Raw genomic sequence first — 57,671 nt, forward strand, 5'->3', positions numbered from 1 at the left:
AGGGTGGCGACACCTCACATGTGTAGGAGCTGGCTTGCCAGCGATAGCGCCCGCAAGGTCGATACAAGACTTGAAGGCCTCCCCCAGATGCTCCGATTTTTGAATGAGTCCTGCATGATCGAAAAACACCCTCTTTTGCGCTGCCTGGCGATTTACCGGGAAATGCCTTGGCGTTTTGCCCTGGTGGCCGGGCTGTATATCGCCGTCAACCTCGGGCTGGTCTGGCAGCAATGGCTCATCGGCCATGCGGTCAACGATGTCAGCGCCGGGCGTGCGGTGGTGCGCCAGGCCGACGGCAGCCTGGACGCCAGCCTCGGTTGGTACTGGCTGTGGCTGATGCTCGCGGTGGCCCTCGGCCGTGGCGTGCTGCAATACGCGGCCAGCGTGCTGTCCCTGGTGCTCAGCCAGGAACTGCTGACCCGCCTGCGTGAACGCATCCTGCAGCAGGTGCAGAACCTGCACCTGGGCTACCACTGGCAGCACGGCATGGGGGAAATGATCACCCGCACCACCCGCGACGCCGACAAGGTCCGCGATGCCTTGATCAGCTTCTGGCGCCAAGTGGTGGAAACGCCCCTGGTGGTCTTGGCCACGGTGGGCCTGTTGAGTGTGTACAACCCGCTGCTGGGGCTGGTGCCGCTGTTACTGACGGCGTTCGGCCTGTGGATTTTCGTGCGCCAGACCGAGCGCCTGGTGAGCCTCGACCGGGCCGTGGGGGCGGCCTATGACCGGGTCAACCAGGACCTCAGCGAGGGCATTGGCGGGGTCCGGGTGATCAAGTCCTTCGGCCTCGAACAGCACCGCATCCAGGGCTTCGCCGCCCAGGTGGCGTTGTTTGCCCACCACGCGCGCCAGGCCCTGGCCTACTCCAGCTCACGCATCCCCCTGCCCCAGGCCGTGGTCGCCCTGGGCCACGTGTGGATCCTGGTCTACGGCGCCCATTTGGTGGCCGCCGGGCAACTGGGCATCGGTGAACTGGTGACCTCACTGCTGATCGCCACCACCCTGGTGTTTCGCATCGAGGGCATTGGCCGGGTGATGCAGACCTTTGCCGACGCCCGCTCCAGCGCCGAGCGCATCTGGCAATTGCTCGACGAACCGGCGGCCATCCGTAGCGCCGACGCTCGCCTGCCCGACAGCCCGCTGGGCCTGAAGCTGGAACGGGTCAGTGTCAGCGCCCCCGGTGGTGGCCTAGACATCCTCCATGACTGCTCCCTGACCTTGCAGCCGGGGGAAATCGTCGCCCTGGTGGGCGCCACCGGCACGGGCAAAAGCCTGTTGGCCAGCCTGCTGCCGCGTCTTAGCGACGTCAGTTGCGGGCGCCTGCTGCTGGGCTCGGACAGCGCCGGCTGGCAAGACATCCGCGACCTGGACTTGCAGCAACTGCGGCGCCGGGTGCACGTGGTGCCCCAGGAAAGCTTTCTGTTTTCCGACACCCTGGCAGCCAACCTGCGCCTGACCGCCCCCGGCGCCAGCGACGCGCAACTGCGCCACGGCCTGGCCCTGGCGGCCGCCGAAGACGTGCTGGAGCGCCTGCCCCAAGGCTTGAACACGCCCCTGGGCGACCGCGGCGTGACCCTGTCCGGCGGCCAGCGCCAGCGCCTGAGTCTGGCCCGGGCGCTGCTCGGTGGGCCGGACATCCTCTGCCTCGACGACGCCACCAGCGCCCTGGATGCCATCAGCGAACGCCAGGTGCTGAACAACATCCGTCAATTGCGCCGCGACCAGGGCCGGGCCACCACCTTGCTGGTGATCTCCAGCAAGCTCTCGACCATTCTTCTGGCCGACCGGGTGCTGATGCTCCAGGACGGCAAGATCGCCGCCAGCGGCACCCACGCTGAACTGTTGACGGCCAATGCGGACTACCGCGACCTGCTGGGGATCGACCATGGCTAACCCAAGCGCCGGCAAGGCGCTGAGCGACATCGAAATTGAAGAAATGCTGGCGAAAAAGGCCTTGGACCGCAGCATGTTCAGCCGCCTGCTGCCGCTGCTGAAGCCGATTCGCGGGCCGATACTGGCGGTGATCGGCATCGAGGTGCTGCTGGTGTTCACGGTGTTCCTGCGCCCTTGGTTCGTCCGCGAACTGCTGGACAGCGGGCTGATCCGCGACGGCGACCACTGGCTGCTGGACGAGCGCCTGGTGCTGTGGCTCGGCCTCGGGCTGGCGGCCAGTTGGCTGGGGCGTTTTGTGCTCGCCGGGGTGTCCCAGTTGATTGCCGGCAGCGCGGCGATCCGGGTGCTCAACGACCTGCGGGTGCAGGTGTTCGCCCATGTCCAAGCGCTGAGCGTCAGCTACTTCGACCAGACCCGCGCCGGGCGGATCATTTCCCGTGCCGATCGCGACGTCGACAGCCTGGAACCCTTGCTGATCCAGGGCCCGCCGGAACTGCTGGGGGCCTTGCTGCGCTGTGGGCTGGCGTCGCTGATGCTGTGGCGCATCGACCCGCGATTCTTCCTCGCCCTGGCGGCCACGGTGCCCTTGCTGGTGCTGGCGACCTGGGGGTTCAAGCGTATTTCCCAGCGCAACTGGGCCAAGGTGGCGGAGAACCGCAGCCGCTTCACCGCCCACCTGGTGGAAAGTGTCAGCGGCGCGCGGATGCTGCAGCAATGCACCCAGCAAACCCCGAACCTCAAGCGCTACCGTGGCCTGCTGGATGACTTCAACCAGGCACTGATTCGCGGCAGCCTGCGCTCCAGTTGGTTCGCCCCGTTCACCGCCCTGCTCAGTTCGGCGGGCATGGCCGGGCTGTTGCTGGTGGGCGCCTTCGGCCTGGCCACGGCGGACATCAGCGTCGGCCAGGTGGCGGAAAGCCTGTTCTATGTGTTCCTGTTCCTCGGTCCCCTGCAAGAACTGTCAGACCTCTTCGAGCGCTACGCCACCGGCTCGGCCTCGGCCCAGCGCATCTTCCTGTTGCTCGACACCCGGCCACAGATCGTCGACAGCGCCACGCCCCAGCGCCTGGGGCGAGCTCGCGGGGAGGTGAATTTCCAGCAGGTGCGCTTTGCCTACGACACCAAGAGCCCGACACCGGTGATCCATGACCTGGACCTGCACATTCGTGCCGGTGAAGTGCTGGCCATCGTGGGCCCCTCGGGCCATGGCAAAAGCACCCTGGTGCAGCTGTTGACGCGGTTCTACGAGGTGCAGGCCGGCGCGGTGCAACTGGATGGCGTGGATATTCGCCAACTGACCCAGCATGACCTGCGGCGCAATGTCGGCGTGGTGCTGCAAGACAACGTGCTGTTCAGTGGCAGCATCCTCGACAACCTGCGTCTGGCCGCGCCCCAGGCCGACGATGCCGCCTTGATTGCCGCCGCCCGGGAACTGGGGGCGGATGAAGTGCTGGAGCGCCTGCCCCACCAGTACCAGACCGAAGTCGGGCCGTTGGGCGGGCACCTGAGCCACGGCCAGCGGCAACTGGTGTGCCTGGTGCGTGCGTACCTGGCAGACCCGGCGGTGCTGGTGCTGGACGAAGCCACCTCGGCGGTCGATATCCATACCGAGCGGCGCATCCAGCGGGCCTTGCGCCGCCTGTGCGAAGGGCGCACGGCGATCATCATCGCCCACCGCCTGGCAACCATCCGCGATGCCGATCGGATCGCCGTGATTCGTCACGGGCGCCTGGTGGAGCAAGGTCCGCACCATCGGTTGATCGACCAGGGTGGCGCCTATGCAGCGCTGTACCAGACCTACCTGCGCAGCGCCGAAACGGCTGAAACCGCGTAGATCCGTCTCAAGGGCCCTATCGCCGGCAAGCCGGGCTCCTACAGGGCACGTCAACCACGGCTCCCGTTGTAGGAGCTGGCTTGCCAGCGAAGGCGTCCCAAACCTAGCCTGCATCTCAAGGGCCTCATCGCCGGCAAGCCGGGCTCCTACAGGGCACATCAGCCACAGCTCCCGTTGTAGGCGCTGGCTTGCCAGCGATGGCGTCTCTAAGCCTAGCCTGTGTCCCAAGGGCCTCATCGCCGGCAAGCCGGCTCCTACAGGGCGTGTCAGCCGTGCGGGCGTGCTGCGCGCTCAGCAGCGGTTGCTGACGGGGTGTTGCTACAGACGCACCCCGGCCGGGGTTGCTCGTAGGGATTATTGGCAAAGCCCCGCCCCTGCTGGCTGAAACCGCTTCGGGCGGTGCATGGCATGGCCGTTGCAGTTCCTGTGCAAAGGCGTCTTCGCACCTGCGGGCGCAATGCGTTACTGAATCAGGAGCACCCATGAGCACTGAATTTTTCTGGCGCCTGCCGCTGGGAACCGACGGTCCGCAGTTGACCACCGACAAACACAACCGTGGCAACCCGGATTACCGCCCTGGGCACATCGCCCCGGGACGCCTGCCCAATGGCGAGCCGGACGACTTCACCTACATCGACTACATCGCCCAAGTGGCCAAGGCGGCTGAAATCGCCGGTTTCGAAGGGGCCCTGCTGCCCACCGGCCCCGAGCCCTGGATCGCCGCTGCGGCCCTGGCTCGGGAAACCCGGCGCATCAAGTTCCTGATCGCCTTCCAGGCCACCTGGACCCTGCCGGCCTACGCCGCCCAGCAAGCGGCGATCCTGCAGAACCTCAGCCGTGGCCGCCTGGAGTGGAACATCATCACCGGCGGCAACCCCGCCAGCCAGCGGGCCAACGGCGACTTTCTCGACCACGACCGGCGCTACCAGCGCACCGGCGAATTCCTCGACATCATCCAGGGCCTGTGGGAACACGAGCGGTTCTCCTACGACGGCGATATCTACCAACTTGAAAACGGCGCCCTGCCCCCCGGCCTGCAACATGAACGCAAGCCCGGCGTGTACTTCTCCGGTTTCTCCGATGCGGCTCTGGATGTGGCCGCCAAGCACGCCGACGTCTACCTGAACTGGGCCGAGCCCATCGACCAGCTCAAGCCCCACATCGAGCGGGTGCGCGAACTCGCGGACAAACAGGGTCGCAGTGTGCGCTTCGGCTTGCGGGTCGACCTGTTCGCCCGGGAAACCGAGGAACAGGCCTGGGCCGACCTGCGCCGCCAGTTCGACAAGCTCGAAGGCAAGAGCAGCGTGGTCGCCAAAGGCTTCAGCAGCGGTTCCGACTCGGTGGGCGGCGCCCGACAGAGTGCCTATCACCAGAACATTTCCCGCTTCGACGACTTGATCATCGGCCCCAACCTCTGGGCCGGCTTCGCCAAGGCCAAGCCAGGCCCCACCGTGGGCCTGGTGGGCAGCCACCAGAACATCGCCGAACGCCTGGTGGAATACCGCGACGCCGGCTTCTCGACCTTTATTCTCGCCGGCAACCCGCACCTGGAAGAGGCCCTGCGCATTGGCCAGGAAGTCCTGCCGCTGGTGCACCAGCGCCCGGTTGCCGAAACGCCCCACCCTTTGCAGGCCAGCGCCTGAACGCTGATGGAGAACACCTGAAATGAGCCAACCCCTCGATTCACTGTGGTACACCCGCTGCCCGGTTCCCACCGGCCTGGGCATCGCCGTGCAGCAAGGCTGGCTGCAGGACCGGGTCGGCGCCCTGGGCACCCGGGTGCAGTCCCTGCGTGAGTCCAACGACCAGGCTGTGCGCGAATCGCATTTTGATCACAGCCTGCGCAACTCGGTGCGCCACGGCGGCAATATCCCGGCGATCTGGGCCCGCGCCCAAGGCCGGGAAACCCGGGTCATCGGCCTGTCCTGGGCCGATGAGGCGCAACTGATCCTGACCCGCCCGGACAGCGGCATCCGCACCGTCAAGGACCTCAAGGGGCGGCGCTTCGGCCTGCCGGACTGGGCCGGCGCACAGATCGACTTCACCCGCGCCCAGGCCCTGCGCGGCCTGGAAAACGCCCTCAAGCTCGAAGGCCTGCAGGTCGGCGATATGCAACTGCTGAACTTTCGCTACGGCGGCACCTTCAGCGACCAGCCCGTGCACACCGTGGCCGACACCCCGGTGCTGGCAGCCACCCGCCAGGGCCGCAACCTGGAGCTGCAAGGCCTGCTGCGCGGCGAAGTCGATGCGATTTTCCTCAAGGGCGCCAGCGCCGCCCAATACGCCCACGATTTTGGCCTGCACACGGTGATCGATACCGGCGCCCACCCGGACCCGCTGATCCGTAGCAACAACGGCACGCCGCGCACCCTGACCGTCGACCTGCACCTGCTGCAGGAGCATTTCGACGTGGCCAGCGGCATTCTCGATTCGGTGCTGCGCGCCGAGCGCTGGGCCCACACCCACCCCGAAGACACCCGACGCTACCTGGCCCGGGAAACCAACAGCAGCGAATACTGGGTCAGCGCCGCCTATGGCAATGACGCCCACCTGCGCCTGCGCACCGCACTCGACGAACAGGCCATCTCCGCCCTGCAGGACTTTGTCCAGTTCCTGCACCGCTGGCGCTTCATTGCGCAGAGTTTCGATGTACGCCAGTGGATCGATCACCGGCCCTTGCACGCCCTGCTGGACACCCCCATTGCCCTGCCCGGCTAACCCGCCAGGTTTCATGGATTCGAATTGAAGACCCTTATGAGCAAACCACTCGATACCCTTTGGTACACCCACAGCCCAGTGCCCACCGGGCTGGGCATCGCCGTGCAGTCCGGTCGCCTGGCGGAAGCCTTCCTGCCGTTCGGCACCAATATCCAGTCCCTGCGCGAATCCAGCGAGCGTGAAGTGCGCGAGGCCCACTACGACCACCACTTGCAGAACTCGGTGCGCCACGGCGGCAACATTCCGGCCATCTGGGCCTACGCCAGCGGCGTGCAGACCCGGGTCCTGGGCCTGTCCTGGAGTGACGAGGTGCAGTTGATCCTGACCACCGCGGAAAGCGGCGTGAAGAGCATCCGCGACTTGAAAAACCGTCGTTTCGGCTTGCCGAAATGGGCCAATGTGCAGATCGACTTCACCCGCGCCCAGGCCCTGCGCGGCCTGGAAAATGCCCTCAAGCTCGAAGGCCTGGCCGTCAGCGACGTAGAGCTGGTGGACTACCCCTACGGCGGCACCTACAGCGACGAGCAGAAGCAACACCTGTACGGTTCGGAAGTCAGCCTCGGGGTGACCCGTTTCAGCCGGCGCAACAACGAACTGATCGGCCTGCTGCGGGGCGACATCGATGCGATCTTCCTCAAGGGCGCCCACGCCGTGCACCTGGCCAACGAATTCGGCCTGCACGTGGTGGTGGACACCGGCTCCCACCCGGACCCGCTGATCCGCTCCAACAACGGCACGCCGCGGACCCTGACCGTGGACACTCACCTGCTGCAGGAACACTTCGACGCCAGTGTGAAAATCGTCGACACCGTGCTGCGCACCGAGCAGTGGGCCTGGGCCAACCCCGAGGAAACCCGGCGTTTTCTCGCCCGCGAACTCAACACCAGCGAGTACTGGGTGGCGGCGGCCTATGGCGAAGACGCCCACCGCCGCCTGCGCACCACCCTGGATGCCCGCTCCATCGAAGCCCTGCAAGACTTCACCGACTTTCTCCATCGCTGGAACTTCATCCCACGGCGCTTCGATGTACGCGACTGGATCGACTTCAGCGTGCTGGAAAAAGTCATCGGTTCCACCTCCCGCGTCGCTGTTTGATCCTCGGCCAGCGCCTGTGGCAGGCGCTGGCGACTCCCACCTCCCCTGTGCTATCGCCGGCAAGCCGGCTCCTACAAAAAAACCTGTAATCACCCTGGGTGCCGGGTGTTGGTTGGGCAGCACTTTTGCCGGTCACGCTTGCTGCTCCAGCAGCACCCTTCACGCAACTTCTGCTGAATAACCGACAGGCTCTTTATAGCGTGTTGGATCCAACTAACCACGGCTTTTTAAAACAACTTGAACCGCGTCTTTTTAATGATTTAAATCGTTTTATTTCAATCACTTATCAAAACTAAAGAGCGAACAAATCCTCTTGGCACGATCTCTGCTCTAGCCCAGATAGAGAAACTTTCAAGGGGGAGATTTAAATGCATAAGCTTAATCCGATTACCAAGAGTATCTGGCTGGCCCTGCTTCTAGCGGGAGGCACCCTCGGTGAGGCGGCATTGGCCGCTGAAGCCGACACCACCGACAGCGAACAGACCCGCAATGAACCGGCACTGAAAACCGTGACCGTCACTGCCCAGCACCGGGAAGAAACCCTGCAAGAGGTTCCGGTGGCGGTATCGGCAGTCCAGGGCACCAGCATCACCGCCGACGGCGTGCGCGCCATGGGCGACATCACCACCTTTATTCCCAACGCCTCGGCCAAGAACCCCGATGGTGACGGCCGCCCCCGCTGGTACATCCGCGGCCTGGGCACCGGTGACACCGGTGCCGCCACGGTTTTCCCGGTGGGCATCTATGCCGACGACGTCTACCTCAACGCGCCTATTGCCGGCGGCGGCCCGCTGTTCGACCTGGAGCGCATCGAGGTCCTGCGCGGGCCCCAGGGCACCCTGTACGGCAAGAACACCACGGCCGGTGCGGTGAACATCATTTCCAAGAAGCCCAGCTTCGACACCGACGGTTTTGGCACCCTGGGTTTTGGCAGCAAGAACGAACGCATCGTCAGCGGCGCCATTGGCGGCGCCCTGGTGGATGAGAAGCTGGCGGCGCGGGTTTCCCTGTACTCCGAGGAACGCGACGGCTTCCAGAAAAACCTCAACGACGACCACACCTACGGCGACGTCAACAAGAAGGCCGTGCGCCTGCAGTTCCTGGCCCAGCTCAACCCGGACCTGGACGCCCTGTTGAAGCTGCACAGCCGCGAGTTCAAGGGCGATGGCAGCAACGGCTCGTTGCCGGTGGGCACCTATTACAACGTTGGCTATGAGCGACCCCATGGGCGCAACACCAACCTCAATGTCAACGAAGACGCCAAGCTCGATCACGATGGCACCTCCCTGACCCTGAACTGGCACCTGGGCGACTACACCCTGACGTCCATCAGTGCCTATGACTGGATTCGCGGGCAGTCCACCAGCGACGCCGACTACACCCCGTACGAAGTCAACGGCGCGGCCATCAGCGACAACAAATACACCCAGTACTCCCAGGAGCTGCGCCTGGCCTCGCCGCAACAGGAAACCCTGCGCTGGCTGCTGGGCGCCCACTACTTCCATGAAGACCTGGACAGTTCGGCCAAGCGCATCATCACCCCGGGCGCGCGCCCAACGGCACCGGTTCGAACCAGGTCGGCACCACGGCCTTTCGCAACCTCGACTACACCCACACCACCGACAGCTATGCGCTGTTCGGCAACCTGACCTACGACTTCACCGATGACTTCAGCGTCACCGGCGGCCTGCGCTGGACCCAGGAAAAGAAAGACATCGACCTCGACCTGACCCAGCTGACCCGCGCCACCGCCAACGGCCCGCTGATTCCCCTGGCGGCAGCCGGCAGCAACGGCAGCAGCGAGAAGGACAAGACCTGGGAAGCCTGGACCTACGACCTGACCCCGGAATACCGCATCAACGACAACCTGCGGGTGTTTATGCGTTATGCCCATGGCTTCCGTTCCGGCGGTTTCAACACCGGCCTGTCCACCAGCCTGTCGCAACTGACCACGGTCGATCCGGAACAGCTGGACGCCTATGAAGTCGGCCTCAAGTCCGAGTGGTTCAACCGCCGGCTGACGGTCAACGCCAACGTTTTCTACTACGACTATTCGGACATCCAGGTGAACCTGTTGACGGTCAACAACGGCGTGCTGACCACCGCCTTGACCAACGGCGCCAAGGGCAAGGTCAAGGGCGCCGAGCTGGAAATCGAAGGCCAGCCCACCGACTACCTGCACCTGCGGGCGGCGGTGTCTTTCCTCGACAGCCAGTACACCGAATTCAAGAACACCAACCCCACCACCGGTGAGGTGACCGGCGACTACAGCGGCAACAGCTTCGTGCGCTCGCCGCGTAACGTGGTGTCTCTGGGGGCCGACTACACCTTCCCGCTGGAGATCGGCGGCAAGCTGGTGGCCGGTGGTGACGTGAGCTTCCGTGACAAGGAATACTTCCTCGCCGACCGCCAGAGCAGCCCCGACAAGACCCTGAGCCAGCCCCACTACACCCTGGCCAACAGCCGCCTGACCTGGTTCAGCCCGGATGAAAAACTCAGCGTCACCGGCTTCGTCAACAACCTCACCGACCGTCGCTACCAAGTGCATGGCCGACCCAACGGTGGCCTGGGCCAGTACGTCATCACCTACGGCGACCCACGCACCGTCGGCCTGAGCGTGACCAGCCGCTTCTAACCCATACCCCCTGTAGGAGCCGGCTTGCCGGCGATAGGGCCCCCAGGCCCTGGGCAGGTCTCAAGACCACCATCGCAGGCCAGCCAGCTCCTACCGCAACCCGACCTACCGCACCAACGCGTTGATCGGCATTTTTATTAGAAAGGAATTCACCTTATGTTCCATCGCAATCCGTTGGCCGGCGCCGTGGCGCTGGTCATCGGCAGCCTTGCCGTGCCTGCGTTCGCTGCCGAAAGCTCAACCTCGTCCCCTTCTGCCACCAGCGATCACCTGGACACCGTGGTGGTGCTCGGCACCCGCCGCAGTGATGTCACCGCCCTGGAAAGCGCCGCCCCGGTGGACGTGCTCTCCGGCGAGCAGTTGCAACACACCGGGGCCAGCGACTTGTCCGGTGCCCTGGCCGCACTGTCGCCGTCCTTCAGCTTCCCCCAGTCGCCCCAGGGCGCCTTCGCCGGGTCCATCGCCCAGGGTGCCTCGCTGCGCGGCCTGGCCTCCGACCAGGTGCTGGTGCTGGTCAACGGCAAACGCCGCCACACCAGCGCCAACGTCACCCGCCAAAGCCTGGTCAACGGCCGTGGTGCCGCTGCCGTGGACCTGAGCCTGATCCCCCTGAGTGCCATCCAGCGGGTGGAAATCCTCCGTGACGGCGCCGCCGCCCAGTACGGTTCCGACGCCATCGCCGGGGTGATCAATATCGTGCTCAAGGAAAAGGACGACGGCGGCAACCTGGGCTACCGCTTCGGCGGCTACGACAAGGGCGACGGCATCCAGCGCAAACTCAGCGGCTGGAAAGGCTTTGCCCTGCCCAACGACGGCTTCCTGACCCTGAGCTTCGATGCGGGCAGCCAGGACCCGGCCAGCGACACCAACCCGGACAACCGGATCTTCTACCCCGGCTCCACCAGCATCAACACGCCCCGCGAGCAGAACAACCGCTACCGCACCTGGCGCTGGGGCTCGGGCAATGTCTCGGACCAATACAACGTCGTCGCCAACAGCGAGTTCGGCCTCAGCGAGGGGCTCACCGCCTACGGTTTTGCCACCTACGCCCACAAGAACACCGACGCCGAGAACTTCTTCGACCCGCCCACCACCCTGCGCAACAACTACGGCAGCGATGCCCTGCAACGCTACCCTGACGGGCGTGTGCCGATCACCCGCTACACCCTGCAAGACTATGCCGCCACCGGGGGCCTGCGGTACGAGGACGAGCAACTGGGCAAGTTCGACCTGGCCCTGAACCACGGCATCAACCGCCTGGAATCGGTCGATCGCAACGCCATCAACCCAGCTGGGGCGATGCCAGTCCGTCGAAGATCTACACCGGCAAGCGCGAAGCGACCAGACCAACCTGACCCTGGACTGGGTCCGCGACTTCCCCACCGACCTGTTGTTCAAGCCCCTGACCCTGTCCGCCGGCCTGGCCTGGCGCCAGGAGAACTACGAACTGAGTGCCGGTGAAGCCGCCGGCTGGCAGAACGGCCCGTTGTTCAACACCATCGACCCGGTGACCGGCCGCAGGATCCCGGGCTACTACTCGGGCATCACCCAGGTGGACGCCGCGTCCCTGGACCGCAAGGTGCTGGGGGCCTACGTCGATGTGGAAGGCCAGGTCACCGAGAAATTCCAGGCCGGGGTGGCGGTGCGCACCGAGCATTACTCGGACTTTGGCGACACCACCAACGGCAAGCTCTCGCTGCGTTACGACTTCACCCCGCAAATCGCCGCCCGCGCCACCGCCAGCACCGGCTACCGGGCACCATCCTTGGTGCAGAGCGGGCTGTCCTCGTTCAGCGTGCAGGTGGTGGAGCAACCGCCGGGCAGCGGTAATTTCGTCGAGGTGCAACAACGCACCCTGCGCGCCGACAGCCCGGAAGCCGCGTTGCTGGGCGGCAAGGCGCTCAAGCCCGAGGAATCCACCAACTACTCCCTGGGCCTGGTCTGGCGTCCGCTGCCCAATGCCTCGGTGACCCTGGATGCGTACCGGATCAACATCGATAACCGCATCACCCTCTCCGACCAGCTGCCGTCGGCGGTGGTCGCGCCGATCTTTGCCGGCACACCTTACGCCAACATCCAGAGCGCGGCCTTCTACACCAACGTCGCCGATACCCGTACCGATGGCGTCGAACTGACCGGCAACTACCAGTGGGACCTGCAGCAATGGGGGCGCTTGAACCTGAGCACAGGCTTCAGCCAGAACAACACCCAGATCACCGAACTGCGGGACGTGGGCAGCATCAAGGGTTCGCAGATTGTCGGCCGCACCACCCAGGGCCTGATCGAGGACGGCACGCCGAAGAACAAACTGACCCTGAGCGCCAACTGGCTGTATGAGGGCTGGGGCGTGACCGTGGCCCAGCGCCGCTATGGCCAGTGGAAAAGCCTGAACGCCGTGAACCCCAACCTGGACCAGACCTACAGCGCGCAATGGGTGACCGATGTGGACCTGTCCTACACCTTTGACAAGCACCTGAAAGTTTCGGTGGGCGCGATCAACCTGCTCGACAGCCGCCCGGACAAATCCGCCGGCACCCAGCTATACGGCGTGCCCAAATACTCCACCACCAGCCCGGAAGGCGCACAAGGCGCGTTCTACTACACCAGCGTCAGCTACGACTTCTGATTGCTGCCCCGGTGTTGCCCAGGCAGCAGTCATTGCTGCCTGAGCACCACCCCAAACACCGTCCCCCTGTAGGAGCCGGCTTGCCGGCGATGAGGCCTTGAAGCTCGCAGCTTGACGCTCACAGCGCCCTTAAAACCGCCATCGCTGGCAAGCCAGCTCCTACACAACATCCTCCCCAACACAGCCTCACCGACGCCTCCTGTAGGAGCCGGCTTGCCGGCGATGAGGCCCTTGAAGCTCGCAACTTGACGCTTGCAGCGCCCTTAAACCCGCCATCGCTGGCAAGCCAGCTCCTACACAACAGCCCCCCCAATAACGTCGCACAATCTTGCCGTGCAGGTGGCACAGGTCTTGCGATGGGTCAGGGGTATTTCGCTGAAGTAAGAATTGCCATGGCTCGTTTTGTTCGTCCTGTCTTCAATGCCTTGACTTGGGTGATCTCGCCCGTTGCCTTGCTGTTGCTCTGGCACCTGGTGGCCAATGCGGGGATTTTTCCGCGCAACTTGCTGGTTCCGCCGGCCCAGGTATGGCAAACCTTCGAAGCCTTGCTGGCCAGTGGGGAACTGCTGGAGCACTTGGATAACAGCCTGTCGCGCCTGGGCCTGGGGTTCGCCATCGGTGCGTTCAGCGGGCTGGCCTTTGGCGTGCTGATGGCCCTGTCGAAAAACGTCGAGGCTTACTGCGCGCCGCTGTTCCACAGCCTGCGGCAGATCCCCAGCATCGCCCTGATCCCGATGTTCGTGCTGCTGTTGGGCATCGATGAAACCTTCAAGATCGTCATCGTCGCCAAAACCGCGTTTTTCCCGGTGGCCCTGGCGGCCAGCGAGGGGGTCAAGGCCATCCCCCGCAGCTACTTCGAAGTGGCCGACGTCTATCAGTTGCGCTGGCCGACCCTGGTCCGCGAAATCGCCCTGCCCGCCGCCGCGCCGCCGATCATTACCGGCTTTCGCATCAGCCTGACCCGAGCCTGGGTGGTACTGGTGGCCACCGAGCTGCTGGCCGCCGACAGCGGCCTGGGGCAGATGATTGAAATGAGCCGGCAGATGCTGCGCATCGACGTGGTGATGGTCGGGGTGATCGTCACTGGGTTGATCGGCTTTGCCCTGGACTTTTCCTTCCGCCGCCTGGAGCGGCGACTGCTGCGCTGGCAGACCCGCTAGGAGCCCCCTCGAATGATCGCTTTGTTGAAAAAAATCCGGGGCGCGCTGCTGCCCCTGCTGTTGCTCGCGCTCTGGGAATACCTGTCCCGCCAGGACGCCGCCGGGGCGTATGCGTTCGTGCCGTTGTCGACCATCGGCAGCGCCCTGGTCGAATTGCTGGGCAACGGTGAACTGTTGGTCAACCTCCTGGCCAGCCTGGCCCGCACCAGCGGCGGCCTGCTGCTGGGGATCCTCTTCGGGGTGTTGCTGGGCGCGCTGATGGCCTTGTCGGCGGTGGCCAATCGGCTGGTGGGGCCGTTGTTCCATTCGATCCGCCAGGTGCCGATGCTCGGCTGGATCCCGCTGATTGCCATGTGGTTCGGCAACGGCGAGTTTTCCAAGGTACTGATTGTCAGCCTCGCCGCCTTCTACCCCATGGTGCTCAACACCTACCTGGGCTTCAGCCAGGTGGAGCAGCGCTACCGCGAAGTGGGCCAGGTGCTGGTGCTGGGTCGCCGGCAGCAACTGCGCCATGTGCTGTTTCCCGCAGCCTTGCCGAGCATCGCCACCGGCGCCTTGCAGGCCCTGGCCTTTGCCTGGGTGACCACGGTGGGCAGCGAGCTGTTCCTGTCGTCCGGCGCCGGCCTGGGCAACCTGATGATGAATGCCGAGGCCGGTTCACGCATGGAGGTAATCGTCCTCTGCGTGCTGTGCATCGGCCTGTGTGGCTACCTGATGAACCTGCTGTTTTCCCTGCTGAGCCGCCGCCTGCTGCGCTGGCGCCCTACCCGCTGAAGGCCAAGACATGAATGCAATCGCCCAACACCCGCCCCAGGCGAGCCTGACCCAAGCCTCTGGCGCCCTGGAAGTCCGCAGCCTCAGCAAAACCTACCGGATCCAGGGCCAGGCCCTGCCGGTGCTGGAGAACATCGACCTGCAGGTCCGCCCCGGGGAGTTCGTTAGCATTGTCGGCGCCAGCGGCTGCGGCAAATCCACCCTGCTGCGGCTGATGGTCGGCCTGGAGCGCGATTATCAGGGGCAGATACTGCTCGATGGCCAACCCGTGGTCGGCGCCAGCCTGGAGCGCGGCATCGTGTTCCAGGACCACCGGTTGTTTCCCTGGATGACCTTGCGCCAGAACATTGCCCTGGCGCTGAAGAACCACCCGTTGTCGGCCGCCGAAAAGCAGCGCCTGGTGGCCGAGCACATCGCCCTGGTCAACCTCGAGGGCTTTGAAGACGCCTACCCGCACCAACTGTCCGGCGGCATGGCGCAGCGCGCGGCGATTGCTCGGGCGCTGATCAATAAACCCAAGGTGTTGCTGCTGGACGAGCCCCTGGGTGCCCTCGACGCCTTGACCCGGGTGCGCCTGCAGCACGAGCTGCAGCGCATCTGGGTGCAGCAGCGCTGCACGGTGATCATGGTCACCCACGACATCGAGGAAGCCCTGTACCTGGGCGACCGAGTCATTGTCATGGACGCCCACCCGGGACGGATCAAGCATGAAATCCGCGTGGACCTGCCCCATCCCCGGGAGCGTTCTTCGCCCGTCCTACAGGGTTACAAGGAGCAATTGCTGGAGGAACTGGTGGGCCACTGAGGGCCGTTTGCGCCGGGGGGCGATATAGCTCGAAGCTCGGCTTTTATTCCATAAAAGTCGTACAAGGCATTTTTATAGTGCGTTTAAATATATGAATGCGTGCGTGGCGGGTGCCTCAACACCCGCCCGCGCCCCTGCCCCCAGCGACTTTTCAGGAACCCTCGATGTCCGATCCAACCCCTTTGTTGTTTGCCCTCTACGAGCAATCCAGTGTCGGCTGCGGCGGCGCGCCGAGCCTGTGGACCCACCCCGCCGATGAACGCCTGAGCATCAACTCCCTGAGTTACTGGTCGAACCTGGCGCGAATCGCCGATCAGGCCCACCTGGACATGCTGTTTTTCGGCGACGTACTGGGGTTCTACGACGTGTTGGGCGGCAACGCCGACGCCGCCTTGAAATGGGCCGTGGAAGCGCCGGCCAATGATCCTTTGCTGCTGATCCCGGCGCTGGCGGCGATCACCGAAAACCTGGCCTTCGGGGTCACGGTCAGCACCAGCTATGAACACCCGTTCACGCACGCCCGGCGCTTCAGCACCCTGGACCACCTGACCAATGGCCGTGTGGGCTGGAACATCGTCACCTCCTACCTGTCCAGCGCCGCACGCAACTTCGGCCTGGAGCAGATGATCAAGCACGATGACCGCTATGAGCGCGCCGAGGAATTTCTCGATGTGGCCTACAAGCTCTGGGAAGGCAGTTGGGCCGATGACGCGGTGCTGGCCGACAAATCCCGGCAAACCTATGCCCGCGGCGACCGGGTACGCCCGATCAACCATGTGGGCGAGCATTACCGAGTGGCCGGGCCGCACCTGTGCTCGCCTTCGCCGCAACGCACGCCGCTGCTGATCCAGGCCGGCTGGTCGGGCCGTGGCCGGGAATTCGCAGCCAAGCATGCCGAGCTGATCTTTATCGCCAAATCCAACCCGGTGGACATCCGCCAGGGCCTGGAGGACATCTGGGCCCAAGCACGGGCGCGCGGGCGCCAGGCCGAGGATGTGAAATCCCTGACCGTGTTGCGCATCGTCACCGCCAAGACCGAGATCGAAGCCCAGCGCAAATACGCCGAGCTGCAAAGCAACTACCACTTGCAGGCGCAACTGGTGAGCTACGCCGGCGACACCGGCATCGACATCAGCCGCTATGCCGACAACGAAGCCCTGTCCACCCACACCGAGGGCCTGACCTCTTACGTCATGCGCCCCGATGGCAGCGGCAAGCCGTTGACCGCCGGCGACGTCAAACAGCGTTTCGCCCAGGTCACCCGCGGCAGCGACCTGATTCTGGTGGGCACCCCGCAGCAGGTGGCCCAGCGCATCGAGGAACATGCGCGGATCTCCGGCACCAGTGGCTACATGCTCAACCCGCTGATCAGCCCGGGCAGCCTTGAAGACTTTGTCGAGCTGGTGATTCCCGAACTGCAAAAGCGCGGGCTGTATCGCACCCAGCCGCAGCGCGGGACCTTTCGCTCACGCTTGCGTGCCGACGGTGCCAGCCACCTGCCAGCCTCGGCCTACGGCGCCTCGTTCCGCTTCGCCCCGTAAGCGGTGCCCGCCCCAGGGAATCAACGGCACCTGGGGCGGGCCCGTTTCAACCAGGCGCCAGACGGCGCATCAGCACAGGTTTGCATACCGCGCGGCTCTGCCATAATGGCGCGGTTTTCCCACCAGCGTGCGAGCACAAGCCCGCGGTAAGGCACTCCACACTCCCTGCCCCCCTTGCTCTCGAATCGCCCGACCATGCTGCTGAACGATCCCGTCACCCTGTCGCTGATCCTTATTCCCTTCGGCCTGCTCACCGCCCTGGTGCTGTGCCTGTCGTATTTCGGCCTCGGCTCGTCCGGCGGCGCGTTGCGCTGGTGGCTGGCCGGCGACCTGTTGCTGACCGCCTACCGCGGCGTGGTGCTGCTGCAACCCGGTGTACTGGGCGACGGCTATACCTGGCTGGGCCTGCTGACCCCACCCCAGGAACTGGTGTCGGGCATCGCCCTGCTGCTGGCGGCCATCGGTGCCCACACCCTGGCCCTGGAGCACCTGTTCGGGCGCCGTGGCGGCCATGGCTGGCCCCTGGACCGGGTGCTGCTCCTGCCGCTGGTCTATACCGTCGGCGCGGTGGCACTGCTGCACAGTGCCTACCTGCTGCCCTGGTTCTTTTTTATCGTGCTGCTGAGCATCGGCCAGCAATTGCGCGCGGCCTGGGCCCTCAAGCAACGTTATCGCGGGGCCTGGGGCCTGATCGCCGGGCACACCGCGCTGATCCTGTTCCATGCTTCGTCGCTGTTCAGCACCCTGGTCGATCCCGTGCCGCCGCTGGCGTTCGACAGCCCGGATCTGCCGAGCATCGGCGCCCTGGTGATGGATTTCATGGTGTCGTTCCTATTCACCCTGAGTTTCGCCCTGATGCTTCAGGAGCAACTGCGCCAACAGGCCTTCCAGTTGAGCATCACCGACACCCTGACCGGGGCCCTCAACCGTCGGGGCGCGGCGCCGATCATCAATGACCAGTGGAGCCGCGCCCGGCAGCTGCGCACGCCCCTGACCCTGGCGATGATCGACCTGGACAACTTCAAACGCATCAACGACCACCACGGCCACGCCACTGGCGATGCGGCCCTGCAACGCTTTGCTGCCAGCGTGTTCCGCCTCAAGCGCCAGGGGGATGTGTTCGTGCGTTGGGGGGGCGAGGAATTCCTGCTGATGCTGCCCGGAACCGATGTGCACCAGGCCCGGCAATTTCTTCAGCAGTTGCGCGAGGAGTTGCAGCGTCAGGGCCAGCAGCCACCGCTGCAGATGACCTTCAGTGCCGGGCTGGCCGATGTCTGCGCCTTACCGGCGCAGTGGAGTTTCGAAGCCCTGCTGGGCGAAGTCGACAAGGCCCTGTACCGGGCCAAGCAACAGCGCGACCGGGTGGAAGTGGTGGCCTGAATCAGCCGGCCAGCGCCCCCAGGTAGTAATTCTGCAGGTCGTCGCTGGCGGCCAGTTCAGACGCCGCCCCGGCGTCCACCACGCGCCCGTTCTCCAGCACATAGGCGTAGTCGGCGTAGTCCAGGGCGATGTTGATGTTCTGCTCGGCCACCAGCAGGCTCAACCCTTGTTCGCGGTTGAGCCGGCCCAAGGTCTCGAAAATCTCCTCCACGACCTGGGGGGCCAAGCCCATGGACGGTTCATCCAGCAACAGCAACCGGGGCTCGGACATCAGCGCCCGGCCAATGGCGACCATCTGCTGCTCGCCGCCGGAGGTGTAGCCGGTCAGGCGTTTGCGCAGCAGACGCAAACGGGGGAAGTAGCCGTAGATGCGTTCCAGGCGCTGGTTCAGCACCTGGCGCGACGGCCGTCCGGCAAAACCGCCGAGCAACAGGTTCTGCTCGACATTCAGATGGGTGAAGCAATGCCGCCCTTCAAGCACCTGGGCCAGCCCCGCCAGCACCAGGCTGGCAGGGTCGGCGTGGGTGATGTCGCGGCCCTGATACAGCACCCGGCCCTTGACCACTTCGCCGCGTTCGGCGCGAACCAGGCTGGAAATGGCCTTGAGGGTGGTGCTCTTGCCGGCGCCATTGGCCCCCAGCAACGCCACCATCTGCCCCGCCGCCACCTGCAGCGACACGCCGCGCAGGGCGAGGATCGACTGCTCGTAGAAGACTTCCACCTGTTCGACCTGCAGCAACGGCGGGTCACTTTCCGGGCGCTGGCTCATGGGCTTTATTGCTCCTGGCTGCAATTGCGCGGGGTGATGCCTTTTTCCTTGGCGTATTGCGCGGCCGAAGCCTCGATCAACGGCCGCAGCAAGGCACGGTCGGCCTGCACCCAGTCACTGATCAGGTTCCAGCGCTGGCCGTCCCACTGCTGGAAGCGCACCGCACCGCCACCTTCATGGTCCGAGCAGGACAGTTTCAGCGGTTGCACCAGGCCTTTGGCGCCCAGGGCCTGCAAACGCGCGTCATCGAGGTTCAAGTGCTCGAAGCCCCAGCGCACCTGCTCGCCGGTCAGGGGTTTGTTGCCGTATTTCTCCTGGGCCAGGCGCAGGGCCTCGACGTTGAGGATGCCGTTCACCACACCGAGGTTGTAGTACACGGTGCCAAAGCGTTTCGGGTCGGCCAGGTTGCCCTTGCCAGCGTCCACCACCTTGCCCTTGATGCCCTGCAGCACCGGGAAATCAGTGCCCGACGGGTGAGTGGTGATGGAGATAAAACCCTTGGCAGCAGCGCCGGCCGGCACCACGTCTTCTTCAGAGTTGCTCCAGATGTTGCCGATGATGTGGTCCGCCGGGTAACCGACCTTTTGTGCCGACTTCAGGGCCACCGGGTTCATTACCCCCCAGCCCCGCAGGATCACCCAATCGGGTTTCAAGCGGCGGATGTTCAGCCACTGGGATTGCTGCTCGTTGCCCGGGTGCGGCACCTCCAGCAGGGTCAGCTCGAAACCGGCGTTCTTCGCCAGGGTTTCCAGTACCCCGTTGGTTTCCTTGCCGTAGGGCGAGCCGTGGTAGAGCACGGCAATTTTCTTGCCCTTGAGGTGCTCGGCCCCGCCTTCGCGCTGGCCGATGTAATTGATGATCGCCGAGACCTCGGAGTACGGGTTGAGCTGCAACGGGAACACATAGGGGAACACGCTGCCGTCAGTGGAATCGGTGCGCCCGTGGTTGATGGTAATCAGCGGCAGCTTGTCGGCGGTGGAGCGCTCCAGGGTCGCGTAGGCGATGCCCACCGACAGCGGGTTGGTGGCCGCTGCCGGGGCCCCGTTGAGGCCGCCCTTGAGGCGCTCGTAGCACTCCACGCCCTTCTCCACCACGTACTCGGTCTCGCATTCGCTCCAGGTCAGCTTGACCCCGTTCACCCCGCCCTGGGCGTTGATGTATTGCAGGTAATCGATAAAGCCGCCGAAGAAGCCGGTGCCGCCGGCGGCGTAAGGGCCGACCCGGTAGCTCTGCAAGGGGAAGTACTGTTCGTCGGCAGCCTGGACCTGGGCCGTCAGGCCGGCGGTCAGCAAGGCCAGGCCCAATGCCAGGCGGCGCAACGGTTTGCGGTGAGTCATAAAGGCAGTTCCTTGTGGCGGATCAGTGTGGGGTTGAGAAAGCGACAGGCATCAGTAACGCAGGGGCCAGACCCGAGCCCGCAGGCGCAGGCGTTGCCAGAGCCGGGCCAGGCCTTCGGGCTCCTTGATCAGAAAAGCGATGATCAGGGCGCCGAATAGCATCTTTTGCAGGTTTTCCAGTTGCCCGGAGTCCATCAGGCCGCTGGGCAGCAGGCCGAACAGGTTGGCCAGGAGAATCGGGAACAGCACGATGAACGCCGCGCCCAACAGGTTGCCGAGCACGCTGCCCAGGCCGCCGATAATGATGATGAACAGCACCTGGAACGAACGGCTCAGGTCGAAACCGTGAGGTTCCACCGTGCCCAGGTAGGCGAAGGCCCACAGCGAGCCGGCGATGCCCAGGTAGAAGCCGCTGAGGGCAAACGCCAGCAGCTTGGCCTTGAACAGGCGGATGCCGATCACCGCGGCGGCGGTGTCCATGTCGCGCACCGCCATCCAGTTGCGCCCCAGCTCGCTGCGCACCAGGTTCTTGCCCAGCCAGAACAGCAGCACCACCAGGCTCAGGGTCAGCAGGTAACGGCCCCGGGGCGAGCTGAAATCGAGGCCGGCGATCAGCAACGGCGGCGAAGTGATGACCCCGGAGGCGTTGTCGTTGGTGAACCAACTGAAGCGCGTCAGCACCCACTCCACCACGAACTGCGCGGCCAGGGTCGAGACCAGTAGGTAGAAGCCTTTGATCCGCAGGCTCGGCAAGCCGAACAGCACCGCCACCAGGGCGGCGATCACCCCACCGAGGAAAAAGCTCAGCAACAGCGGCAGCCCCGGCACCCGCAGTTGCAGGTTGTAGGCGGCAAAGGCGCCCACCGCCATAAAGGCCGCCGACCCCAGGGACAGCTGGCCGGCGTAGCCGGTCAACAGGTTCAGGCCCAGCCCGGCCAGGGACAGCACCAGCAACGGAATCAGGATGGCGCTGAACCAATAGTCGTTGCCCAGCCAGGGCACGGCGACAAAGGCAAAGGCCAGCAGCAGCCCCAGGCCGAGTCGGTCCTGGCGCAGGCGGAAAGTACGGCGCTGGGCGCTGTAGGTGGTGCTCAATTGACCGGCTTCGCGATACAGCATGAAGGCATTCCTTGAAAGAAAGTCAGACCCGCTCGATGGCCCGCTCGCCGAACAACCCGGCGGGACGCACCAGCAAAAACACCAGGGCGAGCACGTACGGCACCCAGTTCTCGATGCCGCTGCCGATGATCGGGCCGAGGTAGATCTCCGCGAGTTTTTCCGCGGCACCGATGATCAGGCCGCCGACAATCGCCCCGCCGATCGAGGAAAAGCCGCCGATAATCAGCACCGGCAAGGCCTTGAGCACCACCAGCGACAGGGAGAACTGCACCCCCAGGCGTGCGCCCCAGAGCAGCCCGGCCACCAGCCCGACAAACCCCGCCACCGCCCACACCAGGGCCCAGATCCGCGGCAGGCGAATGCCCACCGCCAGGGACGCCAGGGGATCGTCGGCCACCGCCCGCAAAGACAGGCCGACCCGGGTCTTGTTGAACAGCAGGGACAGGGCCAGCACCAGCGCCGCCGCGGTGCCAGCCGCGAACAGGTCGAACTGGGAGAGCAACATGCCGCGGATTTCCAGGGGCTCGTCGGGGATGCCCAGCTCCAGGCCGTGGACCTGGGCGCCCCAGAGAAACTGGGCCAGGCCTTCGATCAGGTACGACAGGCCCAGGGTGGCCATGAACAGGATGATCGGCGGGCGATTGACCAGGGGCCGCAGTACCACCTTCTCGATGGCCAGGGCCAGGGCCACCAGGCTGGCCAGGGTCACGGCGAACGCCACCCAGAACGGCAGCCCGCGCTCCAGCAGGCTGACAAAGGTCAGGGCGGCAAACAGCACCATGGCGCCCTGGGCGAAGTTGAACACGCCGCTGGCTTTGTAGATCAGCACAAACCCGATGGCCACCAGGGAGTACATGACCCCCGCCAGCAGCCCACCGATCAGCACTTCAAAGAAAAACTCCATGCTCAGTTCCTCGCTCGCTGGGGACGTCGCGAGCCCAGGTAGGCGGCGATCACTTCAGGGTTGGCGCGCACCTGCTCCGGGGTGCCGTCGCCAATCTTGCGGCCGTAGTCGAGCACCACCACGTGGTCGCACAAGCCCATGACCACGCCGATGTCGTGTTCGATCAACACCACGGTGGTGCCGAATTCGCGGTTGATTTCGCGGATGAACTGGCTCATTTCGCCCTTCTCCTCGGCGTTCATCCCGGCCATGGGCTCATCCAGCAGCAGCAACTGCGGCTCGGCAGCCAGGGCCCGGGCCAGCTCCACGCGTTTTTGCAGGCCGTAGGGCAGCTTGCCCACCAGGGCGTCGCGCCACGGGTGGATGCGCAGGAAGGCAATCACCCGCTCCGCGTGCAGGCGTTGCTGGTCGTCCTCCCGGGGCGCCCGGCCGAGGCCGAACATCTGTTCCAGCCAGGAACTGCGGCGCTTGAGGTTGCGCCCGGTAAGCACGTTGTCGAGCACGCTCATGCCCTTGAACAAGGCGATGTTCTGGAAAGTCCGGGCGATGCCGCCCTCGGCGGCCTGGTGCGGACGCATGCGCCGGCGCACCTGCCCGGCGTAGTGGATATGCCCGCTCTGGGCCTGGTACACGCCGTTGATCACGTTCAGCAACGAGCTTTTGCCGGCGCCGTTGGGGCCGATCAGCCCGCAGATTTCCCCGGGGGCCACGGCAAAGCTGATGGCGGTGATGGCCTTGACCCCCTTGAACGACAGGGAGATGTCATCGAGCCGAAGTAATGGAGTTGCAGCGGTTGCGCTCATAAAGGGCTCGTCAGGCGGATTGGCGGATCAGGGGTTCAGGGTTCGGGTCCGGCTGGGCCAGGGACGACGGCTCGTGCCAGTGCCGGGGACGAATGCCCAGGGCGGCAAAAAACGCCGCGCTGTCCTCGGTCAGGGCCGGCCCCACCAGCAGCGGCACACGCAAGCGGCTCATGCCCAGCACATCCAGCAGCGGCCGGCGGATCAGCCAATGGCCGAGCCAGGTGCCCAGGGCCCCACGCCCCGGCACCAGAGCCCAGCGGTACAGGCCATGGCTGAAGCTGCCCGGCAACGGCAGCCGCTCCTCGGCCCACTGCGCCAGGCGCCCATAGGATTCGTGGGTGCCCAGCACCAGGCTCGGGCCCAGTTCACGGCGGTCGGTGTCGCGGGTTTCCAGGGCTTCAGGGAAATTCAGGCAAAAACCGGCCACCAGCCAGGGCGCCAGCAGATAACGGGCCTGGCCGCTGGCGGCGAACACCCGGGCGGCCAGGGCCTCTTCGTCGGCGCTCAAGGCCTCGCGCGCCACCAACTGCCGGGCGCCTTCAAGCAATTGCCCGTGGCTCAGGCGCAAGGCGGTCTGATCGGTGTCGGGGTAAAACACAAAGGCGGTGTTGTGGGGCTCGGCCTGAGGTGGCGCCGACTCCAGGGAGGCTTCGCTCAGCAGATCGTCGTAGCGCCGCAGGTTGCCCGGCTGCGGCGGGTTGAGGCCGCGCCCATCCAGATAGAGCAACGCCCGGGGCGGCTGGGGCGCCGCGTTTAACTGGGCCACCGCCGCCTGGTCTTCGGCCAGGGCAAAGCGTGGCTGCAACAGCGCCAGGCGCGGACGGTGGTCCAGGCGCGGGTCCAGCAAGCCGACCCGTCCCCCCAACCATTGGGCCGCCAGGGCCAGGAGCAACGCCTCGACCCGGGCCTGGCTGATGATCAGCAGCTCGTCGCGGGCCTCAAACCCCAACTGCTGCAAGGCGCCGGCAAGGCGCCGTACGTCCTCCAGCACCTGTGCCCAACGGCGGGTCTGCCAGATGCCCAACTGTTTGTAGCGCAGGGCCAGGGCCGGGCCGCGTTCGGCGGCCTGCTGTTGCAAGGCCTGGGGCAATGTTCGGGTCATGGGGCTGTCCTTGGAGATTCGCTCTGAAACCCCTATTGCAGCCTCCATGCCAAACAACTAACCCTTATATTTCAATAACTTGAAACACACTCTTAATTTGATCTGGTGTATCGCCGACGCACAGCCTGCTTAACCTCTGTTGCCCCACCAACACTTGGCCCCCGGAACCCGGGGGCTTGGCCCCTGAAAGCCGGGAATAGCTGCGCCGCCGAGGTTGGCTTGCCAATCCACGTAAAAAATAAATAAATCATTAATATTCATAGACTTATAAAACGATTCAAACAAATAGGATTAGAAGCAAAATAAGCCCCCAAGCCCTGCAGGTTAGAGACATATAGCCGGGTGCCCCTGCCAGGGCTGGCAGGGGCATTGACCAGGGCCAGAGGCACCCTTCGACTCAGCCCTGGGCCAGGCGCCGAGTGGCAAAACTGGCGGCCAGCACCAGCAGGATCAGCGCGCCGGTGGCGACTTGCTGCCAATAGAAATTCCAGCCGATCAGCAGCAGGCCATTGGCGATCACGTTGATAAACAGCACCCCCAGCAAAGTCCCGGGCACATTGGCGCGCCCAGTACGGCTCAGGGTGGTGCCCATGAACACCGCGCCGATGGCGTTGATCAGGTAGGCATTGCCGGACATCGGCACATAGGCATTGACCGTGGAGCTGAGCAGCACCCCGGCCACTGCACAGGCCAAGGCGCTGCCGAGGAACACCCGCCAGGCAATCCCGCGCACTGACAACCCGGAGTAACGGGCCAACTGTGGCTGGGTGCCGAGGGCGAGGATTTCCCGGCCCAGGCGCCCGCGCGCGAGGATCAGGCCGTACACCAGCGCCACCAGCAGCACCAGCCACAAAGGCAGCGGCACCCCGAGCAGGGTCTGGCTGCCCAGGCCCGGCAACACGCCCTGCTGGATGTAGATCGGTTGGCCGCCGTCGGACAGCAGTTGCTGCACGCTGGTGCCGATAAACAGCGTGCCCAGGGTGGCCAGGAATGGGGTAATGCGCAGCCCGGCAATCAGCACGCCGTTGAACAGCCCCGCTGCCGCCCCGGCCAGCAAGGCGCCGGCAATCGCCAGGGGCACGCCGTAGCCGCCATTGAGCAGGACCACAAAGGCCAGGCTGGCAAAGTCCACCGAGGTGCCCACCGACAGGTCGATGCCGCCCGCCGCCACCGCCCAGGTCATGGCCACGGCGATGATCGCCAGCAGCACGAAATTGTTCAGCACCAGGCTCGACAGGTTGCCGAGGGTGAGAAACCCCGGCGCCGTGAGGGCGAAGAACACCAGGATCAGGCCGATCAGCAACGGCAGGATGCCGCGTAGCAGGCGCAGACCCAGGGCATTGCCCGAAGTCACGACGATTGACGTGCTCATACGGCGCCCTCCTGTTTGCCCAGGGCGCTGGACAGCGCCACCACCAGCAAGATCAACACACCTTGCACGCCATTGACCCAGAAGCTGGAGATGTTCAGCAGTTGGAAGCCATTGATCAGAAAGCCCAGCAACAGCGTCGCCAGCAGGGTCCCGGGGATATTCGCCACCAGGCGCCGGGAAAACACCACGCCAAGAAAGGCAATGGCCACCACCGACAGCAGCATGTCCCCGGAGCCGGTGGTGCTGCCGCTGAAGAACGCCGCCGAGCAAAAGGCCGCCAGCGCCGCGCACAGGCCCGCCAGCAGATAGCTGGAAAAGCCGTAGCGCCCCAGGCCCAGGCCCGCTGCACGCGCCGCTTCCGGGTATTCACCCACGGCGTACAGGCGCAGGCCGTAGGGGCTGTGCTGAATCAGCAAGGTCAGCAGCCCGGCCACCGCCAACAGCACCCAGGCCAGAGCCGGCACTTGCAGCCAAACGCCGCTGGCCAGGGTGTCGAGCAGGGACGAATCGGTGGGCAGCACGCTGTTCTGGGTCAGCACCAGTTCCAGCCCGGCGATCAGGTTCATGCTGGCCAGTGTTGCCAACAGCGGCGGCAGGCGCAGCAGCACCACGCTGATGCCGTTCAGCGCGCCCACGGTCAGACCGCAGAGCAAGGTCAGGCCGACCGCAGGCACTGGGCCGAATTCAGCGTTGTTGAGGCTGCTGTAGACCGCCGCGCACAAGCCCAGGTTGGCCGCCAGGGACAGGTCGAGGCCACCGGACAGCACGTTGGAGCCACCGCCAATCACCACGCAGGTCAGGCCGAAGGCCAGGATGCCGAGGATGGCCGACTGGGCAAAGACGTTGGCGATGTTGCCGTAGCTGAGGAAGTTCGGCGCACTCAGGGAAAAGCCCACGAGAATCGCCAGGAACGCCAGCAGCGAACCTCGGCGCACCAGCAGTAGGCCAAGGCGCCGGGACAGGTCGGCGCGGGGTGGAAACAGGGTTTCAGATAAGGGCATGTTCAGGCTTCCGAAGCACGGGCACAGGGCTGGGGAGGGTTTCGCTGGCGCCGGTGGCACAGGCCAGCAAGCGGTCGCTGTCGACCTGGCGGGCATCGAACTCGCCGGCGATGGCGCCACGGTGCATGACCAGGATGCGGTCGGTGATGCCGATCAGCTCGGGCAGGTCCGAGGACAGCACCAGCACCGCCGCGCCCTCCTCGGCCAGGCGCCCGATCAGCCGGTAGATTTCCACCTTGGCGCCGATGTCGATGCCGACGCTGGGCTCATCCAGCAGGTACAGGGCCGAGTCCCGGCTGAGCCACTTGCCCAGGGCCACCTTCTGCTGGTTGCCGCCACTGAGGTGCTGCAGGGCCGCGTCAGGGCCCGGAGTCTTGACGGCCAGTTCGTCGATCAGCCGTTGGCTCTCTCGGCGCTCGGCCGGGGCCTTGAGCCAGCCCCAGCGGCTGAAGCGCTCCAGGCTGGCCAGGGTCAGGTTTTCCAGCACCGAAAGCACCGGGGCGATGCCGTGGCTGCGGCGCTCTTCCGGCACCAGGGCAATGCCTTGGCGCACCGCGTCGCGAGGGGACTTGAGGCGGATCAGGCGACCCTGCCAATGCACCTCACCCTGGTCCGGCTGCACCAGGCCGAACAGGCTTTTGAGCAACTCCTTGGCCCCCGAGCCCACCAGCCCGGTGAGGCCGAGGACTTCGCCACGGCGCAGCCTCAGGTCAATGCCCTGGTACGCCGGTGCCGCGCCGGAGCCGGTCAGGCCCAGGCCCTTCAACTCCAGCAGCACCGGCCCCGGCACCCGCTGCCTGCGCGGGTACATCTCGCCCACATCGCGGTTGACCATGAGCCGGGCGATCTGCGCCGTCGAGGTGCTGCGCGGGTCGACCCGGGCCACGTCGCGGCCGTTACGCAGCACCGTGACCTCGTCGCACAAGCTTTCGATTTCCTGCAGGTAGTGGGAGATGTAGAGGATCGACAAACCGTCGTCCCGCAGGCGCCGGATGATCGCCAGCAACTGGTCCACCTCACGCTTGACCAGTGACACGCTGGGTTCGTCGAACACCAGAATCTTCGGCTTGGCCAGCAAGGCCCGGGTGATCTGTAAAATCTGCCGCTGGGCACTGTCCAGCTCGCTGACCAGGGCGCCGGCGGGGAACGTCAGGTTGAAATACTCCTGCAGCAAGCGCGCCGCCTCACGGTCCTGGGCGCGGCGGTCGAGCCAGGGACCACGGCGCAGTTCGCGGCCGAAAAACAGCGCTTCGCCCACGGTGAAACTGGCGGGCAGCAGCCGTTCCTGATGGATGAACTGCAAGCCCAGGCCTTCCAGCTGGCCAGGCTTGAGGGCGGCAAAATCCTGGCCGTCGATGCTCAGGCTGCCGCTGTCGGCCCGATGGATCCCGGCCAGGACCTTGATCAGGGTCGACTTGCCGGCGCCGTTCTCCCCCACCAGCCCGTGGATCGAGCCTCGCGCCAGGCGCAGGTTGACCCCGGCCAGGGCTTGGGTGGCGCCGAAGCGTTTATGGATGTCGCGCATTTCCAGGGCCGCGGGCGGCGCCTGGGCGGCGGTGTGAATCGGGTCCATGGCTATGTCCTTGTTGGCAATCCAATCACCTTGCCTCAGCACGCTTCGTGCCGGGACGCACCGCCCGCGCAGCCAGGCGCCACGCGGCGCATCGGTCGAGGGCTGGGCGGGCGACGGCTGTCAGCGGGCAGGCAAAGTGTTGGGGCACTGTTGACTGGGCAACAGCCGGCAGGCTCAGAGCATGCGCAGGTCCAGGGGGTATTCGAGGATCACCCGCAGCTCATCGACATTCGACTCGTAGTTGCCGAAGTCGCCGCCGACCCGGTGGGTGGCCTGTAACACATTGACCTTGAAGTCCTTGGCCGGCCCGCTCTGCACCACGTAGGTGGCCCACAGGTTGCGCTCCCAGTGCTTGCCGTCGCTGACGCTGTTGAAGTAGCTGTAGCCGCCCTGGGCCTTGGTGCCATCGATGTTGTCGCCGCGCAGGTAGCGCCCAGTGATGCTCAAGCCGGGGATGCCGAGGCCGGCGAAGTTGTAGGTGTAGCTGGCCTGCCACGAACGTTCGTTGGGGTTGTTGAAGTCCGACCACTGGGAGGCGTTGTCCAGCTCCAGGTCGTAGGTGTTCCACACGTAGTCGAAGGGTGAGTCGCCGCGCACCTGTTCATAGGCCACCAGGAAACGGTGGAAGCCCACGTCCAGGCCCAGGTGAGTGCTCCAGGCATCGTTGTCGATGGCCCCCAGCAAGGCGCTGCCGCTGTCCCGGGTGCGGTAGTAGTTCAGGCCGGTGTCCCAGGCCAGGGTGTCGCTGAGTTTCTGGCGGAAGTCGACCCGGGCGAAGGACTGGTCCCAGACGTTGTCCAGGCGGCTGGTGTGCAACTTGAAGCTCCAGTTGTCGTTCAAGCGGTAGTCGGCGCCCAGGTACTGCACGTCGTCCGCCCCCTTCAGGCGCCCACCGTACACGGTGCCCAGGTCGCCGCTGTGGTTGACCCCGGTGCGGTCGCTGGAGGCCGTGAGTTTGCCGCCTTCGACCTTGAGGCCGTCGATCGAGGTGTTGTCAAACATCAGCCCGCGCAGGGTCTGCGGCAGCAGACGGATATCACTGGCGTGCACCACCGGGCTGGTGGGCGAGACGTCGCCGTACTTGACCACGGTGTCGAAGGCCCGCAGCTTGACCGCGCCGCCGGCCTTGCCCCACTGGTCCTTGGGCTCGCCATTGTTGTCGCCTTCACGGGGGATCAGCCCCGGGCCACCGACACCGTTACCCACCACGCCATCGCCGCCGTCGAGCTTGATCCCGACCTGGCCATAGGCGTCGACCCCGAAGCCCACCGTGCCCTGGGTAAAGCCGGACTCGAAGCGCCCGATGATGGCGTGGGCCCACTCCGCACGACGACTCTGGCGCTCGCCGGTATGAGGATTGGTGGCACTGCTTCCGTTGCGGAAGTCCTGGCTGAAGTAGAAATCCCGGTTGAGGATGTTCAAATGACTGTCTTCGATAAAACCCTGTTCATCGGCAGCCCAGACAGAAACCGGGCTGGCCGCGACCAATACAGACAAGGCAGCAACTTTACGCATGGCAGACTCTTTAGTTATAGAAAGTAGGGAGTGGTTGTGTGTGCAACCTGCTCTATCCGAAATTCATGCCATGTCTTTAAATCTATATTTTTCAGATAGTTATGAAACTAATTACTCTTTATAAAAGCCGCGATAACACAACAAACTGTCAGCGCAGTGTTGTCCGGCAAACACTCGAAAGTTGGCACTCAAGTTCCAGTCAACGATTTTTTTGCAAAAAAAAGGAACACCGAAGTGTTCCGTTAGTTAGCCAGTTCTTTTGGAGTTAACCCTCAAGACCGTGGCGTGATGCGATGGCCGTTCAGGCATCGGCCTGTGGCTTGAGCGCTTGATAAAACCCGCGTTTATTGGTCGCCACGCAGTTGCTGGACCTCGGGCAGATTGGCCGCCGTGGTCAGCAAGGTCGGCACTTGGGTTTCCTTCGGCAGGTCATGCTGCCCGGCCAGGTAGCGGGCCACGTTCTGCACCGCGGTCTTGCCGATCAGCGCCGGTTGCTGGGCCACCACCGCGCCGATGGGCGAGTTGTCGTGCTTGAGCAACTCCAGGACTTCCGGGGTGCCGTCCACGCCGTAGGTCTTGATTTCGGTACGGCCGGCGTCCACCAGGGCCTTGCTGGCGCCCAGTTGGGGAATGTCCCAGGCCGACCAGATCGCTGCGACGCTGCCCTTGGGGTACTTGTTGAGCAGGGCCGACACCTGGGAATAGGCGTCCTGCACGGTGTTGGGGATCACGTCCCGCAGCTCGGGCTCGATGATCTGCAACTGCGGGTGATCCTTGAGGGCCAGCTTCAACTGGTCATAACGGATGGCGCACACCGGCACCCCGTAAAAACCGTTGAACACCAGGATCTGCCCCTTGCCGCCACTGTCCTTGATCAACTGATCGGCCAGGGCCTTGCCGGTGGCGACGTTGTCGGACGTGGTGTTGTTAATGCTGTATTGGGACGGTGCGTCGATGGTGAACAAGGGAATCCCGGCCTTGTTGATGCGCTTGAGCCAGGGGTCGATCACGCTGAGGGTGCCCAGGGTCTGGATCACCGCGTCGGGTTTCTGGGTGACCACGGTCTGCAACTGGGTCACCAGGTTTTTGTCATTGCGCCCCGCGTCCAGGGTAATGGGCGTGCCACCGAGGCGCTTGACCTCATCGACCTGGGCCTGGAACGCCTTGATATCGAAGTAGTGACTGGTACCGGTCATGCTGATGGCAATGCGTTTGCCGGCCAGGGACGGCACGTCGGCGTCATCGGCCTGGGCCGTCACCCCAAAGGTGGCGGCCAGGATGGCCAACGCCAGGGCCTGCCAGCCTTTGCGGGGGAAGAGACGACGGGGAGCGCGGTGATTGAGGTTCGGCGATAGAGCGACTGCGGGCATTGGGCCTACTCCGTGAGGCTGATTCAAAGGTGCTGCATCGGTCATTGCACAGGCCAGGCCAACCCCGCTCGAACCCCGTTTTACTGGGGCTGCACCGCGCGGCGCCGGCGTAAACGCTGTATCCCCCACGGCAATCTGTTCCGCCACTGTTGCCGGAGCAACACCACCACCGGGATGCAACAAAACCCGTAGGAGCCCGGCTTGCCGGCGATGGCGGTAACAAGGGTGCAAGCGTCATGGGCGGCATTCCCACGCGGAGCATGGGAACGATCACGTCGGCGCCCCGCTTCTGTGGGAGCCGGCTTGCCGACGATGGCGGTTTCGAGGCGGGTGGATTGCCTGGGGTTATTGCGCCAGGGCCTGGGCGAACGAAGGGTCGATGATCGGGGCGGTGGCCAGGGGTGCGGGCAAGGCTTTGACCTTGAACAGGAAATCCGCCGTGCTCTGCAGGTCGCTGGCGGCTTGTTGGTCCACCGGGCCGATGCTCAGGTGGGCCTGGCGCAACCAATGGCGCGAGACATTCTGATCAAGGTTGGCTTTTTTCGCCCACAGGTCAGCGTATTCATCGGTGTGGTTGTCGACCCAGGCCCGGGCCTTTTTCAGGCGCTGCAGAAAGTCGGCGATGGCTTCGTGCTTACTCTCAATGGCCGGGGTCGAGGCGGCAATGGCGCTCAGCCCGGGCATCAGGTCCTTGGCGGTGAAGATCGGCCGCGCTCCGGAAAACACGATCTGCTGGGAGATGTAGGGTTCCCAGACCGGAAACGCGTCGATGCTGCCTTGAGGCAAGGCAGCGGCCGCATCGATCGGCATCAGCTTGACGAACTCGACGTAGTCCTCCGGCAAGCCGGCTTTCTCCAGAGCACGCAAGGTCAGTTGCTGGCTCCAGGCACCCGGCCAGTAGGCGACTTTCTTGCCCTTGAGGTCGGCGATGGTTTTCACCGTGGAGTCCTTGGGCACCAGCAAGGCGATGGTGTCGGGGTTTTGCCGCGAGACGCCGATCAGCTTGACCGGCGCCTGTTTGGCCGCCAGGAACAGGAAGCCCGAATCACCGAGGAAGCCAACGTCCAGGGCACCGGTATTCAGGGCTTCGGCCAGGGGCGCAGCGGCCTGGAAGTGTTTCCATTCGACGCGATAAGGCGCGCCCTCCAGCACCCCGGAGGCCTCCACCGAGGCGCGGATGTTGTAGTAGTTCTGGTCGCCGATATTCAGCACCACCGGGGCTGCGGCCTGCGCCAGAGGCGCCGCAAGCAAGGCACTGGCAAGCAACCCGCGCAGGTATCGAGAGAGGTTCATGGGGTGATTCCTTGAAAGGGAGGGACGATTTGCATAGACCATAACGCTCTTAGAATCAGATTCTGAAATACGTTTTATGCATAAGCACATAGCCGGTTTTATCGGGGTTCAGTGGGCGCTCAGTTGGGTGGCGATGAGGGTCAAGGCGGAGATGTTGATGGAGCAACAGTGGGCCAACAGACTGTTTGGCGAGCAACAGTTGCCTGGGTTTGGGAGGCTTGCGCGGGGCCCGTGGGCGGCGCTTTGGGGTAAATGGCACAGAGCCTGCAATATTCCTTTTAAGCAGGATTAACTCCTTCTATCCGACTTTTCGGAAATAAGAATATCGCCCTATCGTTGCCTTGCCTGGAGCCGTTCCATGAAAACCACGTTTCGCTTTTCCCTCGCCAGCGCCAAGTACCTGATCAGCGCCTGTGCCCTGGCCCTCAGCCTGCAACCCCTGGCACAGGCGGCGGAAACCGCGCCGGCCGAGGTGCACCTGGACTACGCCTACTATTCGCCGGTCAGCCTGGTGCTCAAGCATTTCGGCTACCTGGAAAAGGCCCTGCCCCAGACCAAGGTCAGTTGGGTACTGAGCCAGGGCAGTAACCGCTCCCTGGAGTACCTCAACAGCGGCGGTGTGGATTTCGCCTCCTCGGCCAGCCTGGCGGCGGTGTTGAGCCGGGCCAATGGCAGCCCGATCAAGTCGGTGTACGTCTACAGCCGCGCCGAATGGACCGCCCTGGTGGTGCGCAAGGACTCGCCGTACCAGAGCATCGCCGACCTCAAGGGCAAGAAGATCGCCGCCACCAAAGGCACCGATCCTTACCTGTTTACCTTGCGCAGCCTGCAACAAGCCGGCCTGAGCAAGGACGACGTGGAGCTGGTGCACCTGCAGCACCCGGATGGCCGCACCGCCCTGGAGAAAGGCGACGTCGACGCCTGGGCCGGCCTCGACCCGCACATGGCCGCCAGCCAGGTACAGGCCGGTTCGCGCCTGCTCTACCGCAACAGCCACTTCAATAGCTACGGCGTGGTCAGCGTCACCGAAAAATACGCCAAGGAGCACCCACAGACCATCCAGACCGTGATCGGCGCTTATGAACAAGCCCGGGAATGGGCGCTGAAAAACCCGGCCGAGCTGGCGCAACTGCTGGCCAGTGAATCCGGCCTGCCCCTGGACGTGGCCAAGCTGCAACTGTCGCGCACTGACCTTAATAGTCCGCAATTGAGCGCCCAGGATGTGATTGCCTCCAAGGCCGCCGCGCCGATCCTGGTCTCTGAAGAGCTGGTACGCCGTGGGGTGAATGTCGATCAGGTGATCGACCAGTTGCTCGACACCGGCGCCAAGGACAGCGTCGCCCGCCAATAACCCTCGCCGTCTGCAGCCGCCGAATCCGCGCCCGTCGCGGATTCGCCGTGGTCGCCACCACCCGCCGTCATCGGAGAACCCCATGACCAGCAAAAGCAACGACCCGCCCACACGCCTGGCCCTGCCCGCAACCCGCGCCCTGCCCTCGTCCCTGAGCCCGGCCTGGCGCCTGCGCCTAAAGGGCCTGGCCCTGCCCGTGCTGATTATCCTGGTGCTGGAAATCATCGTGCGCATCGGCTGGCTGCCCGCTTACCAGATGCCCGCCCCCAGCGAGATTGCCGTCACCCTCGGCGACCTGGCCCAGGCGCCTTGTGGAAACACATCAGCGCCAGCCTGTTGCGGGTGCTGCTGGGCTTTGCCATCGGTGCCAGCCTGGCCCTGGTGTTCGCCGCCTGGGTCGGCCTGAGCCGGGAAGCCGAAGCCTGGCTGGAGCCGACCTTCGCCGGCCTGCGCTCGATCCCGAGCCTGGCCTGGGTCCCGCTGTTGCTGCTGTGGCTGGGGATCGACGAAACCTCGAAGATCGTGCTGATTGCCATCGGCGCGTTTTTCCCGGTGTACCTCAATGGCGTGGCGGCGATCCGCAACATCGACCGCAAGCTGGTGGAGGTCGGGCAAATGTACGGCTTCAGTCGCCTGCGGCTGGTGCGCCGGATTCTCCTGCCGGCGGCCCTGCCCGGCCTGTTCACTGGCTTGCGCGCCGGCATGAGCCTGGCCTGGATGTTCCTGGTGGCGGCGGAACTGATTGCCGCCACCAAGGGCCTTGGCTACCTGCTCAGCGACGGTCGCGAGACGTCGCGCCCAGACATCGTGCTGGCCGCGATCATCGTCCTGGCGCTGCTGGGCAAACTCAGCGACGGCCTGCTCGCTGGCCTGGAGAAACGCTGCCTGGCCTGGCGCGACACCTTCAACGGCCACAACGCCAAGGAATGAGCCATGAGTGAACACCTGCTGGACATCCGGGTCGAGCGCAAGACCTTCGCCACGACCACGGTGCTGAACAACATCCACCTGCAACTGCGCCCCCGGGAGTCCGTGAGCCTGCTGGGCCCCAGCGGTTGCGGCAAAAGCACCCTGCTGCGCATCGTCGCCGGCCTGGAGCAAGACTTTCAGGGCCAACTGCAGAGCCACGCCACGCAAGTGGCCTTCGTGTTCCAGGAGCCTCGGCTGATGCCCTGGCTGACGGTGGAACAGAACATCGGCTTCAGTGCCGATCGCGATTACGACCGCGCCTGGGTTGCGCAATTGATTGAAGAAGTCGGCCTCGGCGGTTTTGCCCAGGCCCTGCCCAAGGCGCTCTCGGGGGGCATGGCGCAGCGTGTGGCGATCGCCCGCGGCCTGTATTCACGGCCCCAGGTGTTGCTGCTGGACGAGCCCTTCAGCGCCGTGGATGCCTTTACCCGGATGAAACTCCAGGACCTGCTGCTGCAATTGGCCGACCACCACGCTATCGCCCTGCTGCTGGTGACCCATGACGTCGACGAGGCGCTGTACCTGAGCGACCGGGTGCTGGTGATGGACAATCGTCCCAGCACCATTCGCCGCGACCTGGCGGTGGACCTGGCTCACCCCCGGGATCGGCGCGACCCGTTGCTGGCCAATCTCAAGGCCCTGGCGCTGACCGAATTGCACCGCGCCCAAGTGATTTGAGGCGCGGCCGCACTAAGACCCAAAAGGAATTAATAAATAAATAATCAGTATTTATCGTTATAAAAATATCCACGTACTCTCAGTTCATCCCGTCCATTGGTCACCACAGTGAAGTGCCTTATGAAATCGACTGACAAGGTTATCGACCTCGCCCAATTCCGCAAACGCAAGCAGGCGCAGCAACAGGCACGGGCCATGTGGGAAATGTATGCACGCAACGCCGGTTTCCAGGTCATGCAGTGGGTCCAGGCCAGCCGCACCATCGAGACCCGTCTCGGGTGAACGCCCAAGATCCGTCGCGCTTTCTGGCCAGCGTCGACGAACCCGCCCTGGAGTTGAAGGCCTTGGAAGCCCAGGAAGAAGACCCGATCAGCGCCCGGGTTGCGCAGAACCTGCAGCGCCTACGGGGCAAGCGCCAGTTGTCCCTGGACGCCCTGGCCCGCCAGTCCGGGGTCAGCCGAGCGATGCTGGCGCAGATCGAATCCGGCCGCAGCGTGCCGTCGATCAAAGTGCTGTGCAAGATTGCCAAGGCCCTCAAGGTGTCCGTGGCAGCCTTTCTTGAACAGCGTTCGTTCGATGGTGTGGCCCTGCTCTCGGCGAGCCAGAGCAAGCGTCTGGTGAGTGCCAACGGCGCCTTTGTCAGCCGCGCCCTGTTCCCGTTCGATACCGCACGGCAATCGGAATTCTACGAATTGCGCCTCAGCCCCCTGGGCGAGGAGTTCTCCGAAGGCCACGGCCCCGGGGTCCAGGAGAACCTGGTGGTGTCCCAGGGGGTGCTGGAGATCAGCGTCAACGACGAACGCTACCTGCTGTCCACCGGCGACTCGATCCTGTTCTACGCCGACCAGCCCCATCGCTACCGCAACCCGGCCGACAGCGAAGCCGTGGCCTACCTGGTGGTGACCCACCCGGAACGCCTGGACTGAGCCCGCCGCCGTAAATCACAGACACGAAAAAGCCCGGCGGGATAACCCCAGCCGGGCTTTGTGCTTTCAGCCGCTGCGATGTATCAGCAGGTGCAGCACATCATCGGCATGCCGTTGCAGCTCATCATCATCGGCATGCTGCAGTCGTTCATCATTTTCATCATCAGGGTGCAGCAGTTCTTCATCATGTCCATGTTCATGCCGGCCATCGGCATGATTTTGCACATCATGCCGTCGGCCATCATGGTGCATTCCATCACGCACTTCATCGACGGCATGGGCATGCCCATCATCGGCATTGGCATCATCATGTTCATCATCGGCATGCTCATGGCCGACTGGGACATGCACATCATGCTCATGTTGCCGCAGTGCATCATCATCGGCATGCCGCAGTTCATCATCTGCATCATTTCAGCGCTGTTCTTGAACATCGCCATGTCCATGCCAGCGGCCGGCATCATCTTGCACTGCATGCCGTCGTCCATCATTTCGCAGGTCATGGTCGCCATCATCATCGGCATGCCCATCATCGGCATCATCGGCATGGTGTTGTTCATCGGCATTGGCATTTGCATGGCGTTCATCATGGTGTGGCTCCCTGAAGCTTGGATAGTCGGATCAAGCGAATGGAGCCGATTCTAGGGACTGGCCCGAGAGCAGCAAGATGGCGGTCCAGCAACGTCGATGGATGTTGCGGCGGGGGTAATCGGTGTAGCGGTGGCGAGAATATCCGCTATAACGCGCAATTCTCCTTCATGACGGATAAAGCGGTGTTTGTGACCGATATTCCGGCGCTATGGATATGCCTTTGCACGCTATGCACATAACCCAAAGAAATAATCGATCTAACCCGGTCGAAGTTTTTCCTCGACCTCGCCGGGCAGCGCTACGAAAAGACCAGAAACGCCTCTAGGCCGACCCTTTCAGCGGCGATGAGCCAGGGAACGCACCAGGCGGTCTCCCAGGCTTTGCACGCCCTGGACCAGCAACACCAGGACCACCACCGTGGCCACCATCACTTCATTGTTGAAGCGCTGATAGCCGTAGCGGATCGCCAGGTCGCCGAGGCCGCCGCCACCGATAACCCCGGCCATGGAGGAAAAGCCGATCAGCATCACCAGGGTCAGGGTCAACCCCGCCAACAGCGCCGGCAAGGCTTCGGGCAGCAGTACCTTGAGGATCACGTGGCGAATGTCGCCGCCCATGGCGAGGATTGCTTCGATGCGGCCCTTGTCCACTTCGTCCAGGGCGTTTTCGACGATCCGGGCAAAAAACGGAAAGGCCCCGATGGTGATCGGCACCACCGCCGCCGTGCTGCCCAGGGTGGTGCCCACCACCAGCCGAGTCAGGGGAATCAGGGCAATCAACAGCACCACAAAAGGCAGGGAACGGCCCAGGTTGACCAGGCTGCCGAGGCTCGCGTTGAGCCGGGGCAGCGGGTACAGGCCGCCACGCCGGCTGATAAACAGCAACACCCCCAGGGGCAGGCCGATCAGCAAGGTGAAGAGCCCGGCCAGCAACACCATGTACAGGGTTTCGCCGGTGGCATTGAGTAGCAGTTGGAGAATTTCATTCCAGTCGATGGTGCGATTCATAGACGCTCCGCGCGCACGCCGCGCTGCTTGAGAAAGGCCACCACCTGGGCCAGCTTGCGCCCGTCACCCGGCTCGCGCAGGGCCACGCGCAGACGCCCGACCTGGCGCCCGCCGATGACTTCGACGCCGCTGCCGAGCAAGTCCAGCTCCAGGCCCTGGCTGGCCAGCTCCTGGAACACCGGTGCCGCCCGTTGCTGGTCGAAAAAGGTCAGCTCCGCCACCGCCTGCTCGCCCCCCAGGGGCCGGGTGTAGCCCGGCAACAAGGAACGACCGAGGCTGGAGTCGGGGTCGGCCAGCAGTTCGCCGATGGGCCCGGCCTCGAGCAAACGGCCATTTGCCAGGGCGGCCACGTGGTCACAGATCGACTTGACCACGTCCAGTTCGTGGGTGATCAGCACGATGGTCAGGCCGAGCTGGCGGTTGATGTCCCGCAGCAGTTGAAGAATCGATGCCGTGGTTTCCGGGTCCAGGGCGCTGGTGGCCTCGTCCGACAATAAATAGGCCGGGCGCGCCGCCAGGGCCCGGGCAATGCCGACCCGTTGCTTCTGGCCCCCGGACAGCTGGGAAGGAAAGGCCTCGGCCTTGTCGGCCAGGCCCACCAGGTCCAGCAATTCCAGAACCCGCGCCCGCCGCTGGGGCTTGCCGAGGCCGGCGATTTCCAGGGGCACGGCGATGTTGTCGAACACGTTGCGCGAGTGCAGCAGGTTGAAGCCCTGGAAAATCATGCCGATGCGCTGGCGCTGCAAGCGCAGGGCCGAGTCGGACAGGGCCGTGAGGTCCTGCCCATCGAGCAGGATGCGCCCGCTGTCGGGGCGCTCGAGCAGGTTGAGGCAACGCAGCAAGGTCGACTTGCCGGCGCCGCTGCGCCCGAGAATGCCGTACACGGCGCCGTCGGGGATGCTCAGGGACACCTGGTCCAGGGCAGCGGGCTGCCCCGGGCCATAGCGTTTGCTCAACTGCTCGATCTGGATCATGGCTGGCTGCTCACCACCGGGATCACCGAACCTGAGTAGTGCTCGGTGATGAACTGGGCGACCTGGGGCGAATTGAGGTCCTTGGCCAACTGTTTGATGCGCGGATCGTCCTGCAACTTGGGCGTGGTCACCAGGATATTGGCGTACGGGTTGTTCTTCGCCTTCTCCAGGCCCAGGGCGTCCTTGGCCGGCACCAGCCCGGCTTCCAGGGCGTAATTGCCGTTGATCACCGCCAGGTCCACGTCATCCAGGGCCCGGGGAATCTGCGGCGACTCGATTTCGAGGATCTTCAGTTGCTTGGGGTTCTCGGCAATGTCCTTGGGGGTGGCCTGGTCGGTCGAAGGGTCGTTGAAACCGGCCTTGAGCTTGATCAGGCCATTGTCCTGCAGCAGGTACAGGGCGCGGCTGAGGTTGGTGACGTTGTTGGGCACCGCCACCGTGCCTTTTTGCGGCACCTGGTCGAAGCTTTTATGGCGATGGGAATAAATGCCCAGGGGCTCGATGTGCACGGTCGCCGCGACGGCCAGTTTCTGACCCAGAGCCTGCTCCTGGGACTTGAGGTACGGCAGGTGCTGGAAGTAGTTGGCGTCCACGTCGCCATGGACCAACAGCTCGTTGGAGTTCACGCCGTTGGGAATCTCGATGACCTTGAGGTTGAGCTGCGGGTCGAGCTTCTGCACGTAAGCCAGGATCTGCGCGTGGGGCACCGGGTCGGCGGCCACACGCAGCGGTTCACTGGCGCTGGCGGCAAACGAAGTCAACAGCCCGGCCACCACCGCCAGGGTCAATGCGGTTTTTTTCAGCATGGGAATAGTCCTTGATCAAATGAGGGGTCAGGCGGTCTGGGCGTTGGGCACCAGGGCATCGGCATAAAAACGTTGGGCCACATCGGGGTGGGAACGCAGGCGGCCTTTGAGGTAGTTCCAGCCCACGTCGCGAAACAACGGGTTGTCAGGGTCGCTGGCCGGGCCCCGGGCTTCGCGCAGCAAGGCGGTGGGCAGCGGGTACAGCGGCACCACGGCATCCAGTTGGGCGCCCAGGAAAAACGCAATCGACAAACGCTCCTGGCCCAGGGCCGGCGACAGCACCCGGTGCACCGTGGCCCGCAGGTAGCCGTTGGTGGCCAGTTCCAGCAGTTCGCCGATGTTCACCACCAGGGCGTTGTCCCGGGGCAGCGCGTCGATCCAGCGGCCCTCCTCGATCTCGACCTGCAGCCCGGCCTGCCGGTCTTGCAGCAGGAAACTCAGGAACCCGGAATCCTTGTGGGCGCCGACGCCCTGGTGACTGGCGTCGTCGGCCTGCCCCGGGTAGCGCATCAGCTTGATGTGTTCGTTGGGACGCTCGCCGTACAGCGGGTCGAAAGCGTCGGCGGGCAGTGCCAGGGCCTCGGCGAACGCCCGCAGCAGGCGCAGCGACATGGCGGTCATTGCCTGTTGCCAGGCCAGTAGCAGCGGCTTGAGTTGAGGCAGCGCCTCGGGCCATTGATTGGGGCCCTGCAAGCGAGCCCAATGGGGGCTTTCAGGGGTCAGTTCGAGGGCCGGGCGTTCGGCGCCAAGGTCGAACTGTTCACGTAAATCCGGGCGACCGCGGGTGATTTCCGAGGCAGGGCGGTTGTAGCCGCGAAAGTGCGCCGAGTTGACCATGGCCACGGCGTTTTTCTCGCTGTCCGGCAGGGCGAAGAATTGCCGGGCCTGGTCCTGCACCTGGCTCAGCAGGCCCGCGTCGATACCGTGGCCGGTGAGGTAAAAGAAGCCGACATCCCGCGCCGCATGGCGCAGCTCGTCGAGGAACGCCTGGCGCTGCGTCGCCGTGCCATCGAGCAAGGCGAGGTCCAGTACAGGCAAGGCGGTGATGTCCAGTGACTGCGGCATGTTTCACTCCACTGTGAGTTGCAGGCGTCCTTGAGAGCCGCCGCCGTCAGAGTTTGGCGATGGACACTTCGGTGGATTTGACGAAGGCGATGACTTCGCTGCCGATCCTCAGCTCCAGGTCGCGCACCGAGCGGGTGGTGATCACCGAGGTGACGATGCCGGAAGCGGTCTGCACGTCGATTTCGGACACCACTTCGCCCTGGTGGATTTCCTTGATCACGCCTTTGAACTGGTTGCGTACGTTGATGGCTTTGATGGTCATGTCGGGCATTCCTGTGTGGAGTTGAGTACCGGTGGGCTAGAAGCCTCTGGTGCTAAAGGTGCACCCTTGCCGCTCGATTTTAAAGGAATAAATAATTAGTATTTTATTCCATAAAAGAATAACAAGAACCAAGATTTTGCCCGTCGGATCAGCCTCGGCCTGCCCTGCCTGCCGCCGGCCAGGGGGTATTCAAGGTGCTGTCCAAGGCCCTTGACGCCTCGGTCGGGCATCGCTCAGCAACGCTTGACCGGATGCCGGGCCTTTGTTTCCCTGAGGGCCTTGAAGCGCAGATGGGAGAACGGTGATGCGAACGCTGCAATTGGCCGGGGCCCAAGTCCCCGTGCTGGGCCAGGGCACCTGGCGCATGGGCGAGGACCGCCGGCAACGCCCCCGGGAAGTCGCAGCCTTGCGCAACGGCATCGACCTGGGCATGACCTTGATCGACAGCGCCGAAATGTATGGCGAAGGCGGCGCTGAACAGGTGGTGGGCGAAGCCATCGCCGGCCTGCGTGAGCGGGTGTTCCTGGTGAGCAAGGTGTACCCGCACAACGCCAGTCGCGGGGGCATTCCCAAAGCGTGCGAAGGCAGCCTGCGCCGTCTCGGCACCGACTACATCGACCTCTACCTGCTGCACTGGCGCGGGCAGTACCCGCTGGCTGAAACCGTCGAGGCCTTCGAGCGCCTGCGCGAACAAGGCAAGATCGGCCGTTGGGGCGTGTCCAACTTCGACGTCGCCGACCTGGAGGAACTCGACGCCCCCGCCTGCGCGACCAATCAGGTGCTGTACAACCTGGAAGCGCGCGGGATCGAGTTCGACCTGCTGCCCTGGTGCCAGCAACAAGCAATGCCGTTGATGGCCTACTGTCCGATCGGCCAGGGCGGTGCGCTGCTGGCCGAGCCACTGATGCAGCAGATCGCCACGCGCCATGGCGCCACCCCGGCCCAGGTCGCCCTGGCCTGGCTGCTGCGCCAGGACGGTGTGATCGCCATTCCCAAGGCCACCCAACCGGCCCACGTTGCCCTGAATGCCGCAGCCGCCGACCTGCAACTGGCCCCCGAGGATTGCCTGGCCCTGGATCAGGTGTTCAAGGCCCCACAACGCAAGCAACGCCTGGAAATGGTCTAGGCCGCTCAGAACTTGCCGATTGGCCCGCTGGACCGATCACCGATAAAACCGGGCCAAGGCCTTGGGGCGGCGGTGAAACTTCAAAGCGGGTCAGCGAAGATTCGCTGACACCCATTCACAAAAAAGTTCATCAACCCCCTGAGAATACTGAAGTTTTAAGAATTGTCTGATCCCGTGTTGGGCATGCTCGCCAGTAAAGTTGGCGCATGAGATTAAAAAGCTACCTACCTCAGATCAATCCTCTCTTTTCCAGTCCCGAAGCAGCCCGCAGGCTGCTTCGGCTCGTTGCGTTGATTTTTCTGATGGGCATCCTCGGCGCGGTCTACAACTTTCTGCGCTCGACCATCAACACCGACCTGTCCCAGCGCCGTAGCTACATGAGCAGCGCGATTGCCGAAGCCCAGGCTTTTTTCACCAGCCGCGAAGCCCTGTTGGAAAGCCTGAGCCTGTCGGCCGTCCACCAATCCGCCAAGGACAGCAGCACCGGCTACACCGGCTCCAGCGAGGAAATCCACCTGCGACTGGGGGATGCACGCGGCAAGCAATGGGGCCTGTGGCTGACCCAGCGCATGCGCGACTACCTGAAAGACCAACAACTCAACCTGCTCTATGTGCGCCCGGGCGAAACCCCGTCGGTGCAGTACCTGTTCAGTGCCACACCGGGGCCCAAGGCCTTGTCCCCGGTGTTGCTGAACAGCCTGGGCGCCCTGACACCCGGGGCCCCGCCCAGCAGCGATGAACGCTGGCTGATGGATCCGTCTGTGCCCTCCTCCCCGCTGTACATCTTCACCCCCCTCGACGAGCGCTTTCCGGACTCTGGCTGGCTCGGCCTGGAGATGGACAGCCACAACGTCTCCAGCGCCCTGAGCGATCAAAGCGCCGGGGATTTCATGATGTTCAACGCCCAGGGCGCGCTGATTTTCACCAGCACCCCGGGCGACGCCCTGAGCCAGGCGGTGCAACAGATCGAAGGCGGCAGCTTTTTCGGTTTCGTCGGCGACCACGGCTGGCCCGATCACCTGGTGATTCGCAAGCAGCTCGGCACCTCGGACTGGCAACTGGTCTATGCCTTTGACCTGAGCCACCTGCTCCAGGCCCTGTGGCCGAAGTGCCTGGGCGCGCTGCTGTTCAGCCTGCTGAGCATCAGCCTGATCGTGCTGCTGACCCGCCGGGTCGAGCAACGCCTGATTGCCCCCGCCATGCACCGCCTGCAGGCGCTGATCGAAAGCGAAGCCTTCAGCCGTGACGTGATCCAGATCGCCCCGGTGGCCCTGTGTGTGCTGCGTCGCAGCGATGGCCGTGTGGTGCTGGAGAACACTCTTTCGCAACAGTGGCTGGGCAGCGGTGCGGAACGTGACCCGCTCTGCGCCGCCTGGATCGAGCAAGCCTTCGACCCCGGCCGTCCCAACCGTTCGGATTACTTTGAAACCGCCGCCGGGCGCCACCTCTACCTGAGTTCCGCGCCCACCCGCTACAAAGGCGAGGACGTGCTGTTCTGTGCCTTCAGCGACATCAGCACGCGCAAGGAAATCGAGGCGGCCCTGGAAGAGGCCAAGCGCCTGGCCGACACCGCCAACGAAGCCAAGACCCTGTTCCTGGCCACCATGAGCCATGAAATCCGCACGCCGCTGTATGGCGTGCTGGGCACCCTGGAGCTGCTCTCGCGCACCGAACTGGACAATCAGCAGCGGGACTACTTGCGGGCCATCGAGGGTTCGTCGGCGACCTTGCTGCAGTTGATCTGCGACGTGCTGGACGTCTCCAAGATCGAGGCCGGACAACTGGCTCTGGAACTCAGCGAATTCTCATCCCTGGACCTGGTCCACGAGATCATCCAAGGCTACGCCGCGGCGGCCCAGGCCAAGGGCCTGCAGTTCTATGCCTGCATCGAACCACAACTGCCCGAGACCCTGATCGGCGACCTGACACGCATCCGGCAGATCCTCAGCAACCTGTTGAACAACGCGGTGAAGTTCACCGACTCAGGGCGCATTGTCTTGCGGGTTCGGGTCGAGGATCGCGACGGCGAACGCTTGAGCATCCTCTGGCAGGTGTCCGACACCGGTCGCGGCATCAACCAGGATGACCAGGCGCTGATTTTCCAACCCTTCTACCAGACCGAGGGCAATACCAACGTGATCGCCGGCACCGGCCTGGGCCTGCCGATCTGCCAGCGCCTGACCCAATTGATGAATGGCGATATCCGCATGGTCAGCGAGCTCGGCCTGGGCAGCAGTTTCACCCTGACCCTGCCCCTCGAAGCCTCGCCGCCAAAACCCCAGCCCCACGGCCTGGGCCGTTTGCAGCCGGAGATGATCTACGTGGTCTCAGCGGTGCGCGAGCTGGCCGAGTCGGTGGCCGGCTGGCTGCGGCGCTGGGGGGCCCGGGCCCAGCTCAGCCTGCCAAGCCCGGCCGATCGCAGCCAGGGCAACGTGCTGATCGAGCTGCACCCGGGCATGCTGGAGCATCCCTTGCAGCCTGGCTGGAGCGGACCGCGGATCCTCGCCAGCGGCGATGGCCACAACGAACCCCAGGTTCAGGACAACTGCTGGCAGGTCAACACCAATAACCTGCGGGCCATCCACCAGGCCGTCAGCCAGGCCCAGGGTGTGTGGGTGGCCAAGAGCGAGGAACACAGCGACGCTCGCGAGCTGAGGAAACTCAACCTGCATGTGCTGGTAGCCGAAGACAACGTCATCAACCAGCTGATTCTCAAGGACCAATTGGAAGAACTGGGCTGCTCGGTAGAACTGGCGTCCAACGGTGCAGAGGCCTTGTCCATCTGGCAAACCGGCCAGTTCGACGTGATTTTGACCGACGTCAACATGCCCCGGCTCAACGGCTACGAACTGACCGTCGAACTGCGCCGCCAAGGCTGCACGACCCCGATCATCGGCGCCACCGCCAATGCCATGCGCGGAGAGGAAGAGCAGTGCCTGGCCGCCGGAATGGACCACTGCCTGGTCAAACCTTTTGCCTTGCGCGCGCTGTTCAATTACCTGGCGCCCTATGAACGAGCCTCCCATGAAACCCTCTAGCATTTTGATTGTTGAAGACCAGCCATTCCAATTCATGTACCTGCAGCACCTGTTCAATGAACTGGGGAGCTATCAGCTGGAGGTCGCCCACAACGGTGAAGAGGCGCTCAAATGCATCAAGCGGCGGCACTTCGACCTGGTGCTCACCGACCTGCTGATGCCGGGCATGGACGGCGTGCAATTTATTCAGGGCCTGGCCACCCAGCATTCAAAGCCGGCCCTGGCGATCATGAGCGCGTCCTCGCGGCGCATGCTGATGGGCGCCAGCCTGGTGGCGCGCAACCTCGGGGTCACGGTGATCGGGCTGATTTCCAAGCCGGTGAACCTGGCGGCCCTGAGCAACCTGACCGCCCAGTTGAAGCGCCTGGAGCCCGACGACAGCGCGGCGCCGATCCGCCTGGAGATCAGCCGAGAAAAACTGCTCGGGGCTCTGCACAGCCAGCAGCTGCAGGCCTGGTTCCAGCCGAAGAAAGCCTTGGCCAACGGGCGTATCGTCGCCGCCGAAGCGCTGGTGCGCTGGGTCCATCCGCAACACGGCCCGCTGCTGCCACAACACTTTCTGCCGGCGTTGATCGAGCACGGCCTGGAGGAGCAACTGCTGTGGCTGATGCTCGAGCACGCCCTCCAGGCACAGCAAGCCTGGCGCCTGGAGGGCTACGAGGTGCCGGTGTCGATCAATCTGCCCACCCATTTGCTCAGCAGCCACGACCTGGCCGATCGCCTGTACGACTTCGTCATCGAGCGTCGCGGGGTGCCCGGCAAGCTGTGCTTCGAACTGATGGAGTGTTCGATTCCCGATGACATCAGCCACTTCTACGCCGGCGCCTGCCGCCTGCGGATCAAGGGCTTTGGCTTATCCCAGGACGACTTCGGCAAGGGCTACAGCTCCTACCTGAACCTGGTGTCGGCGCCCTTCACCGAACTGAAGATCGACCGCTGCCTGGTCCAGGGCTGCAACCACAACGAAGAACTGGCCCAGGCCTTGACCAGCATCATCACCCTCGGGCGCCAACTGGGCCTGACCGTGGTCGCCGAAGGTGTGGAGACCGCTGAGGAACTGGCCCTGTTGCGCAAGATCGAGTGCACCCAGGTCCAGGGTTTCCTGATTTCCCAAGCGGTCTCGGCACAACAGTTCCAGCAACTGCTGAACCATGACGGGCCCGCCACGCTGTATTAGCCCAACCCCCGATCCCCACCCACTCCCCGCTGCAAACCTCGGCTTCCGTCAGGTTCTGCAGGTCGCGCCCCTTCATGTGTTTTGGAACCCCGTCATGTCAGACAGCAACACCCTCCTGGAGCACCTGACTCGCCGTTCAATGCACCTGAACAGGGGCTTGCTGGCCGTGCTGGGGCTGGCCCTGTCGCTCTTCGCCGTCCTCTACGGGAGCACCCAGCGCCTGCTCGACGAACAAAACAGCCGCGCCCGGCTGCATTTCACCCAACTGATGGAAAACATCCATGAACAGGAGCGTTTCCTCCGGCACGCCGCCGCGCAGCAGGCCGCCCACACCACAGGCGGGAACGACGAGCAGGCTCTTAACCCACAAGGCCCGGCCCCCCGACAAGGGCCGAGCACAGGGCAAGACTCGCCACCGCCCTACGCCAACCCCTTCAGCCTGCACGTCAACCCGCAGCAGCCAACGGCCAGCGAGTCGCCCAAGGTCTTCGCCACCGGCCTGCACTTGTCGAACCTGTACCGGGCCTTCTGGTCGGCTTCCCCGTACCCGGCGCCACGCAGTGTGTTGTTCAACAGCTACGGCCGCTTCGACTTCAGCGTGCCGGTGGCCGGCCCACCACAGGGCCATCCTGGCCCGGCAGGCGAACCCGATCCCGAGGTGCTGGAGCGGCGGCTGCGCCATCGGCTGGTGATGGGCAATGGCGCCGCGGGCAACCCGGTGCACTGGGAAACCTACGCACCAGCGGCAGGCGAACACACCGGGTTCAACGTGCTGGCGTACGTCCAACTGCACCTGAAGGACGAGCACCTGCACACCCTGGGCGACACTCGGCGGATGGTGCTGGCGTCGCTGCTGAACCTGGATCACGCCAATCACATCGAGGGATTGATGGCCCGTTCGGTGTACAACCACTTCACCCTGATCGCCCCCTCCGGCAAGGTCCTGGTGGGCCCTGGCCCGGCCGCCGTGGGCCTGCACGAAGGCCTGAACCTGGGGCTGCACGGCCTGACCTACCAAATCTCCAGCGACACCGCCAACCCTTGGGTCGCGCTGTACAGCCTCAACCACGGCAACGACCTCGGTTATGCACTGTGGGCCTGCGTAGGCCTGGGGGGCTTGGCGTTGATCGCCTTGATCGGCGGTTGGCGGGCCAGCCGCTGGTACCGCAAGCGGATCCTCGTCCCGACGCGCCAGGCCCAGCAATGCATCGCCGACAGTGAGGCCTTCAGCCAGGTGCTGATCGACACCGCGCCCACCGGCCTGTGCGTGGTGCGCCGACGCGACCGCAAGGTGCTGCTGGAAAATCGCCAGGCCCAAGCGTGGCAAAGCACGGCAAAACTGGTGGCGTTGCTCCACCGCGATCCGCAACGGGCCGACGCCGGCGAAACCCAGGTTGAAATCGACGGCCGCCCGCTGCAGGTGGGCTTTGTGACCACTCGCTACCAGGGCCAGGAGGTGCTGCTGTGCGCCTTCAACGACATGACTCCGCGCCTCGAAGACGCGGCCCTGCTGGCACAGGCCCAGCGTGCGGCAGGCGCGGCCAGCGAGGCCAAGGCCCTGTTCCTGACCACCATGAGCCATGAAATACGCACCCCGCTGCACAGCGTCCTGGACACCCTGGAGCTGATCGGCCTGACGCCCCTGGACCGTCGCCAGCAGGATTACCTGCACACCATTCAGCGCTCCTCCAGCACCCTGTTCCAGTTGATCAGCGACGTGCTGGATGTAGCGAAGATCGACGCTGGACAGATGGCCCTCGAGCCGGCGCCGTTCTGCCCCCTGGACCTGATCGAAGACTGCCTGCACCGCTACGCCGCCTGCGCCGAGCGCAAAGGCCTGCGGCTGTATGCCTGCCTCGACCCACGCCTGCCCAACCTGTTGCACGGCGACGCCACTCGGCTGCGGCAGATCCTCGATCATCTGCTGAGCAATGCCATCAAGTTCACCGACACCGGGCGGGTGGTGCTCCGGGCCAGGGTGCTGGAACACCAGGACACGCAGGTGCGCCTCGAATGGCAGGTCACCGACACCGGCATCGGTATTGCCGGCAGCGAGCAGCCGAAAGTCTTCGACCCGTTCTACCAGGTACGCGAGCCCAGCCGCGAGGCCGGTGCCGGGCTCGGCCTGGCCATCGGCCGCAGCCTGAGCAAGATGATGGGCGGGACCATAAGCCTGACCAGCGACCCCGGCCTGGGCAGCAGTTTTTCCCTGCGCCTGAGCCTGAGCGCCCTGCCCGGCCTGTTGCCCGACGCCCAGGTGCCGCCTGCCAGCCAGGGGGTGTACGTTCGCGCCCCGGTGCCGGAGCTGATGCAAAGCACTTGCGACTGGCTCAAGCGGCTGGGCGTCACCGCCCACCCGCTCCCGCCCACCTGGGATCCGCCGGCCCAGCGCACGGTGCTGGTGGACTTGCTGCCCGATCCCAACCTGCGCCCCTGGCCGGGCCCCTGCATCCGAGCGCTAAGCCCGGGCCGTGCGCTCAGCGGCCTCGATACGGGCCGGGACGTGGACGCCTACGACATACGCGCCATCGCCCGGGCGGTGTCCCTGGCGCAACGCGGCCAGCCCCTGGACACGCCCCTGCTGGAACACGCCACGTCGACTCCGCTGGCGCCCGTGCCGGAGCCGGAGCCGGAGCCGGAGCCGGAGCCGGAGCCGGAGCAAGACAGCCTGCAGGTCCCGCCGAGGATGCGCGACCTGTTCGTGCGCACCATGCGCGAGGACATGCGCCAAGTCGTCGCCGCCCTCGCCCAAGGCAACAGCCAGGTCGCCGCCGAGTGCTTGCACAGGATCGCCGGAGCCATGGGCGCAGTTCGGGCCACGGACATGGCGAGGATCGGTGCCGAGCTCGAATGTCGGTTACAGGAGACGCCGCTGAGCGCGGCCTTGAGCCTTGAAGTGCAGCAGTTGCTGGGGCGGATCGACGAGCTGATGGTGGCGCTTGAATAATGAAACGCAGGGGTTAATGTACCGACAGTTTGCGTATTTTTTTACCAATCAACGTAATACACGGGTGTGTCTCATGAAAAAAATGAAAGTTGTCATCGCCGACGATCACCCCATTGTGCTGCTGGGGGTTCGGGAGTTGATGGAGCGCGACGATCGTTTTGAGATCGTGGGTGAGGCGGTCTGCTCCAAAGGCGTGATCGAACTGCTGGAAAGCCAGCCAGTGGACATCCTCATCACCGACTACAACATGCCCGGGGACTCGCCCTACGGCGATGGCCTGAAGCTGGTGGAATACCTCAAGCGCAACTACCCGCGGCTGCAGATCCTGATCCTGACCATGATTTCCAATCAATTGATCCTCACCCGCCTGCACGAACTGGGGGTGGTTGGGGTGATCCAGAAAAGCCAACTGCACGAGGAAATCCAGACCGCCCTCAAGACCATTGCCCAGAAAGGCACCTACCGCAGCCTGGAACCGGCAGCCAACTCGGTGATGGAGTCCAACATGGACATCGACGCCCGCTTCTCCACCCTGTCGCCCAAGGAGTTTGAAATACTCCGGCTGTTCGTCTCCGGCAAAAGCGTCAGCGACATTGCCCGCACCCAGCATCGCAGCGCAAAAACCATCAGCGCGCAAAAGATCTCGGCCATGCGCAAGCTGGAGGTGCAAAGCGACCAGGACCTGCTGGCCTACTGCATTGGCCGCAATATTTTCAACTGAGTCTCGGTGCCCCGGCCTGAACGGAAAGAGAAACCCGTAGGCCACCCGCTACAACGCCGGCTCGCCCTCCAGCACCCACCAACGAGGCAACAACTGCTGGACCCGCGCTTCGGCAAAGCGATCGTCAATCAGCACCACCACCCCACGATCCTCCTGACTACGGATAACCCGCCCCGCCGCCTGCACCACTTTCTGCAAACCCGGGTAAAGGTAGGTGTAGTCGTACCCGGCGCCAAAGATCGCCGCCATGCGCTGCTTCAATTGCTCGTTCACCGGGTTCAACTGAGCCAGGCCCAGGGTCGCGACAAAGGCGCCGATCAGCTTCGACCCGGGCAGGTCGATGCCTTCGCCAAACGCCCCGCCCAGCACGGCAAAGCCTATGCCCTGGCCGTCTGCGCGAAACTGCTGGAGAAATGCCTGGCGTTGCCCCTCGTCCATGCCCCGTGACTGCAACCACAGGGGGATCGCCGGGTAGCACTGGGCCAACAGCTCAGCCACCTGCTGCAAGTAATCGAAGCTGCTGAAAAACGCCAGGTAATTGCCCGGGCGCTGCTGGAACTGGCGCGCCATCAACTCGACGATGGGCTCCAGGGAGGCCTGGCGCCGGGCGAAGCGCGTGGAGATCCGGCTGACCACTTGAACCTGCAACTGCTCAGCCTGGAACGGTGACTCCACGTCCATCCACACGCTGTTGTCCGGCAGGCCCAGCAGGTCGGCGTAGTAATGCCGCGGGCTCAAGGTCGCCGAAAACAGCACCGTGCTGCGTGCCGCGCTCAGCCGGGGACGCAGCAACGGGGCAGGCACCACATTGCGCAGGCACAGCTGGGACTGGCTGCGGCGCCCGCCCGCCTCACGCTTGCTGATGTCGAAGAGGAAATGCCCGTCAAACAGCTCGGCAACCCGGGCGAACTGCAGCAGCTCGAAGTAAAACCCCTGCAACCCGGCGTCCAGGCTCTGGGGCGGATCGTTGAGGTAATCGCCAATGGCCGACACGCACAAGGCCAAGGCCTTGAGCAGTGCACTCGGTGGCTGGTCGTAGGCCTGATAGGCGGCGACTTGCTCCTTGTGCAGGGCGTTCCATTCACGGTTGAGCCGTTGCAGAGGCTTCTTCAACACCTCGGGGGCGGCCTGGCGCACGCTGCCCAACTGGTACTGGTCGAGGCTGGCGCTGTACATCGCCCGGCCTCGCTCTACCAGGTTGTGGGCCTCATCCACCAGCACCGCGACCTGCCACTGATTGGCCTGGGCCAGGCCGAACAGCAAGGCGCTGAAGTCGAAGTAATAGTTGTAGTCGGCCACCACCAGATCACTCCAGCGGGCCATTTCCTGGCTCAGGTAATAGGGGCACACCTGATGTTCCAGGGCGATGCGCCGCAGGTTCTGCTGGTCCAGCAGGGTTTGCTCGCTGGCGGCCTGGCGCGCACCCGGCAGGCGGTCGTAGAAGCCACGGGCCAAGGGGCAGGACTCGCCATGGCAGGCTTTGTCCAGGTGTTCACAGGCCTTGTCCCGGGCCACCAGTTCCAGCACCCGCAACGGCAGCCCGGCATGGCTGTCCTGCAGCACCCGGGCGGCATCCAGGGCCAACTGCCGGCCCGGGGTCTTGGCGGTGAGAAACAGCACCTTGTCCAGGGCCTGCCCGGCCATGGCCTTGAGCAACGGGAAAATCGTTCCCAAAGTCTTGCCGATGCCCGTAGGCGCCTGGGCCATCAGGCAGCGCCCGGTGCTGACCGCCTTGTACACCGCCTCGGCCAGGCTGCGCTGGCCGCTGCGAAACTGCGCATGGGGAAACACCAGGGCCTGGGTCGCCTGGTCCCGGGCCTGGCGGTGGGCCATTTCCTGTTCGGCCCACTCCAGGAAGCACATGCACTGCTGGTTGAAGAAGGTTTCCAGTTGCGCTGCCGAGAACGTCTCCACCAGCGAGGTTTCTTCCTCGCTGACGATGTCGAAGTACACCAGCGCCACCCGCAGGCTCGGCAGTTGCAGGCTCTGGCACATCAGCCAGGCATAGACTTTGGCCTGGGCCCAGTGCAGTTGACGGTGGTTGGCCGGCTGCCGGCTGAGGTCGCCGCGAAAGGTCTTCACCTCTTCCAGCAGTTGTTGCCGGGGGTCATAACCATCGGCCCGACCGCGCACCCGCAACGGCCCATACTGCCCTTCCAGCGCCACCTCCTGCTGGTAGTCGGGGTTGCGCCGAGCGGCTACGGTGCGATGCCCGGCCATGCCCTCCAGGGCCGTGGGCGACGGGGTGAAGCGCAGGTCCAGGTCACCGACCTTGGCGCTGAACTCGCACAAGGCGCGCACCGCAACGCTGTAGCTCAAGCCTCCAGCTCCTGCCATTGCACGTAGCACACGGCGATCGGCATGCGCTGCTCCTGGCAGAACTCCAGCCAGCGCAACTGGTTGTCTTGCAGGCGGTCACCCGGGCCTTTGACTTCGATCATGCGGTAGGTCTTGTGCTCCGGCCAAAACTGGATCAGGTCCGGCATCCCGGCGCGGTTGGCCTTGATGTCCAGGAGCAACCGCTGGAACCAGTGCAGCAAGTGCTGGGCCGGCAAGCAGTCCAGGGCCTGTTCCAGCAGCGCCTCGTTCAGCGCCCCCCAGAACACGAACGGCGACTGCACCCCCCATTTGCTGGCGTAGCGCCGGGTGATGGTTTCGCGGTAGCGGCCATCCTCCAACTCCGCCAGGCAGGCCTGGAACAAGTCGGCCCGGCGCTCATGGAAGTCTTCATTGAAGAGGTCCACCGGCCCGCGCTGGAACGGGTGGAAAAAGGCCCCCGGCAAAGGTGCGAAGATCGCCGGCCAGCACAGCAGGCCGAACAGCGAATTGATCAGGCTGTTCTCCACGTAATGCACCGGTGCCTGCTCTTCGTGCAAATGAGCCTGCACCAGGAACTCCACCGACAGCCCGTCTTCGCCCCGGGACAGCGCCAGGTCCAGGCGCTCGATCTGCCGCGAAGCGGCGCCACGGGGTGCGGGCGGGCCGCCGAGTTTGCGACGCAAGCGCGGCACCATGCGCAACAGCTGCTGGGCCTCGGCCGCACTCTCCGGGGCCTCTTGCGCAGCACAGGCCAGTTCCAGGGCCTGGGGGTAATCGGCGCTGCGCTCCAGCACGCGGATCAGGCGCATGCGCGCGCCCGGATAGACACAATCGCCATACACCTTGAGCGCCGCCGGCCAGTCGGCCAGGCGCTCGCAATGCTGGCCCAGCTGAAACAGCAACTTGGCGCGGCGCCGCTGCAACCAGGGGTTGGCACTGTGGAACTCACGAATCCGGGTCAACACCGAGTCCAGATCGGCCCCGGCCTCGAAGTCTTCCTGGCAGCCGTGCAGGGTGAAAAAGCCGTCCACATCCTCTCGGCTGCGCAGGCCACGGGAGTCGGCGCCGATCTCGACCTTTTCATAGGTGTAGATGCCCAGGTCCGCCAGCACGAATTCCGACCAGTCCTGATAGAGGTTGCCGAAGAACATCAGCCGCAGGCGATCGCAGAGGTCCATCAGGGTCAGGCTGAACAGCCGCTCCGGCAGCGCCGGGCACCATTGGGCCAGGGTCAGCGGGGCCTCGAACAGCGGCGCCAATTCCGCCAGCCAGTCACCCTTGCGCCCCTTGGGCTGCTGGATATGGGGCTTGAACGCCTGGAGCAGTTCGGCCTTCTGCAACAGCCCGAACAGCTCTTCCAGGCTCAATAACGCCTGCTCATCCACCCAACCCAGGCGTAGCAACGGCGCCACGGCCTCGGCGCTGTCGCCGATCTCCACGTAGTGCAAGCGACTGGCGCGAAAATGCCGGCCCTTGCGCATGACCATGCGCACCAGCAAGGCCTGGGCCGGCTGGGGTAACGCACGGAAGTCGTCGATAAAACCCTGCTCGGCCGGCGACAGCACGTCGGCATAACGCTGAGCGAGCCAATCGAGCACTTGCTGGAAGTTGTGCAAGTAATAAAAGGGGTTTTCCAGGGGATTTGAAGTCACAGAACTTGAGGCGCCACGGCAGAGGAATACTGGTTATGCGTACAGATAACAGCTGCCCCCTGGCCTGGCAACGAGATTTGGATAAATGGTGGCGATGATTGTCTGGCGCCAACGACAGCACCGGGCCCGCCCCCTGAAGCCGCCCAGGGTGGGCAGCTTACCAAGGGCGCAGGGGCCGGCCCGCTATTGCCGGGTACGCCACCCCGTCGCCGCCAGGGCCTGCAACAGCCGCTCGGGTTCCAGGGCCGGCACTTGCACCCCGCTGGCCGTGCTCATGCTTTCACCGGCCAGCAACGCATTGACGATGGCCTCTTCCACGGCTTCGGCGGCCGCGCTGAACAACGGCGAGATGTGGTCGTTGTTGAGCATCGCCAAGGCCGTGCTCAAAGGCAGGTCCTTGCGGCCATAGTCCGCCGGTGGCAGGTCGCGGTTGCCGGTGGCGAACGCCAGGAAGATATCGCCGCTGGAGTCTTCGGTGCCGCCGCCGGTGCGGGCGATGCCGATGGACGCACGCTGGGCCAGGCGCTGGCACTGGTGCGGCAGCAAGGGCGCATCGGTGGCCAGGATCACCACAATCGAACCCATGCCCGGGGTGCCGCGCTCGGCGAACGGCGAAGCAATGTCGCCCAATTGGCGCCCCACCGGGTAGCCGTCGACCCGCAATTCCTCGCGCTTGCCATGGTTGGCCTGGACCAGGGCGCCCACGGTGTAGCCGCCCTGGGCCGTCGGCAAACGCCGAGAAGCGGTGCCGATGCCGCCCTTGAACTCGTGGCAGATCATCCCCGTGCCGCCGCCCACCGCGCCCTCTTCCACCGGCCCGGACCGAGCCCGGGCCATGGCTTCACGCACCTGTTGCGGGCCCACGTGCTGGCCCCAGATGTCGTTGAGCAGGCCATCGTAGGTTTCCATCACCACCGGCATGCACCAATACACCGCCGGGTCGGCCCGTTGCTCCCGTTCCAGGGCAATCAGGCTGTCGCGCACCACCCCCACGCTGTGGGTGTTGGTGATGGCCAGGGGCGTGGCCAGGAAGCCCGCCTCGCGAATCCACTCCAGGCCCGTGGCGTCACCGTTGCCGTTGAGCACATGGCAACCGGCAAAACAGGGTTGCTCGCGCGCCGGGCCTTCCCGCGGCTGGATCAGGGTCACGCCGGTGCGTACCTGCTGACCATTGACCTCGGCCTTGAGGGTGCTGTGGCCGACCCGCACCCCGGGAACGTCGGTAATCCCGTTGTCGGGGCCCGGCGTTCCCAGCCCCAGGCGGATACCCAATTCACGTGCACGCATAACAGCTCCTTAGAGTTTCTGAAACGCCGGGCTGAACCGGCCGTTGGTGCCGTACAGCAGCGCCGACAGCGCCAGCAGCCCGACAATCACCAGGATGTCCCGGGCCGAGGCCTCAAGGAACAGATTGACCAGCAAATACCCCGCACCCAGCACCGCCACCAGTGCCGGCAACGGCCACAGCGGCATGCGATAGGGATGGGCCCGGTCCCGCAGCAACACCCGGCTCATCAAGGCACACAGGGCCACGATCAGGTACACCAGCATGATCAGCAGCACGCTGAAGGACGTCAGGTCCGCCAGGTTGGAACTGAAGCTGAGCACGGCCGAGGGGATCGCCAGGAACAGCGTAGCCAGCCACGGCGAATCCCAGCGCGGGTGGATGCGGGTGAACAGGCGATTGATGCCTGGCGTCCACAGCGCATCCCGGCCGCTGCTGAACACTACCCGGCCGATCTGGATGACGATGGCGACAATGGCGTTGAACACCGACAGGAAGATCCCGGCACTGACCACCCGCGCCAGGGTCGGGTTGCCGTGGCTGGTCAACAGGTAACCGATGGGGTCCGGGCTGGCCAGCAGTTCGCTGAGGGACGGCGCACCGATCAGCAACGCGGTAAGCGGCACCAGTTCGATAATCACCACCAGCGCCAGGGACCAGAGCACCGCCTTGTGCACGCCGCGGCCCTGGCACTTCATGTCCTCGGCCAGCAACACGGCCGGGCCATAACCGTTGTAGGAAAACAGGCCAATGCCCACCGCACCGATCACCAGGGCCCAGGGCGCCAGGTGCAGCACCCCGTCGTTGACCATCTGCGGTTGCAGCAACACGCTCAGCGGCTGCGAGGCATGACCGAAGCCCAGGCAGACGATCACCAGCAGCGCGGCGATTTCCAGCAGCAAGCAGGTGCCGGTGATCCAGGCGTTGAGTTTGATATTGAGGATGCCCAGCAAGTAACTGCCGACCACGATGACCAAGGCCACGGTCTGGGAGTCGTACTGGGTGCCCAGGGCATTGTTCAGGTAGGTCGCCGCACCGGTGGCCAGCACCGGCGGGATAAACAGCAACATCACCAGCACCGTGAGAAAGGTCGCGTAGCCGGCCAGGCCGCCAAACACCCGCTTGGCGTAGACGTATTCGCCCCCGGCGCTGTTGTGGGCCCGGCCCAGTTCGGCGTAGCAAAAGGCGAACATCAGGGCCAGCAGCCCCGCCATGACAAAGGCCAGGAACACCCCGCTGCCAGCCTGGTGGATGGCAAAGGGCGCAATCACGAACACCGAGCTGGCGGGGGTCACCCCGGACACGGTGATTGCCACTACGTCGAACACACTCAGGGTGGGTTTCAGCGCGCCATCGGGCACGGTGGAAGAGCTCATGTCGTTATCCTCGTGTTTGTTTTTGGTCTGAGGCAGAAACGAAGTCAGTCAAGCGGGTGCGTTCTTGGCGTCGCACTGGATGGCCGTCACTCTAATCAGCCAAACGGGCGCGGCCCATTCCCCTATTGGAGTACTCCCCCTTGACGCTGGCGCGCAAATGGTCGAAACCGTGCAGCGACACCCTCGTCACGGTTTTGCGGGAGCACGGTATTTGAGTACGTTGTTCAGGGAAGTCGGCATGCACGCCGGGTTGGGCCGGACCCTGTCCCAGGTCGGCACTCCTCGGTTCTGGAAGCAGTTGATTCTGCTGCTGCACCAGGCGTCACCCTTCGATAACGCCCTGGCGATCTTCTACCCCGCCGAGGGCCCGCCCCAGGCCCTGGAGGAATACGACGCCGAGCCGTCGAGCAAACCGGCGTCGATGCTCACCTACCTCAACGGCCTGTACCTGCTGGACCCGTTCTTCCAGGCGTGCCGCGAGGGCTACCCGAACGGCTTGTACCGCCTGGAAGAGGTCGCCCCCGACCACTTCCGCCAGAGCGAGTACTTCCTCAACTACTTCCACGACAACGTGCTGGAGGATGAACTGCAATTCATCCTCCAGTTGCCGGGGGCCGGCACCTTGTCGTTGTCGTTGGGTATGCAGCGCCTGTTCACGGCCCAGGACGTCGGCCAACTCACCACCTTCGCCGCTTGGGTGCTGCCGCTGATGCAGCAACACTGGCAGCAGCAAGGCTTGCAGCAGGGGCTGCCGCAGGAGCCGCGCAAACCGGCAGCCG

42 protein-coding genes and 3 pseudogenes (1 of these 45 running past the window's edge) are annotated in these 57,671 nt (G+C 64.5%); 23 read left to right on the top strand and 22 right to left on the bottom strand.

Features of this window, described 5'->3' with window-relative positions; genetic code table 11:
* Window positions 1–114: 114 nt before the first annotated feature.
* The 12 genes and pseudogenes from M1B35_RS11990 to M1B35_RS12045 all read left to right on the top strand — a co-directional run bounded on the left by M1B35_RS11990 (window position 115) and on the right by M1B35_RS12045 (window position 18,464).
* Window positions 115–1,896, top strand: coding sequence for an ABC transporter ATP-binding protein (locus M1B35_RS11990; RefSeq protein ID WP_268261996.1), 1,782 nt, complete (start codon window positions 115–117; stop codon window positions 1,894–1,896).
* Window positions 1,889–3,730 (top strand): ABC transporter ATP-binding protein, encoded by a 1,842-nt coding sequence (locus M1B35_RS11995; RefSeq protein WP_268261997.1) that lies wholly within the window; start codon window positions 1,889–1,891, stop codon window positions 3,728–3,730. Before M1B35_RS11990 ends, M1B35_RS11995 begins: the two co-directional genes overlap by 8 nt.
* Window positions 3,731–4,212: 482 nt before the next feature.
* Window positions 4,213–5,373 (top strand): LLM class flavin-dependent oxidoreductase, encoded by a 1,161-nt coding sequence (locus M1B35_RS12000; protein ID WP_123332759.1) that lies wholly within the window; start codon window positions 4,213–4,215, stop codon window positions 5,371–5,373.
* A gap of 22 nt (window positions 5,374–5,395) precedes the next feature.
* Window positions 5,396–6,448 (top strand): ABC transporter substrate-binding protein, encoded by a 1,053-nt coding sequence (locus tag M1B35_RS12005; protein WP_268261998.1) that lies wholly within the window; start codon window positions 5,396–5,398, stop codon window positions 6,446–6,448.
* Window positions 6,449–6,484: 36 nt separating this feature from the next.
* Entirely contained in the window at window positions 6,485–7,543 is a 1,059-nt protein-coding gene (locus M1B35_RS12010; RefSeq protein ID WP_123332755.1) for an ABC transporter substrate-binding protein, read from the top strand.
* A gap of 368 nt (window positions 7,544–7,911) precedes the next feature.
* Window positions 7,912–10,178 (top strand): annotated as a pseudogene (locus tag M1B35_RS12015) (TonB-dependent receptor).
* 156 nt (window positions 10,179–10,334) lie between these two features.
* Window positions 10,335–12,804 (top strand): annotated as a pseudogene (locus M1B35_RS12020) (TonB-dependent receptor plug domain-containing protein).
* 392 nt (window positions 12,805–13,196) lie between these two features.
* Complete coding sequence (locus M1B35_RS12025; protein ID WP_123332750.1) at window positions 13,197–13,964, top strand: ABC transporter permease; 768 nt, start codon at window positions 13,197–13,199, stop codon at window positions 13,962–13,964.
* A 12-nt stretch (window positions 13,965–13,976) separates the two neighbouring features.
* Window positions 13,977–14,738, top strand: coding sequence for an ABC transporter permease (locus tag M1B35_RS12030; RefSeq protein ID WP_268261999.1), 762 nt, complete (start codon window positions 13,977–13,979; stop codon window positions 14,736–14,738).
* Window positions 14,739–14,748: 10 nt separating this feature from the next.
* A complete protein-coding gene (locus M1B35_RS12035; RefSeq protein WP_268262000.1) occupies window positions 14,749–15,543 on the top strand; it encodes an ABC transporter ATP-binding protein in 795 nt (264 codons plus the stop codon).
* A gap of 164 nt (window positions 15,544–15,707) precedes the next feature.
* Window positions 15,708–17,084, top strand: coding sequence for an LLM class flavin-dependent oxidoreductase (locus M1B35_RS12040; RefSeq protein WP_268262001.1), 1,377 nt, complete (start codon window positions 15,708–15,710; stop codon window positions 17,082–17,084).
* Between the two features lie 195 nt (window positions 17,085–17,279).
* Window positions 17,280–18,464, top strand: a complete 1,185-nt coding sequence (locus tag M1B35_RS12045; protein ID WP_268262002.1) for a GGDEF domain-containing protein — start codon at window positions 17,280–17,282, stop codon at window positions 18,462–18,464.
* Window position 18,465: 1 nt separating this feature from the next.
* Here the strand turns inward: M1B35_RS12045 and M1B35_RS12050 are convergent, their stop codons facing one another.
* The 12 genes from M1B35_RS12050 to M1B35_RS12105 form a co-directional block, all read right to left on the bottom strand.
* Window positions 18,466–19,233: an ABC transporter ATP-binding protein gene (locus M1B35_RS12050; RefSeq protein WP_123332740.1), complete on the bottom strand. Its 768-nt coding sequence runs from the start codon at window positions 19,231–19,233 to the stop codon at window positions 18,466–18,468.
* Window positions 19,234–19,238: 5 nt separating this feature from the next.
* Window positions 19,239–20,570 carry an ABC transporter substrate-binding protein gene (locus M1B35_RS12055; RefSeq protein WP_123332738.1) on the bottom strand — a complete coding sequence of 444 codons (1,332 nt, stop codon included), beginning with the start codon at window positions 20,568–20,570 and terminating at the stop codon, window positions 19,239–19,241.
* Window positions 20,571–20,621: 51 nt separating this feature from the next.
* A complete protein-coding gene (locus M1B35_RS12060; RefSeq protein WP_268262003.1) occupies window positions 20,622–21,689 on the bottom strand; it encodes a branched-chain amino acid ABC transporter permease in 1,068 nt (355 codons plus the stop codon).
* A gap of 22 nt (window positions 21,690–21,711) precedes the next feature.
* Entirely contained in the window at window positions 21,712–22,593 is an 882-nt protein-coding gene (locus M1B35_RS12065) for a branched-chain amino acid ABC transporter permease (RefSeq protein WP_268262004.1), read from the bottom strand.
* A gap of 2 nt (window positions 22,594–22,595) precedes the next feature.
* Complete coding sequence (locus tag M1B35_RS12070; protein ID WP_268262005.1) at window positions 22,596–23,396, bottom strand: ABC transporter ATP-binding protein; 801 nt, start codon at window positions 23,394–23,396, stop codon at window positions 22,596–22,598.
* A 10-nt stretch (window positions 23,397–23,406) separates the two neighbouring features.
* The gene (locus M1B35_RS12075) at window positions 23,407–24,498 is read right to left on the bottom strand and encodes an AMP-binding protein (protein WP_268262006.1); all 1,092 of its coding nucleotides are present in this window, start codon (window positions 24,496–24,498) and stop codon (window positions 23,407–23,409) included.
* Window positions 24,499–24,895: 397 nt separating this feature from the next.
* Entirely contained in the window at window positions 24,896–25,870 is a 975-nt protein-coding gene (locus M1B35_RS12080) for an ABC transporter permease (protein WP_123332727.1), read from the bottom strand.
* Window positions 25,867–26,871, bottom strand: coding sequence for an ABC transporter permease (locus M1B35_RS12085; protein ID WP_268262007.1), 1,005 nt, complete (start codon window positions 26,869–26,871; stop codon window positions 25,867–25,869). The genes M1B35_RS12080 and M1B35_RS12085 overlap by 4 nt, the downstream gene beginning before the upstream one ends.
* Window positions 26,858–28,444: a sugar ABC transporter ATP-binding protein gene (locus M1B35_RS12090; protein WP_425273405.1), complete on the bottom strand. Its 1,587-nt coding sequence runs from the start codon at window positions 28,442–28,444 to the stop codon at window positions 26,858–26,860. The genes M1B35_RS12085 and M1B35_RS12090 overlap by 14 nt, the downstream gene beginning before the upstream one ends.
* Before the next feature lie 174 nt (window positions 28,445–28,618).
* Window positions 28,619–29,959, bottom strand: a complete 1,341-nt coding sequence (locus M1B35_RS12095) for an OprD family porin (protein ID WP_268262008.1) — start codon at window positions 29,957–29,959, stop codon at window positions 28,619–28,621.
* A gap of 344 nt (window positions 29,960–30,303) precedes the next feature.
* Window positions 30,304–31,329 carry a sugar ABC transporter substrate-binding protein gene (locus tag M1B35_RS12100; protein ID WP_259740385.1) on the bottom strand — a complete coding sequence of 342 codons (1,026 nt, stop codon included), beginning with the start codon at window positions 31,327–31,329 and terminating at the stop codon, window positions 30,304–30,306.
* A gap of 345 nt (window positions 31,330–31,674) precedes the next feature.
* The gene (locus tag M1B35_RS12105) at window positions 31,675–32,622 is read right to left on the bottom strand and encodes an ABC transporter substrate-binding protein (RefSeq protein WP_268262009.1); all 948 of its coding nucleotides are present in this window, start codon (window positions 32,620–32,622) and stop codon (window positions 31,675–31,677) included.
* A 358-nt stretch (window positions 32,623–32,980) separates the two neighbouring features.
* Between M1B35_RS12105 and M1B35_RS12110 the strand changes: the two genes are divergently transcribed.
* The 5 genes and pseudogenes from M1B35_RS12110 to M1B35_RS12130 all read left to right on the top strand — a co-directional run bounded on the left by M1B35_RS12110 (window position 32,981) and on the right by M1B35_RS12130 (window position 36,546).
* The gene (locus tag M1B35_RS12110) at window positions 32,981–33,973 is read left to right on the top strand and encodes an aliphatic sulfonate ABC transporter substrate-binding protein (protein WP_123332714.1); all 993 of its coding nucleotides are present in this window, start codon (window positions 32,981–32,983) and stop codon (window positions 33,971–33,973) included.
* A gap of 82 nt (window positions 33,974–34,055) precedes the next feature.
* Window positions 34,056–34,903 (top strand): annotated as a pseudogene (locus M1B35_RS12115) (ABC transporter permease).
* A gap of 3 nt (window positions 34,904–34,906) precedes the next feature.
* Window positions 34,907–35,620 (top strand): ABC transporter ATP-binding protein, encoded by a 714-nt coding sequence (locus M1B35_RS12120; RefSeq protein ID WP_123332710.1) that lies wholly within the window; start codon window positions 34,907–34,909, stop codon window positions 35,618–35,620.
* 120 nt (window positions 35,621–35,740) lie between these two features.
* A complete protein-coding gene (locus M1B35_RS12125; RefSeq protein ID WP_185039232.1) occupies window positions 35,741–35,902 on the top strand; it encodes a hypothetical protein in 162 nt (53 codons plus the stop codon).
* Between the two features lie 53 nt (window positions 35,903–35,955).
* Window positions 35,956–36,546: a helix-turn-helix domain-containing protein gene (locus tag M1B35_RS12130; protein WP_259740418.1), complete on the top strand. Its 591-nt coding sequence runs from the start codon at window positions 35,956–35,958 to the stop codon at window positions 36,544–36,546.
* 83 nt (window positions 36,547–36,629) lie between these two features.
* On the opposite strand, the gene M1B35_RS12135 is transcribed toward M1B35_RS12130, so the two are convergent.
* From M1B35_RS12135 to M1B35_RS12160, 6 genes are all read right to left on the bottom strand, one after another.
* The gene (locus tag M1B35_RS12135; RefSeq protein WP_268262010.1) at window positions 36,630–37,136 is read right to left on the bottom strand and encodes a hypothetical protein; all 507 of its coding nucleotides are present in this window, start codon (window positions 37,134–37,136) and stop codon (window positions 36,630–36,632) included.
* 336 nt (window positions 37,137–37,472) lie between these two features.
* Entirely contained in the window at window positions 37,473–38,144 is a 672-nt protein-coding gene (locus M1B35_RS12140) for a methionine ABC transporter permease (protein WP_123332706.1), read from the bottom strand.
* Window positions 38,141–39,118 carry a methionine ABC transporter ATP-binding protein gene (locus tag M1B35_RS12145; RefSeq protein ID WP_123332703.1) on the bottom strand — a complete coding sequence of 326 codons (978 nt, stop codon included), beginning with the start codon at window positions 39,116–39,118 and terminating at the stop codon, window positions 38,141–38,143. The genes M1B35_RS12140 and M1B35_RS12145 overlap by 4 nt, the downstream gene beginning before the upstream one ends.
* Window positions 39,115–39,924 (bottom strand): MetQ/NlpA family ABC transporter substrate-binding protein, encoded by an 810-nt coding sequence (locus M1B35_RS12150; RefSeq protein WP_123332701.1) that lies wholly within the window; start codon window positions 39,922–39,924, stop codon window positions 39,115–39,117. The genes M1B35_RS12145 and M1B35_RS12150 overlap by 4 nt, the downstream gene beginning before the upstream one ends.
* 27 nt (window positions 39,925–39,951) lie before the next feature.
* Complete coding sequence (locus M1B35_RS12155; RefSeq protein WP_123332700.1) at window positions 39,952–40,989, bottom strand: isopenicillin N synthase family dioxygenase; 1,038 nt, start codon at window positions 40,987–40,989, stop codon at window positions 39,952–39,954.
* A 46-nt stretch (window positions 40,990–41,035) separates the two neighbouring features.
* Window positions 41,036–41,251 carry a TOBE domain-containing protein gene (locus tag M1B35_RS12160; RefSeq protein WP_268262011.1) on the bottom strand — a complete coding sequence of 72 codons (216 nt, stop codon included), beginning with the start codon at window positions 41,249–41,251 and terminating at the stop codon, window positions 41,036–41,038.
* Between the two features lie 304 nt (window positions 41,252–41,555).
* On the opposite strand from M1B35_RS12160, the gene M1B35_RS12165 reads away from it, so the two are divergent.
* The 5 genes from M1B35_RS12165 (at window position 41,556) to M1B35_RS12185 (ending at window position 50,260) form a co-directional block, all read left to right on the top strand.
* Entirely contained in the window at window positions 41,556–42,377 is an 822-nt protein-coding gene (locus M1B35_RS12165; RefSeq protein WP_268262012.1) for an aldo/keto reductase, read from the top strand.
* Window positions 42,378–42,583: 206 nt separating this feature from the next.
* Window positions 42,584–45,415: an ATP-binding protein gene (locus M1B35_RS12170; RefSeq protein WP_268262013.1), complete on the top strand. Its 2,832-nt coding sequence runs from the start codon at window positions 42,584–42,586 to the stop codon at window positions 45,413–45,415.
* Entirely contained in the window at window positions 45,402–46,592 is a 1,191-nt protein-coding gene (gene pvrR, locus M1B35_RS12175; RefSeq protein ID WP_123332691.1) for a response regulator cyclic di-GMP phosphodiesterase PvrR, read from the top strand. The genes M1B35_RS12170 and pvrR overlap by 14 nt, the downstream gene beginning before the upstream one ends.
* 94 nt (window positions 46,593–46,686) lie before the next feature.
* The gene (locus M1B35_RS12180; protein WP_268262014.1) at window positions 46,687–49,539 is read left to right on the top strand and encodes a sensor histidine kinase; all 2,853 of its coding nucleotides are present in this window, start codon (window positions 46,687–46,689) and stop codon (window positions 49,537–49,539) included.
* A gap of 73 nt (window positions 49,540–49,612) precedes the next feature.
* Entirely contained in the window at window positions 49,613–50,260 is a 648-nt protein-coding gene (locus M1B35_RS12185; RefSeq protein WP_123332687.1) for a response regulator, read from the top strand.
* A 48-nt stretch (window positions 50,261–50,308) separates the two neighbouring features.
* On the opposite strand, the gene M1B35_RS12190 is transcribed toward M1B35_RS12185, so the two are convergent.
* The 4 genes from M1B35_RS12190 to M1B35_RS12205 all read right to left on the bottom strand — a co-directional run bounded on the left by M1B35_RS12190 (window position 50,309) and on the right by M1B35_RS12205 (window position 56,892).
* The gene (locus M1B35_RS12190) at window positions 50,309–52,579 is read right to left on the bottom strand and encodes an ATP-dependent DNA helicase (RefSeq protein WP_268262015.1); all 2,271 of its coding nucleotides are present in this window, start codon (window positions 52,577–52,579) and stop codon (window positions 50,309–50,311) included.
* On the bottom strand, window positions 52,576–54,231 hold the full coding sequence (locus M1B35_RS12195) for a VRR-NUC domain-containing protein (protein WP_268262016.1): 1,656 nt from the start codon (window positions 54,229–54,231) through the stop codon (window positions 52,576–52,578). Before M1B35_RS12195 ends, M1B35_RS12190 begins: the two co-directional genes overlap by 4 nt.
* Before the next feature lie 183 nt (window positions 54,232–54,414).
* Window positions 54,415–55,518: a DmpA family aminopeptidase gene (locus M1B35_RS12200; protein WP_268262017.1), complete on the bottom strand. Its 1,104-nt coding sequence runs from the start codon at window positions 55,516–55,518 to the stop codon at window positions 54,415–54,417.
* 9 nt (window positions 55,519–55,527) lie between these two features.
* Window positions 55,528–56,892, bottom strand: a complete 1,365-nt coding sequence (locus tag M1B35_RS12205; protein ID WP_268262018.1) for an APC family permease — start codon at window positions 56,890–56,892, stop codon at window positions 55,528–55,530.
* Window positions 56,893–57,103: 211 nt separating this feature from the next.
* Here M1B35_RS12205 and M1B35_RS12210 point away from each other — a divergent pair, with 211 nt between their 5' ends.
* Window positions 57,104–57,671 carry the 5' portion of a helix-turn-helix transcriptional regulator gene (locus M1B35_RS12210; RefSeq protein ID WP_268262019.1) on the top strand. It continues 257 nt past the right edge of the window, so 568 of the gene's 825 nt are visible here — the first part of the coding sequence; the start codon lies at window positions 57,104–57,106; its stop codon lies beyond the right edge, outside the window.

Origin of the sequence: Pseudomonas morbosilactucae (genome assembly GCF_023241665.1) — a bacterium.
Lineage (GTDB): Bacteria > Pseudomonadota > Gammaproteobacteria > Pseudomonadales > Pseudomonadaceae > Aquipseudomonas > Aquipseudomonas morbosilactucae.

Excerpts from the sequence above, each read along its gene's own strand:
- M1B35_RS12040 (WP_268262001.1), top strand. The coding sequence starts at position 15,708 with ATGTCCGATCCAACCCCTTTGTTGTTTGCCCTCTACGAGCAATCCAGT.
- M1B35_RS12135 (WP_268262010.1), bottom strand. The coding sequence starts at position 37,136 with ATGATGAACGCCATGCAAATGCCAATGCCGATGAACAACACCATGCCG.
- M1B35_RS12035 (WP_268262000.1), top strand. The coding sequence starts at position 14,749 with ATGAATGCAATCGCCCAACACCCGCCCCAGGCGAGCCTGACCCAAGCC.
- M1B35_RS12005 (WP_268261998.1), top strand. The coding sequence starts at position 5,396 with ATGAGCCAACCCCTCGATTCACTGTGGTACACCCGCTGCCCGGTTCCC.
- M1B35_RS11990 (WP_268261996.1), top strand. The coding sequence starts at position 115 with ATGATCGAAAAACACCCTCTTTTGCGCTGCCTGGCGATTTACCGGGAA.
- M1B35_RS12100 (WP_259740385.1), bottom strand. The coding sequence starts at position 31,329 with ATGCCCGCAGTCGCTCTATCGCCGAACCTCAATCACCGCGCTCCCCGT.
- M1B35_RS12055 (WP_123332738.1), bottom strand. The coding sequence starts at position 20,570 with ATGACTCACCGCAAACCGTTGCGCCGCCTGGCATTGGGCCTGGCCTTG.
- M1B35_RS12150 (WP_123332701.1), bottom strand. The coding sequence starts at position 39,924 with ATGCTGAAAAAAACCGCATTGACCCTGGCGGTGGTGGCCGGGCTGTTG.
- M1B35_RS12010 (WP_123332755.1), top strand. The coding sequence starts at position 6,485 with ATGAGCAAACCACTCGATACCCTTTGGTACACCCACAGCCCAGTGCCC.
- M1B35_RS12080 (WP_123332727.1), bottom strand. The coding sequence starts at position 25,870 with ATGAGCACGTCAATCGTCGTGACTTCGGGCAATGCCCTGGGTCTGCGC.
- M1B35_RS12060 (WP_268262003.1), bottom strand. The coding sequence starts at position 21,689 with ATGCTGTATCGCGAAGCCGGTCAATTGAGCACCACCTACAGCGCCCAG.
- M1B35_RS12155 (WP_123332700.1), bottom strand. The coding sequence starts at position 40,989 with ATGCCGCAGTCACTGGACATCACCGCCTTGCCTGTACTGGACCTCGCC.
- M1B35_RS12125 (WP_185039232.1), top strand. The coding sequence starts at position 35,741 with ATGAAATCGACTGACAAGGTTATCGACCTCGCCCAATTCCGCAAACGC.
- pvrR (WP_123332691.1), top strand. The coding sequence starts at position 45,402 with ATGAAACCCTCTAGCATTTTGATTGTTGAAGACCAGCCATTCCAATTC.
- M1B35_RS12030 (WP_268261999.1), top strand. The coding sequence starts at position 13,977 with ATGATCGCTTTGTTGAAAAAAATCCGGGGCGCGCTGCTGCCCCTGCTG.
- M1B35_RS12025 (WP_123332750.1), top strand. The coding sequence starts at position 13,197 with ATGGCTCGTTTTGTTCGTCCTGTCTTCAATGCCTTGACTTGGGTGATC.
- M1B35_RS12110 (WP_123332714.1), top strand. The coding sequence starts at position 32,981 with ATGAAAACCACGTTTCGCTTTTCCCTCGCCAGCGCCAAGTACCTGATC.
- M1B35_RS11995 (WP_268261997.1), top strand. The coding sequence starts at position 1,889 with ATGGCTAACCCAAGCGCCGGCAAGGCGCTGAGCGACATCGAAATTGAA.
- M1B35_RS12140 (WP_123332706.1), bottom strand. The coding sequence starts at position 38,144 with ATGAATCGCACCATCGACTGGAATGAAATTCTCCAACTGCTACTCAAT.
- M1B35_RS12065 (WP_268262004.1), bottom strand. The coding sequence starts at position 22,593 with ATGGAGTTTTTCTTTGAAGTGCTGATCGGTGGGCTGCTGGCGGGGGTC.
- M1B35_RS12045 (WP_268262002.1), top strand. The coding sequence starts at position 17,280 with ATGCTGCTGAACGATCCCGTCACCCTGTCGCTGATCCTTATTCCCTTC.
- M1B35_RS12145 (WP_123332703.1), bottom strand. The coding sequence starts at position 39,118 with ATGATCCAGATCGAGCAGTTGAGCAAACGCTATGGCCCGGGGCAGCCC.
- M1B35_RS12160 (WP_268262011.1), bottom strand. The coding sequence starts at position 41,251 with ATGACCATCAAAGCCATCAACGTACGCAACCAGTTCAAAGGCGTGATC.
- M1B35_RS12170 (WP_268262013.1), top strand. The coding sequence starts at position 42,584 with ATGAGATTAAAAAGCTACCTACCTCAGATCAATCCTCTCTTTTCCAGT.
- M1B35_RS12075 (WP_268262006.1), bottom strand. The coding sequence starts at position 24,498 with ATGACCCGAACATTGCCCCAGGCCTTGCAACAGCAGGCCGCCGAACGC.
- M1B35_RS12200 (WP_268262017.1), bottom strand. The coding sequence starts at position 55,518 with ATGCGTGCACGTGAATTGGGTATCCGCCTGGGGCTGGGAACGCCGGGC.
- M1B35_RS12085 (WP_268262007.1), bottom strand. The coding sequence starts at position 26,871 with ATGCCCTTATCTGAAACCCTGTTTCCACCCCGCGCCGACCTGTCCCGG.
- M1B35_RS12205 (WP_268262018.1), bottom strand. The coding sequence starts at position 56,892 with ATGAGCTCTTCCACCGTGCCCGATGGCGCGCTGAAACCCACCCTGAGT.
- M1B35_RS12070 (WP_268262005.1), bottom strand. The coding sequence starts at position 23,396 with ATGAGCGCAACCGCTGCAACTCCATTACTTCGGCTCGATGACATCTCC.
- M1B35_RS12180 (WP_268262014.1), top strand. The coding sequence starts at position 46,687 with ATGTCAGACAGCAACACCCTCCTGGAGCACCTGACTCGCCGTTCAATG.
- M1B35_RS12000 (WP_123332759.1), top strand. The coding sequence starts at position 4,213 with ATGAGCACTGAATTTTTCTGGCGCCTGCCGCTGGGAACCGACGGTCCG.
- M1B35_RS12185 (WP_123332687.1), top strand. The coding sequence starts at position 49,613 with ATGAAAAAAATGAAAGTTGTCATCGCCGACGATCACCCCATTGTGCTG.
- M1B35_RS12095 (WP_268262008.1), bottom strand. The coding sequence starts at position 29,959 with ATGCGTAAAGTTGCTGCCTTGTCTGTATTGGTCGCGGCCAGCCCGGTT.
- M1B35_RS12090 (WP_425273405.1), bottom strand. The coding sequence starts at position 28,444 with ATGGACCCGATTCACACCGCCGCCCAGGCGCCGCCCGCGGCCCTGGAA.
- M1B35_RS12105 (WP_268262009.1), bottom strand. The coding sequence starts at position 32,622 with ATGAACCTCTCTCGATACCTGCGCGGGTTGCTTGCCAGTGCCTTGCTT.
- M1B35_RS12120 (WP_123332710.1), top strand. The coding sequence starts at position 34,907 with ATGAGTGAACACCTGCTGGACATCCGGGTCGAGCGCAAGACCTTCGCC.
- M1B35_RS12165 (WP_268262012.1), top strand. The coding sequence starts at position 41,556 with ATGCGAACGCTGCAATTGGCCGGGGCCCAAGTCCCCGTGCTGGGCCAG.
- M1B35_RS12050 (WP_123332740.1), bottom strand. The coding sequence starts at position 19,233 with ATGAGCCAGCGCCCGGAAAGTGACCCGCCGTTGCTGCAGGTCGAACAG.